The organism is Sphingomonas sp. Xoc002 (assembly GCF_050408055.1).
GTDB classification, from domain to species: domain Bacteria; phylum Pseudomonadota; class Alphaproteobacteria; order Sphingomonadales; family Sphingomonadaceae; genus Sphingomonas; species Sphingomonas yabuuchiae.
On the sequence record NZ_CP191175.1, the window covers coordinates 596,707 to 653,301 of the forward strand.

General features: G+C 66.7%; 50 protein-coding genes and 1 tRNA gene (2 of these 51 cut by a window edge). 29 read left to right on the forward strand and 22 right to left on the reverse strand.

Features of this window, described 5'->3' with window-relative positions; all coding sequences use genetic code 11:
• The 8 genes from ACQR50_RS02945 to hisB form a co-directional block, all read right to left on the reverse strand.
• Positions 1-1,264, reverse strand: partial view of an amino acid permease gene (locus ACQR50_RS02945; protein ID WP_428969730.1) — the 5' portion only. 275 nt of this gene lie to the left of the window's left edge; only the first 1,264 of its 1,539 coding nucleotides appear in the window; its start codon is at positions 1,262-1,264; its stop codon lies off the left edge, out of view.
• Positions 1,265-1,527: 263 nt separating this feature from the next.
• A complete protein-coding gene (locus ACQR50_RS02950) occupies positions 1,528-1,905 on the reverse strand; it encodes a histidine triad nucleotide-binding protein (RefSeq protein WP_056430687.1) in 378 nt (125 codons plus the stop codon).
• Positions 1,906-1,922: 17 nt separating this feature from the next.
• Positions 1,923-2,237: a phosphoribosyl-ATP diphosphatase gene (locus ACQR50_RS02955; RefSeq protein WP_076714945.1), complete on the reverse strand. Its 315-nt coding sequence runs from the start codon at positions 2,235-2,237 to the stop codon at positions 1,923-1,925.
• Between the two features lie 32 nt (positions 2,238-2,269).
• Positions 2,270-2,425, reverse strand: a complete 156-nt coding sequence (locus ACQR50_RS02960; protein ID WP_168371492.1) for a hypothetical protein — start codon at positions 2,423-2,425, stop codon at positions 2,270-2,272.
• 476 nt (positions 2,426-2,901) lie between these two features.
• Positions 2,902-3,663: an imidazole glycerol phosphate synthase subunit HisF gene (gene hisF, locus ACQR50_RS02965; RefSeq protein ID WP_428969731.1), complete on the reverse strand. Its 762-nt coding sequence runs from the start codon at positions 3,661-3,663 to the stop codon at positions 2,902-2,904.
• Entirely contained in the window at positions 3,660-4,394 is a 735-nt protein-coding gene (hisA, locus tag ACQR50_RS02970; RefSeq protein ID WP_058732180.1) for a 1-(5-phosphoribosyl)-5-[(5-phosphoribosylamino)methylideneamino]imidazole-4-carboxamide isomerase, read from the reverse strand. The genes hisF and hisA overlap by 4 nt, the downstream gene beginning before the upstream one ends.
• The gene (gene hisH / locus ACQR50_RS02975) at positions 4,391-4,996 is read right to left on the reverse strand and encodes an imidazole glycerol phosphate synthase subunit HisH (protein ID WP_428969732.1); all 606 of its coding nucleotides are present in this window, start codon (positions 4,994-4,996) and stop codon (positions 4,391-4,393) included. The genes hisA and hisH overlap by 4 nt, the downstream gene beginning before the upstream one ends.
• Positions 4,993-5,580, reverse strand: coding sequence for an imidazoleglycerol-phosphate dehydratase HisB (gene hisB, locus ACQR50_RS02980; RefSeq protein WP_058752125.1), 588 nt, complete (start codon positions 5,578-5,580; stop codon positions 4,993-4,995). The genes hisH and hisB overlap by 4 nt, the downstream gene beginning before the upstream one ends.
• A gap of 71 nt (positions 5,581-5,651) precedes the next feature.
• On the opposite strand from hisB, the gene ACQR50_RS02985 reads away from it, so the two are divergent.
• The gene (locus ACQR50_RS02985) at positions 5,652-6,137 is read left to right on the forward strand and encodes an SspB family protein (RefSeq protein ID WP_042486441.1); all 486 of its coding nucleotides are present in this window, start codon (positions 5,652-5,654) and stop codon (positions 6,135-6,137) included.
• Between the two features lie 142 nt (positions 6,138-6,279).
• Here ACQR50_RS02985 and ACQR50_RS02990 read toward each other — a convergent pair whose 3' ends face one another.
• Positions 6,280-8,544 carry a DPP IV N-terminal domain-containing protein gene (locus tag ACQR50_RS02990; protein WP_428969733.1) on the reverse strand — a complete coding sequence of 755 codons (2,265 nt, stop codon included), beginning with the start codon at positions 8,542-8,544 and terminating at the stop codon, positions 6,280-6,282.
• Positions 8,541-11,624 (reverse strand): glycoside hydrolase family 2 TIM barrel-domain containing protein, encoded by a 3,084-nt coding sequence (locus ACQR50_RS02995; RefSeq protein WP_428969734.1) that lies wholly within the window; start codon positions 11,622-11,624, stop codon positions 8,541-8,543. Before ACQR50_RS02995 ends, ACQR50_RS02990 begins: the two co-directional genes overlap by 4 nt.
• Positions 11,625-11,832: 208 nt before the next feature.
• On the opposite strand from ACQR50_RS02995, the gene ACQR50_RS03000 reads away from it, so the two are divergent.
• The 5 genes from ACQR50_RS03000 (at position 11,833) to ACQR50_RS03020 (ending at position 14,992) form a co-directional block, all read left to right on the forward strand.
• Positions 11,833-12,195 carry a MerC domain-containing protein gene (locus ACQR50_RS03000; protein WP_428969735.1) on the forward strand — a complete coding sequence of 121 codons (363 nt, stop codon included), beginning with the start codon at positions 11,833-11,835 and terminating at the stop codon, positions 12,193-12,195.
• Positions 12,196-12,211: 16 nt separating this feature from the next.
• Positions 12,212-13,012 (forward strand): acid phosphatase, encoded by an 801-nt coding sequence (locus ACQR50_RS03005; protein ID WP_428969736.1) that lies wholly within the window; start codon positions 12,212-12,214, stop codon positions 13,010-13,012.
• A gap of 77 nt (positions 13,013-13,089) precedes the next feature.
• Positions 13,090-13,989: an ROK family protein gene (locus ACQR50_RS03010; RefSeq protein ID WP_428969737.1), complete on the forward strand. Its 900-nt coding sequence runs from the start codon at positions 13,090-13,092 to the stop codon at positions 13,987-13,989.
• Positions 13,990-14,186: 197 nt separating this feature from the next.
• Entirely contained in the window at positions 14,187-14,744 is a 558-nt protein-coding gene (locus tag ACQR50_RS03015) for a glycoside hydrolase family 108 protein (protein WP_428969738.1), read from the forward strand.
• Positions 14,741-14,992 (forward strand): 3TM-type holin, encoded by a 252-nt coding sequence (locus tag ACQR50_RS03020; RefSeq protein ID WP_056430661.1) that lies wholly within the window; start codon positions 14,741-14,743, stop codon positions 14,990-14,992. Before ACQR50_RS03015 ends, ACQR50_RS03020 begins: the two co-directional genes overlap by 4 nt.
• On the opposite strand, the gene ACQR50_RS03025 is transcribed toward ACQR50_RS03020, so the two are convergent.
• Entirely contained in the window at positions 14,986-16,218 is a 1,233-nt protein-coding gene (locus ACQR50_RS03025; protein WP_428970629.1) for an aspartyl protease family protein, read from the reverse strand. The genes ACQR50_RS03020 and ACQR50_RS03025 overlap by 7 nt on opposite strands.
• Positions 16,219-16,312: 94 nt before the next feature.
• On the reverse strand, positions 16,313-17,839 hold the full coding sequence (locus ACQR50_RS03030) for a CpaF family protein (RefSeq protein ID WP_428969739.1): 1,527 nt from the start codon (positions 17,837-17,839) through the stop codon (positions 16,313-16,315).
• 109 nt (positions 17,840-17,948) lie between these two features.
• Here ACQR50_RS03030 and ACQR50_RS03035 point away from each other — a divergent pair, with 109 nt between their 5' ends.
• Together ACQR50_RS03035 and ACQR50_RS03040 are read left to right on the forward strand one after the other, a co-directional pair.
• Positions 17,949-19,466, forward strand: a complete 1,518-nt coding sequence (locus tag ACQR50_RS03035) for a S1C family serine protease (protein ID WP_428969740.1) — start codon at positions 17,949-17,951, stop codon at positions 19,464-19,466.
• A 487-nt stretch (positions 19,467-19,953) separates the two neighbouring features.
• Entirely contained in the window at positions 19,954-21,510 is a 1,557-nt protein-coding gene (locus tag ACQR50_RS03040) for a hypothetical protein (protein WP_428969741.1), read from the forward strand.
• A 53-nt stretch (positions 21,511-21,563) separates the two neighbouring features.
• Here the strand turns inward: ACQR50_RS03040 and ACQR50_RS03045 are convergent, their stop codons facing one another.
• Positions 21,564-22,418 (reverse strand): bifunctional transcriptional activator/DNA repair enzyme AdaA, encoded by an 855-nt coding sequence (locus ACQR50_RS03045; RefSeq protein ID WP_428969742.1) that lies wholly within the window; start codon positions 22,416-22,418, stop codon positions 21,564-21,566.
• Between the two features lie 221 nt (positions 22,419-22,639).
• Here ACQR50_RS03045 and ACQR50_RS03050 point away from each other — a divergent pair, with 221 nt between their 5' ends.
• From ACQR50_RS03050 to ACQR50_RS03080, 7 genes are all read left to right on the forward strand, one after another.
• Positions 22,640-23,209, forward strand: coding sequence for a F0F1 ATP synthase subunit delta (locus ACQR50_RS03050; RefSeq protein WP_428970630.1), 570 nt, complete (start codon positions 22,640-22,642; stop codon positions 23,207-23,209).
• Positions 23,210-23,216: 7 nt separating this feature from the next.
• Positions 23,217-24,746, forward strand: a complete 1,530-nt coding sequence (gene atpA / locus ACQR50_RS03055; protein WP_056430575.1) for a F0F1 ATP synthase subunit alpha — start codon at positions 23,217-23,219, stop codon at positions 24,744-24,746.
• 128 nt (positions 24,747-24,874) lie between these two features.
• Positions 24,875-25,750, forward strand: coding sequence for a F0F1 ATP synthase subunit gamma (locus ACQR50_RS03060; protein WP_428969743.1), 876 nt, complete (start codon positions 24,875-24,877; stop codon positions 25,748-25,750).
• Positions 25,750-26,343 carry a hypothetical protein gene (locus ACQR50_RS03065; protein ID WP_428969744.1) on the forward strand — a complete coding sequence of 198 codons (594 nt, stop codon included), beginning with the start codon at positions 25,750-25,752 and terminating at the stop codon, positions 26,341-26,343. The genes ACQR50_RS03060 and ACQR50_RS03065 overlap by 1 nt, the downstream gene beginning before the upstream one ends.
• A complete protein-coding gene (gene atpD, locus ACQR50_RS03070; RefSeq protein ID WP_056431330.1) occupies positions 26,343-27,815 on the forward strand; it encodes a F0F1 ATP synthase subunit beta in 1,473 nt (490 codons plus the stop codon). Before ACQR50_RS03065 ends, atpD begins: the two co-directional genes overlap by 1 nt.
• Positions 27,815-27,997 carry a hypothetical protein gene (locus ACQR50_RS03075; RefSeq protein ID WP_058718239.1) on the forward strand — a complete coding sequence of 61 codons (183 nt, stop codon included), beginning with the start codon at positions 27,815-27,817 and terminating at the stop codon, positions 27,995-27,997. Before atpD ends, ACQR50_RS03075 begins: the two co-directional genes overlap by 1 nt.
• Position 27,998: 1 nt before the next feature.
• Complete coding sequence (locus ACQR50_RS03080; protein WP_058746267.1) at positions 27,999-28,250, forward strand: ATP synthase F1 subunit epsilon; 252 nt, start codon at positions 27,999-28,001, stop codon at positions 28,248-28,250.
• 251 nt (positions 28,251-28,501) lie between these two features.
• Here the strand turns inward: ACQR50_RS03080 and ACQR50_RS03085 are convergent, their stop codons facing one another.
• Positions 28,502-30,673, reverse strand: coding sequence for a primosomal protein N' (locus ACQR50_RS03085; protein ID WP_428969745.1), 2,172 nt, complete (start codon positions 30,671-30,673; stop codon positions 28,502-28,504).
• 316 nt (positions 30,674-30,989) lie between these two features.
• Positions 30,990-32,450, reverse strand: a complete 1,461-nt coding sequence (locus ACQR50_RS03090) for a diguanylate cyclase domain-containing protein (protein WP_428969746.1) — start codon at positions 32,448-32,450, stop codon at positions 30,990-30,992.
• 360 nt (positions 32,451-32,810) lie between these two features.
• On the opposite strand from ACQR50_RS03090, the gene ACQR50_RS03095 reads away from it, so the two are divergent.
• The 9 genes from ACQR50_RS03095 (at position 32,811) to ACQR50_RS03135 (ending at position 41,392) form a co-directional block, all read left to right on the forward strand.
• Positions 32,811-33,503 (forward strand): response regulator transcription factor, encoded by a 693-nt coding sequence (locus ACQR50_RS03095; RefSeq protein WP_056431327.1) that lies wholly within the window; start codon positions 32,811-32,813, stop codon positions 33,501-33,503.
• On the forward strand, positions 33,500-34,855 hold the full coding sequence (locus tag ACQR50_RS03100; RefSeq protein WP_428969747.1) for an ATP-binding protein: 1,356 nt from the start codon (positions 33,500-33,502) through the stop codon (positions 34,853-34,855). Before ACQR50_RS03095 ends, ACQR50_RS03100 begins: the two co-directional genes overlap by 4 nt.
• 72 nt (positions 34,856-34,927) lie before the next feature.
• The gene (locus tag ACQR50_RS03105) at positions 34,928-35,176 is read left to right on the forward strand and encodes a hypothetical protein (RefSeq protein ID WP_428969748.1); all 249 of its coding nucleotides are present in this window, start codon (positions 34,928-34,930) and stop codon (positions 35,174-35,176) included.
• A 158-nt stretch (positions 35,177-35,334) separates the two neighbouring features.
• Positions 35,335-35,703 (forward strand): 30S ribosomal protein S13, encoded by a 369-nt coding sequence (gene rpsM, locus ACQR50_RS03110; RefSeq protein ID WP_042486395.1) that lies wholly within the window; start codon positions 35,335-35,337, stop codon positions 35,701-35,703.
• 95 nt (positions 35,704-35,798) lie between these two features.
• Complete coding sequence (gene rpsK, locus ACQR50_RS03115; protein ID WP_042486392.1) at positions 35,799-36,188, forward strand: 30S ribosomal protein S11; 390 nt, start codon at positions 35,799-35,801, stop codon at positions 36,186-36,188.
• An 88-nt stretch (positions 36,189-36,276) separates the two neighbouring features.
• Positions 36,277-37,341 (forward strand): DNA-directed RNA polymerase subunit alpha, encoded by a 1,065-nt coding sequence (locus tag ACQR50_RS03120; protein WP_056430549.1) that lies wholly within the window; start codon positions 36,277-36,279, stop codon positions 37,339-37,341.
• Positions 37,342-37,601: 260 nt separating this feature from the next.
• Positions 37,602-38,024: a 50S ribosomal protein L17 gene (gene rplQ / locus ACQR50_RS03125; protein ID WP_056430546.1), complete on the forward strand. Its 423-nt coding sequence runs from the start codon at positions 37,602-37,604 to the stop codon at positions 38,022-38,024.
• A gap of 323 nt (positions 38,025-38,347) precedes the next feature.
• The gene (guaA, locus tag ACQR50_RS03130; RefSeq protein WP_294307125.1) at positions 38,348-39,901 is read left to right on the forward strand and encodes a glutamine-hydrolyzing GMP synthase; all 1,554 of its coding nucleotides are present in this window, start codon (positions 38,348-38,350) and stop codon (positions 39,899-39,901) included.
• A gap of 234 nt (positions 39,902-40,135) precedes the next feature.
• The gene (locus ACQR50_RS03135) at positions 40,136-41,392 is read left to right on the forward strand and encodes a spinster family MFS transporter (protein WP_428969749.1); all 1,257 of its coding nucleotides are present in this window, start codon (positions 40,136-40,138) and stop codon (positions 41,390-41,392) included.
• Here ACQR50_RS03135 and ACQR50_RS03140 read toward each other — a convergent pair.
• Together ACQR50_RS03140 and ACQR50_RS03145 are read right to left on the reverse strand one after the other, a co-directional pair.
• Positions 41,376-42,203 (reverse strand): undecaprenyl-diphosphate phosphatase, encoded by an 828-nt coding sequence (locus ACQR50_RS03140; protein WP_428969750.1) that lies wholly within the window; start codon positions 42,201-42,203, stop codon positions 41,376-41,378. The genes ACQR50_RS03135 and ACQR50_RS03140 overlap by 17 nt on opposite strands.
• 92 nt (positions 42,204-42,295) lie before the next feature.
• Positions 42,296-44,224, reverse strand: a complete 1,929-nt coding sequence (locus ACQR50_RS03145) for a BCCT family transporter (protein ID WP_428969751.1) — start codon at positions 44,222-44,224, stop codon at positions 42,296-42,298.
• A 226-nt stretch (positions 44,225-44,450) separates the two neighbouring features.
• On the opposite strand from ACQR50_RS03145, the gene ACQR50_RS03150 reads away from it, so the two are divergent.
• Positions 44,451-47,198, forward strand: coding sequence for a TonB-dependent receptor (locus tag ACQR50_RS03150; protein WP_428969752.1), 2,748 nt, complete (start codon positions 44,451-44,453; stop codon positions 47,196-47,198).
• Between the two features lie 64 nt (positions 47,199-47,262).
• Here ACQR50_RS03150 and ACQR50_RS03155 read toward each other — a convergent pair.
• Positions 47,263-47,339 (reverse strand) — tRNA-Arg (locus ACQR50_RS03155).
• An 81-nt stretch (positions 47,340-47,420) separates the two neighbouring features.
• Here ACQR50_RS03155 and ACQR50_RS03160 point away from each other — a divergent pair.
• A complete protein-coding gene (locus ACQR50_RS03160) occupies positions 47,421-48,155 on the forward strand; it encodes a queuosine precursor transporter (protein ID WP_076715020.1) in 735 nt (244 codons plus the stop codon).
• Between the two features lie 308 nt (positions 48,156-48,463).
• Here ACQR50_RS03160 and purQ read toward each other — a convergent pair whose 3' ends face one another.
• The 3 genes from purQ to purC are packed head-to-tail and all read right to left on the reverse strand — an operon-like array spanning position 48,464 to position 50,141.
• Positions 48,464-49,132 carry a phosphoribosylformylglycinamidine synthase subunit PurQ gene (gene purQ, locus ACQR50_RS03165; protein WP_428969753.1) on the reverse strand — a complete coding sequence of 223 codons (669 nt, stop codon included), beginning with the start codon at positions 49,130-49,132 and terminating at the stop codon, positions 48,464-48,466.
• Positions 49,132-49,362, reverse strand: coding sequence for a phosphoribosylformylglycinamidine synthase subunit PurS (gene purS, locus ACQR50_RS03170; protein WP_428969754.1), 231 nt, complete (start codon positions 49,360-49,362; stop codon positions 49,132-49,134). The genes purQ and purS overlap by 1 nt, the downstream gene beginning before the upstream one ends.
• Entirely contained in the window at positions 49,362-50,141 is a 780-nt protein-coding gene (gene purC, locus ACQR50_RS03175) for a phosphoribosylaminoimidazolesuccinocarboxamide synthase (RefSeq protein ID WP_007405170.1), read from the reverse strand. The genes purS and purC overlap by 1 nt, the downstream gene beginning before the upstream one ends.
• A gap of 277 nt (positions 50,142-50,418) precedes the next feature.
• Here purC and ACQR50_RS03180 point away from each other — a divergent pair, with 277 nt between their 5' ends.
• Positions 50,419-50,808, forward strand: coding sequence for a hypothetical protein (locus ACQR50_RS03180; protein ID WP_428969755.1), 390 nt, complete (start codon positions 50,419-50,421; stop codon positions 50,806-50,808).
• A gap of 85 nt (positions 50,809-50,893) precedes the next feature.
• Here the strand turns inward: ACQR50_RS03180 and ACQR50_RS03185 are convergent, their stop codons facing one another.
• Positions 50,894-52,897 carry a TonB-dependent receptor domain-containing protein gene (locus ACQR50_RS03185; protein ID WP_428969756.1) on the reverse strand — a complete coding sequence of 668 codons (2,004 nt, stop codon included), beginning with the start codon at positions 52,895-52,897 and terminating at the stop codon, positions 50,894-50,896.
• Positions 52,898-53,172: 275 nt separating this feature from the next.
• On the opposite strand from ACQR50_RS03185, the gene parC reads away from it, so the two are divergent.
• On the forward strand, positions 53,173-55,425 hold the full coding sequence (gene parC, locus ACQR50_RS03190; protein ID WP_428969757.1) for a DNA topoisomerase IV subunit A: 2,253 nt from the start codon (positions 53,173-53,175) through the stop codon (positions 55,423-55,425).
• A gap of 262 nt (positions 55,426-55,687) precedes the next feature.
• Positions 55,688-56,595, forward strand: the 5' portion of a protein-coding gene (locus ACQR50_RS03195) for a putative bifunctional diguanylate cyclase/phosphodiesterase (protein ID WP_428969758.1). It continues 763 nt past the right edge of the window; 908 of the gene's 1,671 nt are visible here — the first part of the coding sequence; its start codon is at positions 55,688-55,690; its stop codon lies off the right edge, out of view.

Here is a 56,595-nt window from a genome sequence, read left to right on the forward strand (position 1 = left end):
ACAGCGCCACCATGAAGAAGGCAAACAGCGTGCCCGAGTTGGAATAGTCCGCCAGCTTGCCGACCGGCAGGAAGGCCGAGGCGAGCGTCGCGGCGATGCCGGTCACGATCGTAACCACGTGCGGCGTGCGATAGCGCGGATGCACCGAGGCCAGCTTTTCGGGCAGCAGGCCGTCGCGTGCCATGGTGAAGAACACGCGGGTCTGGCCGAACATCATCATGAGCACGACCGACGGCAGCGCCAGCGTGGCGGCCAGGCCGATCAGGTTGCCGATCTTTTCCCAACCGATGGTGCGCAGGACATGCGCCAGCGCCTCACGCGAGCAGGACAGCGGCTCGGTCGCGCCGCTGGCGACGATCGCCTTGCACTGCGCGGCCAGTTCCGACGTGCCCGGCGACAGCACGACACCGGCGGCGTCGCGCACCGGCTGTGCGCCCAGCGGCGAACCGATCGCGCCCGCCGACACCAGCAGGTAGAAGACCGTGCAGAATAGCAGCGAGGCGATCAGGCCGATCGGCACGTTGCGCTGCGGGTTCTTGGTCTCCTCGGCGGCGGTCGACACCGCGTCGAAGCCGACATAGGCAAAGAAAATCGATGCCGCGGCCCCCGCCACGCCGGTCAGGCCGGTCGGCATGAACGGCTCGAAATGCGCGCCGTTGATGACCGGCACCGACAGCGCGATGAACAGGGTCAGCGCGGCGACCTTGATCGCGACCAGGATCGCATTGAACCGTGCGCTCTCGGTGGTGCCGATGACCAGCAGCCAGGTGACGAGCAGCGAGATGATGACGGCGGGCAGGTTGATGTAACCGCCCGACGACGGGCCGTTGACCCATTCCATCGGTATGTCGATGCCCAGCAGGTTGCGGAGCTGCCCCACCACATAGCCCGACCAGCCGACGGCGACGGCCGACGCGCCGACCGCATATTCCAGGATCAGCGCCCAGCCGACCATCCAGGCCAGCAGCTCGCCCATGACCGCATAGGTATAGGTGTAGGCCGAGCCCGCGACCGGCACCATCGAGGCCAGCTCGGAATAGCACAAGGCCGCCACCGCGCAGACGAAGCCCGCCAGCACGAAGGACAACATCATCCCCGGCCCCGCCTTCTGAGCGGCTTCGGAGGTGAGAACGAAGATGCCCGTACCGATGACGGCGCCGATACCCAGCATGGTGAGCTGGAACGCGCCTAGCGATCGTTGCAGCCCCTTCTTCTCGGCGGTCGCCAAAATGGCGTCCAGAGGCTTAACGCGCCCGAAAATCATGAATGTCCAATCCCCCCGAGGGAAGGGCGGCCCCGACTTGGGACACGCCCGGCGTTTGGTGAATGATCCGGGAAGTTAGCTGCAATTTTATTACGCGCAATCCCTAAGGTGCGTGGGATGCGGTCGGGTGCTGTATTAAAGCCCCTCTCCCGGCAGGGGGAGGGGTTGGGGAGGGGCAAGAGCCACGGACGATGCTCTCTGTGAGACCCCATTCCCTCCCCCATCCCCTCCCGCTTGCGGGAGGGGCGTGCTAGGTGGCTCGTTCAGCGCGCCAGCATCGGGCCGAGCGGCTTGCCTGCCAGGATATGGACGTGAAGGTGCGGCACTTCCTGCCCGGCGTCCGGCCCGATATTCGCCAGCAGCCGGTATCCCGGCTCGACCGCGCCTGCCTCACGCGCGACATGACCGACCGCGCGGACGAAACCGGCGATCTCCGCTTCGCTGGCGCGGCCTGCGAAATCGTCCCACGACACATAGGGGCCGCGCGGGATCACCAGGATATGGGTCGGGGCGTGCGGCGCGATGTCGTGGAAGGCGACCGCCCACTCGTCCTCATAGACCCGCCGGGACGGGATTTCGTCGCGCAGGATCTTCGCAAAGATATTCTGGTCGTCATAGGGCAGGGTGGCGTCGATCGGCATCGAAACTCTCCAGGGGATCAGCGGGGTCGGGCGGCCTTTTCGTCATGGCCCGACACGCCCTCGCGCCGCGCCAGTTCGGCGCGAACGTCGTCGAGCGTGTGGCCGGTATCGGCGAGCAGGACGATCAGGTGGAACATCAGGTCGGCGGCCTCGGACACGATCTTGTCGGGCTGGGCCATGGCGGCGATGACCGTCTCGACCGCTTCCTCGCCCAGCTTCTGCGCGATCTTCGGCCGCCCCTTGGCGAACAGGCTGGCGGCATAGGAGGTGGCGGCATCGCCCGCATCCCGGCGCGCGCGGATCGTGGTCTCGAGGCGGTCGAACATGTCCATGACGGCGTGGGTGGCGCGGGGAAGCGCTGACGTCAATCCTTGCGGTTGCGGCGGCGCATCAGGTGGCGGAGCAGCCAGACCGCACCGATCGCGAAGACGAACAGGCCGATGTCGGACCATTCGGGATGACGGCGCGGCTGCGGCGCTCCGGTATGGGCGGTGGCGGCGGTCAGGATGGCGAGCGGCATGGAGGCGGTCTAGCAGCGTGTCGGGCTTGGGTCATTCGGGGGTTTATGATTCACGCGAAGACGCGAGGCCGCGAAGATTTTTTGGTTCGCGCGAAGGCGGGGAGACGCGGAGGGTTTGGGTAATGGTCGGGCGCTGGCCTGCACCTCTCACGGGTTGAGCGTCTTCCGATCGATGGCCCCCCAAACCTCGGTTCAGCCTGCGCAAAGTCGAAGGCCAAGGGATCACAGCGCCACTGGCCCGAGCGCGGAGCGTGCGCTTCGACTTCGGTGCTTCGCACCGAAGTTCATCCTGAGCGGCTGGCTTGCCAGCCCGCCGAAGGACTTAACGTGAACGGAGGTGGGGTTCAGGTGGTGAGCGTAAGACGCATTCCAGCCGTGTCGAGAGCCCATCGCTAACCCCACAACCAGACTCTTCGCGCCTCCGCGTCTCCGCGCGCACCAAAAAATCTTCGCGTCTCCGCGCCTCCGCGCGTAAATCAATGCGCCCGAACCGGCACTCCCGCTGCCGCCAGCGCATGATGCGCATCGGCGATTGATGCGTCACCAAAGTGGAAGATCGACGCCGCCAGCACCGCCGAAGCGTGCCCGTCGCGCACGCCCGCGACCAGGTCGTCCAGACCGCCGACGCCGCCCGACGCCACCACCGGCACGCTGGTCCGGTCGGCGATGGTACGGATCAGATCGAGGTCGTATCCGCCCCGCGTCCCGTCGCGATCCATCGATGTGACCAGCAATTCGCCTGCACCCAGTTCGGCCAGACGCAGCGCATGTTCGACCGCATCGATCCCGGTCGCGCGCCGCCCGCCATGGGTGAACACCTCCCAGCCATCCGCCGTCCGCCGCGCATCGACGCTGGCGACGCAGCACTGGCTGCCGAATCGCTCGGCGATGTCGGAAACGACCTCCGGGCGGCTGACGGCGGCGGAATTGACCGCCACCTTGTCCGCACCGGCCAGCAGAAGCGCGCGCGCATCCTCCGCCGTGCGCACGCCGCCGCCGACGGTCAGCGGCATGAAGCACACCGCCGCCGTCCGCCGCACCACGTCCAGGATGGTGCCCCGCGCCTCATGGCTGGCGGTGATGTCGAGGAAGCACAGCTCGTCCGCGCCCGCCGCGTCATAGGCGCGGGCCTGTTCGACCGGATCGCCCGCGTCGATCAGGTCGACGAAGTTGACGCCCTTGACCACCCGGCCATTGGCGACGTCGAGGCAGGGGATGACGCGCGCGCGGACGGTCATGCGGCCGCCGCCACCGACAGCGCCGCCGCCAGATCGAGCCGCCCGTCATACAGCGCGCGGCCGGTGATGACGCCTTCCACGCCGTCCTGATGATGAAGCGCCAGCATATGGATGTCGCCGATCCCCGCCACGCCGCCGCTGGCGATGACTGGGATACGCACCGCCCGCGCCAGATCGACTGTCGCAGGCACGTTGCAGCCCTTGAGCATCCCGTCGCGGCCGACATCGGTGAAGAGCAGCGAGGCGACCCCCGCATCCTCGAACCGGCGGGCCAGATCCTCGACCGAGACGGTCGACACATCGGCCCAGCCGCGCGTCGCGACCATGCCGTCCTTGGCGTCCACCGCGACGACGATGCCGCCGGGATAGGCCTTGGCCATGTCGCGCACGAAATCCGGATTCTCCAGCGCCGCCGTGCCGATCACGACGCGCGAGACGCCCAGGTCGAACCAGCGCTCGACATTCTCCGGCTTGCGGATGCCGCCGCCCAGCTGGACATGGCCCGGAAAGGCTTTGACGATCGCCTGCACCGCCTCGCCATTGACCGACTCGCCCGCAAAGGCGCCGTCCAGATCGACGACGTGCAGATGCTGGGCACCCGCCTCGGCGAACAGCATCGCCTGATGGGTGGGATCGTCACCATAAACGGTGGCGCGGTCCATATCGCCCTCGGCCAGACGCACCACTTGGCCGCCCTTCAGGTCGATGGCGGGGAAGACGATCAGGCTCACGGATGCCACTCCAGGAAACGGGTGAGGAAGGAGAGGCCATAACGCTGGCTCTTCTCGGGGTGGAATTGCGCGCCGACCACCGTGTCGCGGCCGATCGCGGCGGTGACGGGGCCGGCATGATCGGTGGTCGCCAGCACATGCTCGCCGGTAAAGGCATAGCTGTGGAGGAAATAGGCCTCGCCCGGCACGATCAGCGGATGATCGCTCACCGGCCGGACATCGTTCCAGCCCATATGCGGCACCTTGGCCGACGGGTCGGCGAGGACGAGTCGCGTAACCCGGCCGGGAATCCAGCCCAGGCCCCGATGCTCGCCCATCTCGTCGCTGGCGTCGGCGAGCAACTGCATACCGACGCAAATGCCCAGGAACGGCCGCGCGCGGGTGAGAGCGGCGTCGCGGAGCGCCTCCTCCAGCCCGTCGACGGCGCGCAGGTTCGCCGCGCAGGCCCCGAATGCCCCGACGCCCGGCAACACGATCCGGTCCGCCCTGGCGATCACGTCCGGGTCGGCGGTGATGACGACATCGCTTGCCCCCGCCGCGCGCAGGGCATTGTCGACCGAGTGGAGATTGCCCGACTCGATGTCGATCAGCGCCAGCGTCACAGCATGCCCTTGGTCGAGGGAATCGCGTCGGCCTTGCGCGGGTCGATCTCCACCGCCATGCGCAGCGCGCGGGCCAGGCCCTTGAAGATGCTTTCGGCGATGTGATGGTTGTTGTGGCCGTGCAGCAGCTCGACATGGAGCGTGATGCCCGCCTCCTGCGCGAAGCTGTGGAACCAGTGTTCGATCATCTCGGTCTGCAGCGTGCCCAGCATCGGGTTGGTGAACGGCACCTTCCACACCAGCCAGGGCCGCCCCGAAATGTCGAGCGCGGTGCGGGTCAACACCTCGTCCATCGGCGACAGCGCCTCGCCGTAGCGATAGATGCCGCGCTTGTCGCCCAGCGCCTTGGCAAAGGCCTGTCCGATCGCCAGCGCGCTGTCCTCGGTCGTGTGGTGCCCGTCGATATGCAGGTCCCCCTGAACCTTGACCGACAGGTCGATCAGCGAGTGCCGCGACAGCTGGTCGAGCATATGGTCGAGAAACCCGATGCCGGTGGCGTTCTGATAGACGCCGGTGCCGTCGAGATTGACGGTGACGTCGATGACGGTTTCCGCGGTGGCGCGGTGGACGGTGGCGGTGCGCATGGCCTCCCCATAAACACCTATCCGTCCCATGCAATCTTGACCCGCGATCAAAGGCCGCTAGTCCAAGGGATATGACCGAAGGATTGCCCGACAGCCTCATCCCCTATGACGACATCGTGCAGGAGGCCCTGCGCGCCGTGGTGGGGCGTGTGCTCGGCCCGGTGGCGGAGACGGGGCACCTGCCCGGCACGCACCATTTCTACATCACCTTCAAGACGCAGGCGCCGGGTGTCGACATCCCGCAGCGGCTGGTCGAGCGATTCCCGGACGAGATGACCATCGTCCTGCAGAATCGCTTCTGGGACCTGACGGTGGACGAGAATCGCTTCTCGGTCGGCCTCAGCTTCAACCAGGTGCCGTCGAAGCTGGTGATTCCCTATTCGGCGATCACCCGTTTCCAGGACCCCGAGGTTCAGTTCGAGCTCGGCTTCCACGTCGCCGACGATCCGCAGAGCGATCCCGATCCGCACGGCTCGGCCGAGAATGACGAGCCGGTCGCCAAGCCGGTCGAAGACGGCAGCAACGTCGTCGCGGTGGATTTCAAGCGAAAGAAGTAAGTCTCTTGGAATTCCTCCCCTTGCAGGGGAGGTGGCAGGCCGAAGGCCTGACGGAGGGGTGTCACCCTATCGAGAGCGGGACACCCCTCAACCATGCTGCGCATGGTCCCCCTCCCCTTGCAGGGGAGGAAGAGAAAACAGCTCACTCCTCCCCGCGCAACGCCTTCAGGAAAAAGGCATATTGCCGCCGCATGGCATAAGCCATCGGCCCGGTGCTGCGCCCCGCCGTATGCTCCCCGCCGGGGATGACCAGCAGATCGAAATCCTTGTCCGCCTTGATGAGGGCATCGACCACCTGGGTCGTGCTGGCAGGATCGACGTTGGAATCCTGTTCGCCGACGACCAGCATCAGCTTGCCCTGTAGCTGCTTGGCGTGGACCACCCCCGAGGCGTCGAGATAGCTCCGGTCGACCGGATAGCCGAGCCACTGTTCGTTCCAGTCGATCTTGTCCATCCGGTTGTCGAAACACCCGGCATAGGCGACCCCGGCCTTGTAGAATTCGGGGTGGAAGAGCAGCGCATTGAGCGTGCTCTGCCCGCCCGCCGAGCCGCCATAGATGCCGACACGGGAAATATCGACGCCGGGATCCTTGGCCGCCAGCGCCTTCATCCAGGCGATTCGGTCAGGAAAGCCGCTGTCGGCCAGGTTCTTCCAGGCGACATCGTGGAACGCCTTGGAGCGATTGGCGGTGCCCATGCCGTCGATCATCACGACGACGAAGCCAAGGTCGGCGAGCTGCTGCATCCCCATGACCTTGTCGCCGCCGGAAAATCCGCCGAACGGCCAGAACGCCTTGGGCACGAAACTGTCGTGCGGGCCCGCATAGATGTTCTCGATCACCGGATAGCGCTTGGCGGGATCGTAATCACGCGGGCGGACGACCAGGCCGTAAATATCGGTCTTGCCGTCACGCCCCTTGGCGGTGAAGCGTTCGGGCGGACGGAACCCGGCGGCGGCCAGTGCGGTGATGTCGCCCTTTTCCAAAGTCTGGATCAGGCGACCGTCGCGCGCGTCGTGCAGCTCCATCGTTTCAGGCAAGTCGGTGCGCGAATAGACGTCGACATAGGTCGCCATGTCGGGGGCAAAGCGGACCTCATGGGTGGCATTCTCAGCCGTCAGCCGGGTCAGGTTGCGGCCGTCGAAATCGACCCGGAACCAGTGTTTGTAATAGGGGTCCTCGCCGGGCACGAAGCCGCTGGCCGAAAACCAGATCTGCCGCTTTTCGTCGTCGACGTGCACGATGTCGCGGACCAGCCAGTTGCCCTTGGTGATCTGGCGCACCACCCGACCGGTCGCGCCGTCGACCAGATAGAGATGCCGCCATCCGTCGCGCTCCGACGCCCAGAGGATTTCGCGGCCCAGCCCCTTCACGTCATGCGACCAGATGCGGTCGCGGAAAACGAAGCTCTTGGCGGTCTCGGTCACGGCGGCGTGCGCCCGGCCGGTTTCGGCATCGACGGCGATGATCTTCGTCTCGCCGAAGCCGCGCTTCAGGTCGTTGAAGGCGAAGCTCCGGCTGTCGGCCCTCCATTCGGGGGCGGAGAGGGTGTAAGCGCCCGCGAACAGGCTGGGGTCGATGTCGGTGCGCGTCCCGTCCGAAATCCGGAACAGCACGGGTGCTTCCTGATCAACGGCATCGCCGGGCTTGGGATAGAGTTGCTGGACGACCTCCGGCTGCACCTTGCCCGGCGGCGCGGCGAGCACACGCGTGATCATGCGGGCATAGCCGGGGCGGACGCGCTGGAGCGCGATGTGCTGGCCGTCGGGGCTCCAGGCGATGGTCTCGGGGTCGTAGAAATTGGCGGGGCTGCCGTCCTGGGACCGCCAGACCTCCTTGCCGCCATTGGCTGCCCGCACGACCAGATTGTCGTCGAGGACCAGCGCCTCCAGCCTGCCGTCTGGTGACAGGCGGGGGTGGTTGTCGGCGGCTACGCGCAGGTCGCGCACCACGCCGAAGCCGCGCGGACGGCTGGCGTTTTCGGGCGGGAGGACCGCACAGACCGGCTGGACGAGGGTGCAGCGATAGACGGTGTCGTCATAGCCGATCGAGAAGCGGATCGCCGAACGATCGGGCGAATAGCTGAAATGCTCGAAGGGCAGGCGCAAGGGAGCGATGGCCTCACCCGTCACCTTGCCGAGCGCTGGCGCCAATGCGGCGGCGTCGAAGGCGGGGGCTTTTGCGCGGGTGGCGGCGTCCACATCGACGAATGCAAAGCCCCCCGCCACGGTCTTGCGGTAATGGAAATGCCGCCCGTCCGCGTCCCACTCGGCGGGCGAGGCGATGTCGCGGGTCAGCCATTGCCACTGGTCGCGAAGCGCCAGCGACCGGGCGATCCGGTCGGGCACGGTCTGCGCGGCGACCGGCGTCGTGGTCAGCAACAGGGCAAGCGTGAACAGTCTCTTCAACGCGCCGCTCCGATGGTGAAGCTGTAGGTCAGCGGCTGGAGCGCGATACGGTAAGGCATGTGCGCACGGCCATCGAGATTCCAGCCGGTATCGCCGCCGACCCCGACCTGGGCGGCGTCGATCAGCAGCGTACCGTCGCCATGCGGGCGGATGTCCGAGCTATGCGCCTGCGCGGGCGGCTTCATGGCGAGGTCACTGTACGGGAAGGGCAGGGCGTTGACCGACAAGGGCTGCGCGCCCGTGACGCGAAGACCCGTGCCGGTGCCGGTCAGCTGAATCCAGCGCACATCGGTCTTGTTGCCGCTCTCCTGCGGCCGGGCATAGTCATGGAATTGGTCCGCTAGCTTGCCGTCCCAGCGCGCGATCATCGCGCCGGTCTTGCGGTCGGCATAGCTTTCCCACGGACCCCGCCCGAACCAGCTGACGTTCGTGAATTGCTGCCCCGGCGTCGCGAAGGCGAGGCCGACGCGCAACGGATCGGGCAGCGTCATGCGCAGCGGCACGAAGCGCACCGTCGCGGTCGCCGCGCCGTCCGGCGCCATGGTCCAGCGGGTCTGCATCTTGACCGATCCGACGCCCATGTCGTGATCGACGATGATGGCATTGCCTTCCTGCCGGATGGCGTCGAGGCGACGATGGTCGGAGAAGTATTGCCACATCGCATGGCTCTTGGGCACGCCCGCGCCCACGTCATTGTCGGTCGGCGAGCGATAGAAATTGGGCGTGCCGCCGGTCAGCAGCGTCTTGCCGTCACGGGCGTAACGGCGGACGAGGCCGGTCGTCCGGTCGATCTCCAGCACGGCATTGCCGGCCTTCAGCGTCATCGCATCGGCGCTCTCCTCCGGCGCTACGACCCCGGCGGGGATGGCGGCGAAGACGGGGGCGGAGAGCGCGAACTGTTCCCAGCCGATGACCTGGCCTGCGGGCAGCGGCGGGATCGCGCCCGCTTTGGTCCGTGCGCGCAGGATCAGCGACCGTTCGGCGGTGGCGTCCTTCGCAGGCGGCAGGGTGAAGGACAGCGGTGCGGCCTGGCCGGCGGCGACCGAAGGCGTCGCGATGCTGCCGCGCGCCGTCTCGACGCCATTCTCCAGCACCGTCCAGTCCAGCGTGAAGCGCGACAGGTCGATATGGTCGTGGCGGTTGACCACCTGCCAGCCAGTGCCTTCATGGGTGAAGTGGATCGGCGACTGGACATGCGCCATCTCGTAATATTCGGGATCGGGCGTCCGGTCGGATTGGATCACGCCGTCGCCCACGGGGCTGTCGTCGCCGTGCAGCCCCGCATCCTTGGGATCGGGATCATAGTCCAGGCCCTGCCCCCAATAGGGGCGGCCATCCTTGTCCTTCAGGATCATCGTCTGGTCGACCCAGTCCCAGACGAAGCCGCCTTGCAGCTTGGGATATTTGCGGAACGTCTCCCAATAGCCTTGGAAGTCGCCCAGGCTGTTGCCCATCGCATGGGCATATTCGCACAGGATCAGCGGCTGGGTGAATTCGGGGCGGGTGGCATAGTCGGCCAGCTTTTCGACATCGTCATACATGGGCGCGAAGATGTCGACATACGCATTGGTCGGGTGCCGCCAGCCGCTCATGCTGTAGCCGAGGAAGTTGATCAGCCGCGTCTTGTCATGCTCGCGGACCCATTTCGCCGCCGCCTCGAAATTGGGTCCGACGCCGCTCTCATTGCCCAGCGACCAGAAGATGACCGAGGGGTGGTTGCGGTCGCGCTCGACCATCCGCTGCACCCGGTCGAGATGCGCGGCGGCCCATTCGGGCTTGTGGCCCAGGTTCAGGGTCGGATCACCCTTTTCCTGGGTGAGGCTTAAGTAGCCGTGGCTCTCGATATTGGCCTCGTCCATCACGTACAGGCCATATTCGTCGGCCAGATCATACCAGCGCGGGTCGTTGGGATAGTGCGAGGTGCGGACCGCGTTGATGTTGGCGGCCTTCATCAACTCGATGTCCTTGCGCATCGTTTCCTCGGACACGATGCGGAAGGTACGGGGATCATGCTCGTGGCGATTGACGCCGCGGATCATGATTCGCTTGCCGTTCACCCGGACTTCGCCGCCCGCCACCTCGACGGTGCGGAAGCCGATGCGGCGGCTGGTCGCCTCGATCAGCTTGCCCTTGGCGTCGAGCAGTTCGACCAGCAGCGTGTAGAGATTGGGGTCCTCGGCGCTCCAGGTCTTCACGCCCGGCACCTCGGCGGTGATCGTCGCGCTGGTGCCGCTGGGCGTCGCGGTCCGGGTCAGGACCGTCCGCTTGCCGTCGAGCAGCGTCGCGCGCACGGCGACAGCCTGCGCCGCCCCCGCCAGATCGACCTGGGCCGACAGCGTGCCGTCGCGATAGTCATGGGTCAGCCCGGCGTCGATCGTCAGGTCGCGGATATGCGTCTGGGGCGCGGCATAGAGGGTGATCGACCGCTCGATCCCGTTGACGCGCCAGAAATCCTGATCCTCCAGATAGCTGGCGTCCGCATGGCGATAGAGTTCGATCGCGATGACATTCTTGCCCGGCCGGGCGGCACGGCTGATGTCGAATTCGGTGGGGAGCTTGGAGTCCTCGGAATAGCCGATCTTCTGGCCGTTGACCCAGAGATAATAGGCCGCGCCCGCCGCACCGATGTTCAGCAGCAACCGGCGTCCGGCGAAATGCGCGGGCACCGTGAAGTCGCGGCGATAGGAGGCGACCTCGTTCAGCCGGTGCTCGATGAACGGTTCGTTGCGGGGAAAGGGATAGCCGCTGCCGACGAAGACCGGTCGGCTCAAACCCTGTGCCTGGAGGATGCCCGGTACGGCCACTTCGCGCCAAGTCGACACGTCGCGGGCCGGGTCTTCGAAGCCGACCGGGCGTGCCTCGGGATTGGGGGACATATGCACCCGCCACAGGCCATCGAGCGAGAGGTGATAGCGTGACCTGGCCACATTACCGGCCAGCGCGGCGGCACGCGACTCGAATCCGGCAAAGCTGGTGTGCATCGGCTCCGCGCCGATATGGTTGACGGCGGGGTTCTCCCAATCCGGCCGGGCGGGGGCGGTTTGGTCAGGGGCGGCCTGGGCGGCCGCGGCTCCTGCCATCAGGACGGACATGCTCGTGCTCAGCCAAAGCCTGGTGCCGGTCTTCATCCTGTCCTCCTGTCCCGCATCGCGGACAATGCTATATTATACGGAATACGAATGCAAAGCCCGGCAATGATGCCTTGCCAATCATGATACAATGTATCAATAGGCGCTCATGGTCGATGACGCATCCCTGTCCCGCAGCCATCATGGCCGGTTCCGGCATATGGACGCCCTGGCCATCTCCGCCTCGACCCTGTGCCTGATCCACTGCCTGGCCCTGCCCGTGCTGATCGCCTTTCTGCCCGCCATCGCCGAATGGGCCGATCTGGGCGAGGTGTTCCATATCGTCATGCTGGCGCTGGCCGTACCGCTCAGCGGCCTGACCCTGTTTGGCGGATGGCGGCGGCACCGGGTCGTCTTCCCGATGATCGCGGGGACGGTCGGCCTGATCCTGCTGATGCTCGGGCTGGCGTTCGAGGGGCGGGGGATGGGAACCGCGCTGACCGTGGCGGGCGGGCTGGTGCTGACGGTCGCGCATGTCGCCAATCTGCGCGCCACCAACCTGCACCGACTGATGACCCTGTAACGAGGACGTGGTGCCCATGTCGAACGCTGTCGCCCGCGCCATCGCCGCCGCGCTGATCGGCATGGCCTGTACCGGCGTCATGGCCCAGCCGCGGGAAGGCGACGAGCCGCCCCGCTATCTGCCCGCCCCCGGCTTCGACCTGCTGGCCATATTGCCGCCCGCACCCAGGCCGGACGATGCGCGGGGGCGGGCCGACCGGGCGATCTTTCGTCAAACCCGCCCGTTCGTCGGCTCGCCCCGCTGGGCGATGGCGACCAACGACGTGAAGCTGGGCGAGGTCGATATGGCGCGCGATTTCTCCTGCGCGCTGGGGATCGCACTCACGCCGCAGAACGCGCCCGCGACGATGCGGCTGATCGACGGCGCAGGTTCCGACACCGCGCGCGGATCGGGCATCGCCAAGCGCTATTACAAGCGCCAGCGCCCCTATCTGATCGATCGCGGCCCGACCTGCCAATCGGCGAGCGAGTTGCAGGGCAGCTATGACTATCCTTCGGGCCACACCACGGCGGGGTGGACATGGGCGATGCTGCTGGCCGAGATCGCCCCCGACCGCGCCGCGCCGATTCTGGCGCGGGGGCGGGCCTTTGGGGAAAGCCGGATCGTCTGCGGCGTGCACAATGCCAGCGCGGTCGAGGCGGGGCGTCTGTCGGCCACCGTGACGCTGACCGCGCTGTCGCAGAGCCCGGCCTTCCAGCGCGACCTGGCCGCCGCGCGTGCCGAAGTCGACGCGCTGCGCCGCGACCCCGCCACCCTCCGCCCCGATGCCGCCGCCTGCCAGCGCGAGGCGGCCTTGGTATCCCAACCGATTTTCTGATCCCCGCCCCTTGACCACCCGGCGCGGTTTCGCGCAGGCGCGCAGCGATTAAGCAAAGCGTCTGGCGGGAGAATGGAATGACCGAGGCACAGGATCGGATCGTCGCAGGGGTCGAACTGGGCGGTACGAAATCGATTGTGTTGATCGGGCGCGGGCGCGACATCCTGGTGTCCGAACGCCTGCCGACCACGACCCCCGCTGTCACCCTGGCCGCTTTGCGCCAGCGCCTGGCCGAATGGCACGAGCAATATAAGCCCGAGGCGCTGGGCATCGGCAGCTTCGGCCCGATCGCGCTCGACAAGACCGATGCGGACTATGGCCATATGCTCGCCACGCCCAAGCCGGGCTGGGCGGGCGCGGACGTGGCGGGTGCGTTGTCCGAGGGCTTTGGCGAGCGCGTCGCGATCCATACCGACGTGACCGGCGCGGCGCTGGCCGAGGGGCAGTGGGGCGCGGCGCGCGGCCTGTCCGACCATGTCTATGTCACGGTCGGCACCGGCGTCGGCATGGGCATCATCGTCAACGGCCAGCCGGTGTCGGGCCGGATGCACCCCGAGGCGGGCCATGTCCGCGTTCGCCGGATGGCAGGCGACGATTTCGCAGGCGCCTGTCCGTTCCATGGCGACTGCCTGGAAGGATTGGTCGCAGGCCCCGGCATTGCGGCGCGAGTCGGTCGCCCGGCGCAGGAGCTGACACAGGACGATCCCGCCTGGACCTTTGTCGCGGATGCGCTGGCGGAGAGCTTTGCCGGGCTGTTCCTGACGCTGGCATGCGGTCGCATCGTGATCGGCGGCGGCGTGGGCGTGGGCCAGCCGCAACTGCTCGACATGGTGCGTGCCGCGACGGTCGAAAAGCTGTCGGGCTATCTCCCCTTCGTCAACGCGGCGGAAGTCGCCAACCGCATCGTCCATGCCCAGCTGGGCGACCAGGCCGGGCCGCTCGGCACGCTTGCGCTGGCACGCACGGTGCTGGACTGACGTGAATCCTCCCCGGCACGGGGAGGGGGACCATGCGAAGCATGGTGGAGGGGCGTGCGGCCAGGTATGACCAGCGTGGAAGCCCCCCTCCGTCAGGCCTTCGGCCTGCCACCTCCCCGTGCCGGGGAGGATGAGATTCTGCTGTCCTACAACGAACCGATATGGTTCCTCCTGCCCCGTAACGGGGGGAGAGCATCATGGGGCAGGGGGACGAAGCACGCGTCGATGCGATGATCACGCAGGTCATTGCGCGCGAGGGGGATTATAGCGACCATCCCGCCGATCGCGGCGGCGCGACGCGGTTCGGCATTACCGAGGCGGTGGCGCGCGCGGATGGCTATGCGGGGCCGATGCGCCGCCTGCCGCTGGCCCGGGCCGAGGCCATTTACCGCCGCCTCTACTGGACCGCGCCCGGCTTCGACCGGGTGGCCGCGCGTGCGCCCCGGCTGGCGGAGGAGCTGTTCGACACCGGCGTCAATATGGGGCCGAACGTCGCGACCGCGTTCCTGCAACGGGCGCTGAATGCGCTCAATCGCGGGGCGCGCGACTATCCCGATCTGGCGGCGGACGGGCGGATCGGAGCGGCGACGCTGGCCGCGCTTGACGCCTTCCTTCGCCACCGGGGCGCTGCGGGCGAAGTCGTGCTGCTCAAGGCGGTCGAGGCATTGCAGGGCGAACGCTATTTGACGCTCGCCGAGCGGCGTCCCGCCAATGAGGCGTTCCTCTACGGCTGGCTCGCGGACCGGCTGTCATGAGCGGCGAGCCGGACACCGACCTCTGGACCCGCCGGGCGCGACCGACTTTTCTTTATGTCATGTACGCGCTGCTGCTCTGGAGCATCCCGATGGGGCTGCTGGCGGGCGTGCGGCCGGGCATGGCGGCGGCGATGGTGCGCGGCATGGCACAGTATCTCGCCGCTATCCCAGAGCCGCTCTATGCGCTCTTCGGCACCGGCTATCTGGGCTATACCGTCGCGCGCGAATGGGGAAAGTCGCGTCAGTAGAAGCGCTTGAGCGTCAGCATCCGGTCCTGTCCGTCGCAGGTTCGCAACACGACCACCGTGCCCGGCTTGCCCACCGTCCAGCGGGCGACGGGGCTGTCGACATAGTCGCGCGGGATGGGCTGTCCGTCGATGGCGCAGATCGTGTCGCCCTCGCGCCAGCCGCTCGCCGCCGCCGGGCCGCCGCGCATGACGTGCAGCACGCGCAGACGATCGCCCGCCACGCCCATCAACAGCCCGGCGGTCGATCGCTGGGCGGGCATGTCGGCCTGGGGACCGGGCTTCAGGATCATCCGGCCCGCGCCGGAGTCGAGCAGTACGCGATAGCGTTGCAGGAAGCCCGATCCGATCCGCCCGGCCGCACCGACCGACTCGCTGAAGCCCTGGGCCGGTTCGACCCGCACCTCCACCTCATGCGCGGTCAGGCTGCCCAGCCGCACGCTCGGCACGATGGCCAGATCGTTGACCGTCGGCCCCGCCAGCCCGAAGCCGATCGCGGTGGTGGTCGGCAACCCGGTCAGCCTCGCCGCGCGCCAGCCCGCCTGGGTAACGGTCAGCGCGGAGCCGTCGCCGGTATCGACGATGACCGGGGACAGCTTTGCCGCGCCAAGCCCGATCATGCTCTCATAGACGCGCCGCTCGGTCGACACGGTCAGCGGGGCGCTGGCGCCGGTAAAGGGCATGCGACCCGACGGGATCAGGCGAAACCGCTTGGCGGCATAGTCGATGTCGAGCGCATGCGGCGCCAGCAGGTCGCGCCCGACCAGCAGGTCGACCGGCGTCGCATCCCCGGTCGCAAGTGCAGGCAGCGGCGCGACCACCACCCCGCCGCCCTTGCGGGTCAGCCCGCCCAGCGACAGGCTGCGCGTCGGCATCCACCCGATCGCCACCGCCCCGCCGATCGCGCTGGCCTGTCCACCGGGCCGCACCTTGGCCCTGGCGGCGATGGGTGAGGCCTGGGACAGCAAGGTAAAGCTGACCCCGGTATCGAGGATCGCGCTGACCTTCTGCCCGTCGATGGTCATGGCGAAACGGATCTGGTTGCCCGGCGTTAACTGAAACGGAATCCACCGCTCCTCGGCATCCGGCGCAAGCGTTGAAACCCCCGGATCGCGCGCGGCGGCGGCGACGACATCCTCCTGCGCAGGGGCCGCCTTGGGCTCGCGGGGCGCCATCATCGCGGCGGTCAGCAACAGGGGGACGGGAAGCAGATAGAGCAGGGAACGCATCACGCCCCAACGCCTAGCGAAGCGCGAAGCTGCGCGCGAGGTGGCGTGCGCAGTATCGGAAAACGCGCGAGGCGGGCGACGTCATGTCGATCCTCTAAAGACACGCCTCCAGCAGCGCCTTGTCGAAGCCGAACTGCTTGGCCTTGTCCAGCGTATAGGGGCGCAGGCCCGACGAGCGATATTCGCCAATGATCTTTCCGTCGGTGCCTTCGTCCAGATATTCGAAGGCGAACAGCTCCTGCGTCACGATCACCGGACCCTCCATGCCGATCACCTCGGTGATGTTGGTCACGCGGCGGCTGCCGTCGCGCAGGCGCTTGACCTGGACGACCATGTCGACCGAGTCGGCGATCTGGCGGCTGATCGCTTCCTTGGGCACCTTGATGTCGGACATCATCACCATATTCTCCATGCGGGCCAGCGCCTCGCGCGGAGAATTGGAGTGGAGGGTGCACATCGACCCGTCATGGCCCGTGTTCATCGCGGCGAGCAGGTCGAAACATTCCGACCCGCGGATTTCGCCCAGGATGATCCGGTCGGGCCGCATGCGCAGGGCATTCTTGACGAGGTCGCGGATGCTGATCTCGCCCTGGCCCTCCAGATTGGCGGGGCGGGTTTCCAGCGGCAGCCAGTGCGGCTGTTGCAGGCGAAGCTCGGCCGCGTCCTCGATCGTCAGCACGCGCTCGCCCGGGTCGATCATCTTGGACAGGGCGTTCAGCATCGTCGTCTTGCCCGAGCCGGTACCGCCCGAAATGACGATGTTGAACCGCGACGCCCCCGCGATCTTCAGCAGCGTCGCCATGTCCTCGCTCATCGATCCGCCGTTCGCCATCATGTCGAGCGTGATCGGCTTGGCGGAGAATTTGCGGATCGAGATGGCGGTGCCGCGAAGCGACAGAGGCGGCACGATCACGTTGACGCGGCTGCCGTCCTTCAGGCGGGCGTCGGCCAGCGGCGTGGTCTGATCGACGCGGCGGCCGACCGAGTTGACGATTCGCTGCGCGACCTGGAACAGATGCTCCTCGTCGCGGAAACGGATATTGGCCAGCTCCAGCCGACCCTTCCGCTCGACATAGGTCTGCTCGGGGCCGTTGACCATGATGTCGGTGATGTCGGCATCGGCCAGCAGTTCCTCGAGCGGCCCCAGGCCCAGAAGCTCGTCGACCAGCACCTTTTCCAGCGCGAACTGTTCGCGCCGGTTGAGCGTCAGCTTCAGCTCGGCCAGCACCTCGCCGATGATCGGACGGAATTCCTCGGCCAGTTCGTCCTTGCCCAGAGTCGCGGCGGCTTCCGGGTCGACGCGTTCGAGCAGGCGGGGAAGGACCTGTTCCTTGATGCGGTGGATCGACGCCTCGAAGCCTTCGCCGCGTGCCGGGGTCGGATCGACGGAAGCGGCCTGACGTTCGGCGAGGCGCTGCATCGCGTCGGCGGCCGTGCCGGGCGCGGCGATCGCGCCTTCCAGGGCGGAAAGCGGCGGGAATTGCGAGCCGCCACCGGGCGCGGGCGAATCGGGATCGGGGCGCGTGACGGGACCGGGGCCGTGCATCGGACGTGCGACGCCGAAGGCCGGGCGCCCACCGCCTGCGCTTCCCAAACCCTGACGGCGACCGAACGCACTCATCCCGACATTCCCCATGGCATCCGGCGATTCCCTAAATGCCAAGATTTACCATATGCCTAACCGATCCCGGTTGCAGGCGGTGGAAAGGGCGGGATATGGCCCTGTCCCGATGCTCAGCCGGTTCGTCCTTGCCGTCCTCCTGACCCTGGTCGGACTGTCGCCCGCCATGGCCGGGGCGGACGATATCGCCGCGACCGCGCGCGGCGTGGTGCGGGTCGTCACCATCGCGATGGTCGACGATCAGGTGGCCGGGTTCGGCCATGGCTCGGGCTTCGCGGTCGCACCCAACCGCATCGTCACCAATGCCCATGTCGTCGAACTGGCCGAACGTTATCCCGACAATGTCGTCATCGGCGTCGTGCCGTCGGAGGGCAGCAAATCCTATCAGGGCCGGGTCATCGCCTATGACTCGCGCCGCGACCTGGCCCTGATCGAGGTCAGCGAGGCGAAGCTGCCGCCCGTCGCCCTGTTCACCGGTCCCGTGACCGAGGGGGATCAGGTCATCGCGCTCGGCTATCCCGGCAATGTAGACCTGGCGACGGCGCAGTCGGCGGCGGACTATATCCGCCCGCTGTCGCCCGTCCGGTCGCAGGGCGTCGCTTCGGGCCGTCGGGCGCTGACGGGGATCGAGGTGCTGCTGCACACCGCCAGCATCGCGCGGGGCAATTCGGGCGGGCCGCTGCTCGACCCGTGCGGGCGGGTGATCGGGGTCAATTCGGCGCTGACCCGCGCCGATGACGGCGATTCGACCTTCGGCTTCGCGATCGCCGATACCGAGCTGATGGCGTTCCTGCGCGAGGCGAAACAGCCCTATGCCTCGGTCGGCGTGCCCTGCACCTCGATCGAGGAGCGGCTGCGCGAGGACAGTGCGGCGGATGCCCGCGCGGTGGTCGAGGCCGCCGCCGCCAAGCGCGAGGCGGCCAATGCGGCGGCGCTGCGCCGCGAGGAGGCGCTGAACGTCGCGCGCGGCCAGGCCGAGCGGCTGCGCGAGAATGCGATGGCGGTGGCGGCTTTGCTGCTGGTCGGCGGCGCGCTGGCGGTCGGTGGTGCCGGGCTGCTGGAGTCGCGCGGGTCGCGGCGGGCGGCGATCTGGACCGTGTCGGCGGGCGGCATCGCGATCGTCGCGGCGGTGGTCGTGTTCCTGCTGCGCCCCTCCGCCGAGATTCAGCTGCCGCGCGAGACCATGGCGACGACTCCCGGCACCGGCGCACCCGGCACGGCGATCGGCCCGATGATCTGCACGCTGATCCCCGATCGCAGCCGGATCACCGTCTCCTCGACCGCAGAGACGCGGCTGGACTGGGGCGCGAAGGGCTGTGCCGATGGCCAGGTCCAGTATCTGGAGGGCGAGGGCGGCTGGCAGCGGATCATCGTGCCCGAGGACGAGCCGACCGTGACCGTCGCCCGCTTCGATCCGGTCACGCGCACCTATACCCAGACCCGCTATATGTTGCCCGCCGCCACGATGGATGCGATCCGCAAGCTGCACCAGCCCAGCACGCCGAACGCCTGCGTGAAGACCGACAAGGCGCTCCAGAATCTGGAGGGCGAACAGGCCCAGATCCGCCAGCAACTGCCGCCGCTGCCCAACGAAAAGCTGGTTTATAGCTGCCGCTCGGCCCGCTGAGTGCCAGGGCGGGATAGCATCCATCCCGGCCCTCTTTCTCCCCTGGACAGGGGGGAGGGTTGGCGGAGCTTGCCAGCCTGCTGGCTAGACCGTGATGACATGAGATGGACTCACCCCTCCCCTTCAGGGGAGGGGCCGGGGGTGGGGCACCTCCGCAAGCACGCCGTCTGTGGCGAGGCCCCACCCCAACCCCTCCCCTGAAGGGGAGGGGCTCGGCTTGGTTCAACGCAATGTAATCACGGTCTAGCGCAGCTTGGGTGAGGGGTCGAGCGAGCCATCAGCTTGCGCGCTCCGCGCTCCACCCCTCGCCCAGCTCCGACTAAGTCTTTGCTTTCGCAGAGACCAAGTCTGCGCAACCCTCTCCCCTCATGGCGGGGAGAGGGAAAGGGGACGTATATGACTGCCGATAGGGCTGAAGAGGCTTGCGCCGCCGCCACCGTTTCGACGACATAACGACCCTGATCGACGCGGCTTGGGAGGGCCGGAGATGACCAAGGGGGCAAGGAGCGCGCGCCGCTGGATGGCGGCCGCGATGATGACGTGTCTGGGCCTGTTGGCGGCGACGCCCGCCCAGGCCGAATGGCGCGAGGCACGGGCGAGGCATTTCATCCTCTATGGCAATATGTCCGAAGAGGCGATCCGCGCCATGGCGACGCGGCTCGAGCAGTTCGACGGTGCGCTGCGCTATCTCTACGGCAAGCCCGAGGTCGACGGGCAGGAGAGCAATCCGGTCACCGTCTATGTCCTGCCCACCGTGTCGGCGGTGCGGCGGCTCTATGGCAAGGGCGGCGACCATATCGCCGGTTTCTACCAGGGCCGGGTTTCGGGCTCGGTCGCCTTCACGCCGATGCGGAGTGACGAAGAGGGGCCCAATGCGCTCCAGCCGCAACAGGTGCTGTTCCACGAATATGCCCATCATTTCCTGCTCGGCAATTCACAGGTCGCCTATCCGGCCTGGTATTCCGAAGGTGCGGCGGAGTTCGTCAGCACCGCGCGATTCGAGCGCGAGGGGATCATGCTCGGCGTCGCGGCCCAGCATCGCGCCTATGGTCTGCTCGACTCGGCCAAGCTGCCGATCGAGACGCTGTTCGATTCGTCGCGGCGTAAGCTGGACGCGATGGAAACAGAACAGGTCTATGGCCGGGGCTGGCTGCTGACCCATTATCTGATGTTCGATGCGACGCGGGTAGCGAATTTCAACCGCTATCTGATCCTGCTCAATCAGGGGAAGCCCAGTATCGATGCAGGCAACGAGGCGTTCGGATCGCTCAAACAGCTGGATCGCGAGCTAGGTCGCTATCTGGGCCAAAGCAAGATTCCCGGCATGCTCGTCCGGTTCGAGCGGCTGCCCAAGACCGATGTGTCCGTTCGCGTGCTGAGCGCGGGCGAACAGGCGATGATCCCGTCCCGGATGCAGTCGGATCGTGGCGTCGATCGCAAGACGGCGGGCGAGGTCTATGCACGAGCCTCGGTCGTGGCGGCGGCCTTTCCGCAGGACGCGGTCGCGCAGGGCTGGTTCGCCGAAATGGCCTATGACGCGGGCCAGGATCAGGCGGCCGAGGCAGCGGCGGATCGGGCGCTGGCGGTGAAGCCCGACCTGCAACAGGCGCTGCTCTACAAGGGGTTGCTCCATCTGCGTCGCGTCGCCAGCGACAAGAGCAAGGACCCGGCGCGGTGGAACGAGGCGCGCAGCTGGATCATCCGCGCCAACCGCGCCGATCCCAACGCGGCCGAGCCGCTGGCGGTCTTCTACAGCAGCTTCCGTATGGCGGGCGAACGTCCGCGCGAATCGGCGGTGAGCGGGCTGGAACGGGCCTTCGAGCTGGTGCCGCAGGATCAGGGGCTGCGCTTCATGCTGGCCAGCCAGGAGATTGCGGCCGGGCAGATCGACCAGGCGAAGCGCACGCTGCGCCCGCTTGCCTATGATCCCCATGCGCGACCCGACAACCCGGCGGCGACGTTGCTGGCGCTGCTCGACAGCGGCAATCAGGATGCGGTGAAGGCCGCGCTGGCGGCAATGACGGGGGACGACAAAAAGGAGTAGCGGGCCCCGATATATCCCTCCCCTTGCAGGGGAGGAGTGGAGAAATCTCGCTGTTATATCAAAGAGTGTGCGGCCAGCAGGGCGCGGGACACGGCTTCGATGAAGGCGGTCCGCCGCGCGGGCTCGGCCAGCAGCGGGTCGGGAATGTCGGTGGCCACAACGATCCGGGTGATGCGGTCGCATGTGGTCGAGGCCGCCGAGCGGATATCGGCGGCGGGCAGCGCCCGGACCAGCGCCTGTTCGTCCTCCTCGAAGGCGATCCGGGCGATGCCCCGGTCGGTCGTGGCGACCAGCAGCGGCCCCATCGGCGAAGGCGCGATGGTCCAGCCGACGCTCACCCCTTCGCCGCCGCGCCGCCATTGTCCCGGCGCCATGCCCAGCCGCTGGTCGCTGTCCGCATAGAAACGGCTGGGGGCGGCATAGCCCGCCTCGTACAGCGCGGCGGTGATGCTGGGTTCGGCGGCCAGCGCCTGTGCGGCACGGGCCGAGCGACGTGCCCTGGCATAAGCGGCGGGCGTCACCCCGGTCGCGCGCTTGAACAGCCGGTGGAAATGATGCGGGGTATAGCCGACCTGCGCCGCCAGCGTTTCGAGCGACGGCGGGGCTTCCGCCGCCTCGATCAGGGCGATCGCCGCCGCCACCGCCTGCCGGTCGCGCGTCACGGCATCGGGCAGGCAGCGCAGGCAGGCGCGGAAGCCTTCCGCACGGGCGGCCTGTGGACTGTCCAGGAACCGGACATGCTCGCGTCTGGGGCGCCGGGCCGCGCAACTCGGGCGGCAGTAGATGCCCGTCGTCTTCACCGCGACGACGAACCGGCCGTCGGAGGACCGGTCGCGCGCTACGAAGGCGGCCCAGGCGGTGTCTTCGTCGATGGCGTCGCAGGCAGGGGCGGGCGGGGTGTCGGTCATGGCCGGACGATTGTGGCAAAATCCATTGTGGCTTTCATCCCACGGCTTGCGGCCAAAGCTCTCACGCTTGCGTCACCAACCTGTCATAACATGTGCCACGCAGCTTGCATCCAAAGGTTCCCGATGCTAACCGCCCGCCAACCCATCGGAGGCGCGTTTTTCGCGCCCCGTTCCCCATGGGGCCAACCCGTTCGTTGTTCGAGGAATTCGCATCCGTGGAGATGTCCGGCGGTACTATAAGCGGCACAGGCGGCATCCAGGCGAGCCTGGGTGGACGTTATGCGCTCGCGCTGTTCGAAACGGCTGAACAGGGCCGTTCGATCGACACGATCGAGGCGAGCCTCGTGACCCTTCGCGACGCGCTGGCCGCCGATAAGGATCTGGTCGCGCTGACCAAGAGCCCGGTCGTGGCGCGCGGGGCTGCCGTCAAGGCGATCCTGGCGGTCGCCGATACGCTGGGCCTCGACGGGGTGACCAAGAATTTCCTCGGCGTCCTCGCCGAGAATCGGCGCCTCTCGGCGCTGCCGCAGATCATCCGTGCCTTCCGCCAGCTGGCCAGCCGCCATCGCGGCGAGGTCGCGGCCGAAGTGACGAGCGCCCACCCGCTGACGGAAGGACAGGTCGCCGAGCTGAAGCACCAGCTGCGCACCCGCGTCGGCCGCGAGGTGTCGGTCGACCTGTCGGTCGATCCCGACCTGCTCGGCGGGCTTGTCGTCCGCATCGGTTCCCAGATGATCGATAGCTCGATCCGCACCCGTTTGAATGCGCTCGCCAGCGCGATGAAAGGCTGACGTTCCCATGGATATCCGCGCCGCAGAAATCTCCAAGGTCATCAAGGACCAGATCGCCAATTTCGGCACCGAGGCCCAGGTCAGCGAGACCGGTCAGGTGTTGAGCGTCGGTGACGGCATCGCGCGCATCTACGGCCTCGACAATGTCCAGGCGGGCGAGATGGTCGAGTTCGCCAATGGCGTGCAGGGCATGGCCCTCAACCTCGAAGCCGACAATGTCGGCGTCGTGATCTTCGGCTCGGACGCCGAGATCAAGGAAGGCGACACCGTCAAGCGCACCGGCACCATCGTCGACGTGCCGGTCGGCCGTGGCCTGCTGGGCCGCGTCGTGGACGGTCTGGGCAACCCGATCGACGGCAAGGGCCCGATCGAGGCGACCGAGCGTCGCCGCGTCGAGGTGAAGGCACCGGGCATCATCCCGCGCAAGGGCGTGCATGAGCCGGTGCAGACCGGCCTGAAGGCGATCGACGCCCTGGTCCCCGTCGGCCGTGGCCAGCGCGAGCTGATCATCGGCGACCGCCAGACCGGCAAGTCGGCCGTCGCGATCGACGCCTTCATCAACCAGAAGACGGTCAACGCCGGCACCGACGAGTCGAAGAAGCTCTACTGCATCTACGTCGCCGTGGGTCAGAAGCGCTCGACCGTGGCGCAGCTGGTCAAGACGCTCGAAGAGAATGGCGCGATGGAATATTCCATCGTCGTCGCCGCGACCGCGTCGGAGCCCGCCCCGCTTCAGTTCCTCGCGCCCTACACCGGCACCGCGATGGGCGAATATTTCCGCGACAACGCGATGCACGCGCTGATCGTGTTCGACGATTTGTCGAAGCAGGCCGTCGCGTACCGCCAGATGTCGCTGCTGCTGCGCCGTCCGCCGGGCCGTGAAGCGTATCCGGGCGACGTCTTCTATCTGCACAGCCGTCTGCTGGAGCGTGCGGCCAAGATGAACGACGCCAACGGCGCCGGTTCGCTGACCGCGCTGCCGATCATCGAGACCCAGGCGGGCGACGTGTCGGCCTATATCCCGACCAACGTGATCTCGATCACCGACGGCCAGATCTTCCTCGAAACCGACCTGTTCTTCGCGGGCATCCGCCCGGCGATCAACGTCGGTCTGTCGGTCAGCCGCGTCGGCTCGGCCGCGCAGACCAAGGCGATGAAGAAGGTCTCGGGCTCGATCAAGCTGGAGCTGGCCCAGTATCGCGAAATGGCCGCCTTCGCGCAGTTCGGCTCGGACCTCGACGCCTCGACGCAGAAGCTGCTGAACCGCGGTGCGCGCCTGACCGAGCTGCTCAAGCAGCCGCAATTCTCGCCGCTGCCCTTCGAAGAGCAGACCGCGTCGATCTTCGCGGGCACCAACGGCTATATCGACAACGTGCCGGTGGCGCAGGTCGTCCGCTACGAAGCGGCGATGCTCGCCTATCTGCGCAACGATCACGCCGATGTGCTGGCGATGATCCGCGACACCAAGGATCTGGGCGACGAGGCCAAGGGCAAGCTCAAGGCCGCGCTCGACCAGTTCGCGAAGATCTTCGCGTAAGACGGCATGTAAGCCCTCTCTCCTCCGGGGAGAGGGTTGGGTGAGGGGCGCCACATAGGCCGTCTCATCCGTGGCAGCCCCTCACCCCGGCCCTCTCCCCAGTGGGGAGAGGGAGAAGAAGGACTAAGATGGCGTCCCTCAAGGCCCTCAAGATCCGGATCAACTCGGTCAAGTCGACCCAGAAGATCACCAAGGCGATGAAGATGGTCGCCGCCGCCAAGCTGCGCCGGGCGCAGGACGCGGCGCAGAACGGCCGTCCCTATGCCGAGCGTCTCGAAGCGGTGATGGCCGGTATGGCCGCGCGCGTCGGTGGCGTCGGTGCGTCGCCGCTGCTGGCGGGCACCGGCAAGGACGATGTCCAGCTGCTGGTCGTCGCCACCTCGGAGCGTGGTCTGGCGGGTGCGTTCAACACCAACATCGTCCGCGCCGCGCGCCGCAAGGCCGAAGAGCTGACCGCGCAGGGCAAGACGGTGAAGTTCTACCTCGCGGGCAAGAAGGGGCGCGTGCTGAAGCGCTTCTTCCCGAACGCGATCCTCGCCGATCACGACATGAGCGCGATCAAGGCGCCCAAGTTCGACGACGCCCGCGAAATCGCCGACGACCTGATCGCGCGGTTCGAGCGCGGCGAATTCGACGTGGCGCATCTGTTCTACTCGAAGTTCGTCTCGGCACTGGTGCAGGACCCCGTCTCGCAGCAGCTGATCCCCGTGCCAATGCCCGCGCCCAGCAAGGGCGAGACGTCGGTCGAGGCGGTCGCCGAGTTCGAACCGAGCGAGGAAGATATCCTCGACGCGCTGCTGCCGCGTAACGTCGCGGTGCAGATCTTCGGCGCGCTGCTGGAAAACCAGGCCGGTTTCTACGGTTCGCAGATGAACGCGATGGACAATGCCACGCGCAACGCGGGCGACATGATCCGCCGTCTGTCGATCCAGTATAACCGGACTCGTCAGGCCGCGATCACCACCGAGCTGGTCGAGATCATCTCGGGCGCCGAGGCGCTCTGATGCGTCTTGCGCTCCTTCTGGGCCTGACGGTCGCTCTGGCCGGATGCGGCCAGGCGTCCGACCAGCCGAAGGACGCGCCCAAGGCTTCGCCGACGCCGTTCGTGAAGGGCGGCTGGGCGACCGTGTTCGGCCATGCGCCCGAGACGGTCAGCCTGCTCGACCGGATGGGCTTTCGCATGAGCGGTTACGCACCCGTCCAGGGTGTGCACCGCGCGATCGCCCAAGCCACCCCGATGGCAGATCCGTCGGTGTCGCCGGTCAATATGGGCAATCTGATCGTCGAGGGCGACGCAGCGCGGCTGAACGAAGTTCGCTTCTCGCTCGACCTCGTCAATCTCGAGACCAGCCCGTTCGCCAAGACGCAGTTCATCCGCTGGGTGACCAAGCCGATGGATCAGCTGGGTCTGGACGGCAAGGATGCGGTCACGGCCGCGATCCAGAATGAAAGCGCCACCACCGGCCACCTGACCGGCGCCGATTACCGTGTTACCCGTGACAAGATCGACGGTGGCCGCCGTCTGGTCGTAATCTTTACCCGCCCCGAAGCCCGCCCCGAAGCGATTTCGGGCTCTACCGAACCAAGGAAGCAATGATGGCAACCGCCGCTGAGGACATCCGGCCGACCACGGCCACCAACAATGTCGGCACGATCGCCCAGGTCATCGGCGCGGTCGTCGACGTTCACTTCCCCGATCACCTGCCCGCGATTCTGTCGGCGCTCGAGACGGACAATAACGGCACCCGTCTGGTGCTCGAAGTCGCACAGCATCTGGGCGAGAACACCGTCCGCACGATCGCGATGGACACGACCGAGGGTCTGACCCGCGGCCAGACCGTGACCGACACCGGCGCGCAGATCCGCGTGCCCGTCGGCCCGGCGACGCTCGGCCGCATCCTGAACGTCGTCGGCGAGCCGATCGACGAGCGTGGCCCGGTCGCCACCGACCTGCGCGCGCCGATCCACGCCAAGGCGCCCGAGTTCATCGAGCAGTCGACCGAGAGCGCGATCCTGGTCACCGGCATCAAGGTCATCGACCTTCTCGCTCCCTATGCCAAGGGCGGCAAGATCGGCCTGTTCGGCGGCGCGGGCGTCGGCAAGACGGTTCTGATTCAGGAACTGATCAACAACATCGCCAAGGGCCATGGCGGCACCTCGGTATTCGCGGGCGTCGGTGAGCGCACCCGTGAGGGCAACGACCTGTATCACGAATTCCTCGACGCGGGCGTGATCGCCAAGGACGCCGAGGGCAACGCGATCAGCGAGGGCTCGAAGGTCGCGCTGGTGTACGGCCAGATGAACGAGCCGCCGGGCGCCCGCGCTCGCGTCGCGCTGTCGGGTCTGACCATCGCGGAATATTTCCGCGACCAGGAAGGCCAGGACGTGCTGTTCTTCGTCGACAACATCTTCCGCTTCACCCAGGCGGGTGCGGAAGTGTCGGCGCTGCTGGGCCGTATTCCGTCGGCCGTGGGCTATCAGCCGACCCTGTCGACCGACATGGGCGCGCTGCAGGAGCGCATCACCTCGACCAACAAGGGTTCGATCACCTCGGTTCAGGCCGTGTACGTGCCCGCCGACGACTTGACCGACCCGGCGCCGGCCACCTCGTTCGCCCACCTGGACGCGACGACCGTGCTCAACCGCGCCATCTCGGAGCTGGGCATCTACCCGGCCGTCGACCCGCTCGACTCGACCAGCCGCGTGCTCGAGCCGCGCATCGTCGGCCAGGAGCATTATGAGACGGCGCGTGCGGTCCAGTCGCTGCTCCAGCGCTACAAGGCGCTGCAGGACATCATCGCGATCCTGGGCATGGACGAGCTGTCCGAAGAGGACAAGCTGACCGTCCAGCGCGCCCGCAAGATCCAGCGCTTCCTGTCGCAGCCCTTCCACGTCGCGGAAGTCTTCACCGGCATCTCGGGCAAGTTCGTCCAGATCGAAGACACGATCCGTTCGTTCAAGGCGGTGGTCGACGGCGAGTATGACCACCTGCCGGAAGCGGCCTTCTACATGGTCGGCGGCATCGACGAAGCCGTCGCCAAGGCCGAGAAGCTGGCGCAGGAAGCCTGATGTCCGCGCCGCGCCGCGAGGACGCGGTCAACGATGTCTGTCCCTGGTCGGGTAAGCCGATCAGCGACGACGGGTTGACGGTCTATCGCGGCGCGGTGGTCGGCTTCTGCAATCCTGGTTGCCGGGACAAGTTCGACGCGGCCATCGCCGCGTTCGACCGCGCGATTGAAACGAGACCCTGACATGCTGCACTTCGAACTCGTGACCCCCGAAAAGCTTCTCCGCTCGGAGGAGGTGCATATGGTGGTCGTCCCCGGCACCGAGGGCGATTTCGGCGTGCTGGAGGGCCATGCGCCCTTCATGTCGACCATTCGCGACGGCGCGATCCAGGTCTACCGCACCGAAAAGGGCGAGCCGGAATCGATCCAGATCCGTGGTGGCTTCGCCGAGGTGGGGCCGAAGGGCCTGACCGTTCTGGCGGAGCATGCGGGGTAAGGCTTTTCGCCTTTCCACCGGGTTTTGAAACGGTCGCGGCGCAAGCTGCGGCCGTTTTTCTTTGGGGTGAGAGCGGGGCGGGGTGTGGCCCCAAGCACGCCCCTTCCGCAGGCGGGAGGGGATGGGGGAGGGAAAGCCGCAAGCGACGGTCTCGGTGAGACTTCATGCCCTCCCCCAACCCCTCCCGCCTGCGGGAGGGGAGTAAGAAGGGAGACGTATTTGCGGCGCGAAAGGGAAATGCACCTCAGCGGTCACAAAAAGCTGTACGGATCCACATCCACCGCGACCCGCACCTTGGCCGACCATTCCAGCCCGCCCAGCCATTCGCGAATGACATCCTGCACCGCCAGCGCCCGCCTGGCGTGGACGAGCAGCCGAAAGCGATGCCGCCCGCGCAGCATGGCGAGCGGCGCAGGCGCGGGGCCGAAGACATGCATCCCGTCCACCTTCGGGGCTGCGCGCGCGATCATATTGGCCGACGATTGGGCCGCGCCCTGATCCTCCGAGGACACGATGATCGCGGCATAGCGGCCGAAGGGCGGTGCATCCGCATCGCGGCGCGCCTCGGTCTCGGCCGTATAGAAGGCCTCGGCATCGCCCGTCACCAGCGCCTGCATCACTTGCGCCTTGGGGCTGTGCGTCTGGATGAAGACATGCCCCGGCTTGACCCCGCGCCCGGCACGCCCCGACACCTGCCGGATCTGCTGGAAGGTCCGTTCCGCCGCGCGCAGGTCGCCGCCGTCCAGCCCCAGGTCGGCGTCGATCACACCCACCAAGGTCAGGTTGGGGAAGTGATAGCCCTTGGTGATCAGCTGGGTACCGACGACGATATCGATATCCCCCGCCTCCATTCGCCCGACGAACTCGGCCGCCTTGGCGGGGGACCAGATGGTGTCGGAGGTGACGACGGCGATCTTCGCCTCGGGAAACAGCGCCGTCGCCTCGTCGGCGATCCGCTCGACGCCCGGGCCGCAGGCGACCAGCGTGTCCTCGCCGTCGCATTCGGGGCAGGCGCGCGGCGTGGGCAGGACATGGCCGCAATGATGGCAGGCCAGCCGCCGGACCAGCCGGTGCTCGACCATCCAGGCGGTGCAGTTGGGGCACTGAAACCGATGCCCACAGGTCCGGCACAAGGTCAGCGGGGCATAGCCGCGCCGATTGAGATAGAGCAGCGACTGTTCGCGCTTCTCCAGCACGTCCTTCATCGCCGCGACCAGCTTGGGCGCGATCCAGCGGCCCCGCTCGGGCGGGTTCTGGATCAGGTCGATCGCCTCGATCGTCGGCATCTGCGCCGGGCCGAAGCGGCCGGGCAGCTTGACCTCGGTATAGCGGCCCAGCGCGACCTGCTGCCGTGTTTCGATGGCGGGGGTGGCCGACGCCAGGATGACCGGGCACGGCTCGAACTTGCCACGCATCACCGCCACGTCGCGGGCGTGATAATGAACGCCGTCTTCCTGCTTGAAGCTGGTCTCATGCGCCTCGTCGACGACGATCAGCCCGAGATTGCGATAGGGCAGGAACAAGGCCGAGCGCGCGCCGACCGTCACCAGCCCCTGGCCGCTGGCGATGGCCCGCCAAGCGCGGCGTCGCTGCGACGAGCGCAGGCCCGAATGCCACGCCACCGGCTCGCAGCCGAAGCGGTCGTGGAAACGCTTGAGGAACGGCTCGGTCAGCGCGATCTCAGGAAGCAGGACCAGCACCTGCCGCCCCTCGGCGATCGCCTGCGCCACCGCCTCGAAATACACCTCGGTCTTGCCCGATCCGGTGACGCCATCGAGCAGCGCCGGCTGGAAACTATGCGCGGTGACGCCCGCGACCAAAATGTCCGCCGCCGCGCGCTGGTCCTCGGACAGGGCCGGGCGGTGATGGTCGGGATCGGGCAGGGGGAAGGGGCTGTCGATATCGACCTCGACGCCTTCGATCGCGCCGTTCTTCACCAGCCCCCGGATGACCGCGTCGGAGACGTCGGCCATCGTCGCCAGCTCCCGGATCAGACCCTGGCGGTCGCCGATCCGCTCCAGCGCCTGCGCCCGCTGCGGGGTCAGGCGGTCGGGGACATGGCCGGTGACGCGATATTCGGTGACAGTCCGCGCGCCTTCCAGCGCCGAGGTGGACGAAAGGGCCATCCGCACCACCGCGGCGGGCGGCGCGAGATAATAGTCCGCCGTCCACTCGATCAGCCGCCGCAGCGCATCGGGCAGGGGCGGCGCATCCGCGACGCCCAGCAGCGGGCGCAGGCGATTGTCACCGACCTCGGCATCGGACGGCATCCGCTCCGGCTCCCACACCACGCCGAGCAGTTGGCGGGGACCCAGCGGCGCGACGACGATCGACCCCGGCTCGACCGTCATCCCGTGCGGCACACGATAGTCGAGGGGGCCGAGCGCGGAGTTCAGGACAAGGACGCGGGCGCGCGAAGACATGGACCCGCTATATGGGGCGGTGTGGCCCGGAGGGAAGGGCCGGTGCTACGCGGTCCAGGGCGGATCGACATTTGAAGACATGTACTTCCCTCGCCCCTCGCAGAGCGGAGAGGGTTGCGCAGACTTGGTCTTTGCGCGAGCAAAGGCCTAGTCGGAGCTGGGTGAGGGGTGGGCGCTCACGACGTGAGCGCGCGAGCCGAAGGCTCGCTCAACCCCTCACCCAAGCTGCGCTAGCCAGTAAACTGGCAAGCTCCGCTAACCCTCTCCCCTGTCCAGGGGAGAGGGGAGGATAAAACAAGACGCGTGCCGATTTGACCTAACCCGCCCGCCGCCGGTCGCCGCGTCGGCGTTCGCCCACCCGGTCGCGCTTGGCGCCGTAGAGGCGGCTGTCGGCATGGTGCATGAAATCGCGGTTGGTCCGGCAATCCTCGGGTCGCAGCGTCACCGCGACCGTGCCCGCACAACTCATGGTCAGCTTGTCGATGGTGATCGTGATGGTCAGCAACGCCTCGATCCGCGCGCGAAGGGCGTCGATATCGGTCAGCAGCACCGGATCACGGACGATCAGCCCGAACTCGTCGCCGCCCAGCCGCGCGACGAAGCTGCCGTCCAGCCAGTCGGAGTGCAGTCGCTGGCCGACGATGCGCAGCACCTCATCGCCCGCCGGATGACCCAGCGTGTCGTTGATGAGCTTGAAGCCGTCCAGGTCGATCAGGACCAGCGCCAACGGCTCGCCCTGGCCGGCGGACTCCGCGATCGCCGCCTCCAGCGTCCGGTCGAAGGCGGCGCGGTTGGCGAGCAGGGTCAGCGCGTCGGTGTCGGCATTGCGGCGCAGCTGGGTTTCCAGCGCGTGGCGCTCGGTCACGTCCTGGAACATGCCGACCAGCCCCTGCGGCTCGCCGTCCAGCATCTCGCGCTCGCCCATCACCCGGACCCGTCGCTTGCGACCCAATGCAGTGATGAAGTCCAGCTCGATGTCGAACGGATCGCCGGTCCGCACCGTCTGCGCGATGGTATTGCGCAGCACCTCGCGCGCGGCGGGCGGGTAATAGGACAAGCCCTGGTCGACCGTGAACGGCTGGCCCGGGTTCAGCTCGTGAATGCGGTATACCCCCTCGGACCACATGGCCTGGCCATCCGCCAGCACGATCCGCCACGATCCGATCATGGCCAGCCGCTCGACCTGGCGGACGGTGCGGTCCTTGGCGCGCAGATCCGCGGCCTGTCGCTCGCTGAGTTCGGCCATGGCGTTGGCGCGTCGGGCGATGGCCCGCGCGGCGATCAGCGCCTCGGCCAGCCGAGCCAGATGGCGCAACGTCTGTTCCCCCGCCGGGCTGAGCGAACGCGGCGCGGCGTCCATGACACAGAGCGAGCCGATCGCCTGAGGCGAGCCGTCCAGATCGGGCACGCGGATCGGCATGCCGGCATAGAAACGCGTTCCCGCCTCGCCCGTCACGAACGGATTAGCCGCGAAACGCGGATCGCGGCTGAGGTCGGGGACGACCGTCACGTCGCTCGACTGGATGGTATGATCGCAAAAGGCGACGTCGCGCGGCATCTGCCGGGGCAGGTTGCCGATCGCCGACTTGACCCAGAAGCGGTCCCGGTCCGCCAGGGTCAGCGCCGCCACCGGGCAACCGAGCATGTCGGCGGCCAGCGAGACGAGTGCGTCGAACTCCGCCTCCGGCTCGCTGTCGAGCAGCGCATGCGCCTGGAGCGTGGCCAGGCGGCGTTCCTCGTCGAACGGCGCGGGGATGGTAAGGGGGGCTTCCATCATGATGTGCGAACCATAACCGAAAGAGTTTTCAGAACCTTAAAAATGGACGGAAGCATAAGAAATTATTCGGCTTTTTGTGCGATCGAAGTTACAGAACGCGACCGGCCGAACCGGGGATGGGGTGGATGACGCATTTGTCACACTGTGGTCACCCCGGGGTATCCCGCCGGGCTGTAGCCCTTTGCCCCACGGAGTTCGCAGAGCTCGGCACCCGATACTCCCGGGGGTGCCGTCGCGACCGGCGGGAAGAGCGCTTCCCGCCGGTCTTTCCTTGGCGGCAGCAGCGGTGAGCCGGGATCGAGCGACCCCGAGATGACGCCGCAATGATGAATGTCGCCCAATGACGGAGCAGACGAGCCGATGAGCCGCAAAATCCTGATCGTCGAAGATGACGCCTCGACCGCCGCCTATGTCGCCAAGGGGCTGGCCGAGGCGGGTTATGCCGTCGAGCAATGCGGGGACGGCCGCGACGGCCTGTTCCTGGCGAGCGAGGGCATATTCGACCTCATCATCGCCGACCGGATGCTGCCGCGCCTGGACGGGCTGGCAATGGTCAGCGCGATCCGCGCCGCAGGTATCTCGACGCCGGTGCTCGTGCTCTCGGCGCTTGCCACGGTCGACGACCGGGTCGACGGGCTGAAGGCGGGCGCGGACGATTACCTCTGCAAGCCCTTTTCCTTCGCCGAGCTGTCGGCGCGGATCGAGGCGCTGGTCCGCCGCTCCGACCGCGCCGCGTCCGAGCCGACCCGCACCAAGCTGAGCGTCGGGGACCTGGAGATCGACCTGCTGGCGCGCACCGTGACGCGGGCGGGCAAGATCATCCCGGTGGGCGCGCGCGAGTTCAACCTCCTGGAGTTCCTGGCGCGTCATGCGGGCCAGGTCGTCACCCGCACCATGATGCTGGAGAAGATCTGGAACTATCATTTCGACCCAGGATCGAACGTGGTCGACGTCCATATCGGGCGGCTGCGTCGCAAGCTGGAGGAGGGTTTCGGCAGCCCGATCCTGCATACCGTGCGCGGCGCGGGCTATAGGCTGGCCGTCGAAGGGTGAAACCCCGGCTGACGATCTCGGCGCGGATCGCGCTGCTGTCGATCATCCTTGCGCTGGTGTCCAATCTGGCGCTGGTCGGCTTCATCTGGAAACAGACCAGCGCGGATGCGGTGGCGGCGCTTCACCGCGAGATCGTCGAACAGGCCGATGCCCTGCGCGCCGTGTGGCGGACCGGGGCGCTGCCCGCCCTCGCCGATGCGATCAAGGAAGCGCGCGAGCCGGGCGACGTGTCGCTGGTGCTGGCGATCTTCGATCCGCAGGGGCACCGGATCGCGGGCTATGCGCCGCGTCATCTGGCCGTGCCGCTCGCCGACACGCCGTTCCGCATCGCGGTGCTGGGCCGCGACGGCGTGTGGAACGCGCGCGAGGCGGGCTATACGCTCCATCCCATCGGCAAGGACTGGCTATTGGTCGGGCGTCCGCTCGACCTGATCGAGGCGCAGCAGGTGGCGATTGAGCGCGCGCTGGCGCTGGCGGTGTTCCTGTCGCTGATGCTGGGGGTGGGCACCGGGCTGGTGCTGGCGCGCTATGTCACGGGGCGGCTCAATACCATCGTCGCGGTGATCGATGCGGCGGGCGAGGGTGACCTGACCCGCCGCGTGCGATTGGTCCGCGACGGCAATGACGAAGGGGATGCCTTCGACCGGTTGGCCGAGCGGCTGAATGCGATGCTCGGCAAGATCGAGCAGCTGATGGCCGAGCTGCGCGTCGTCACCGACAGCCTGGCGCACGACCTGCGCTCGCCGCTCGCCCGCCTGCGCACCAAGACCGAGCAGGCGGTGCTGATCGCCGACCCGGCGCAGCGCGAGGCGGCGCTGGGCGGTCTGCTGGTCGAGACCGACCTCATCATGCGGATGCTGACCATGGTGATCGAGATCAGCCGATCCGAGTCGGTGACGCGCGACCGCTTCACCCTGGCCTCGCCGGTCGAGCTGGTCGAGGAGATCGGCGAACTCTACGCCCCGGTCGCCGAGGAGGCGGGATTGCGCTTCCTGATCGACGTGGAGGCGCGCCCTGCGCCCTTGCCGCTGCACCGCGAGCTGATGAGCCAGGCTCTGTCCAACCTCATCGACAACGCCCTGAAGCACGGCGCGTCGGGCGGTGAAGTGACGCTGCGGCTGCGCGAAGGGGCGGAGGGGATCATCTTCCAGGTCGAGGATCACGGTCCCGGCATTGCCGAGGCGGACCGGGCGCAGGCGCTGAAACGCTTCGGACGACTCGACGCCGCCCGTACGACGCCGGGGGCGGGGCTGGGCATGGCGCTGATCGAGGCGGTGGCACGGTTGCATGGCGGACGATTCGATCTGGCCGACAATGCGCCCGGCCTGATTGCGCGGCTGGTGATTCCATAAGCTGTTCCTCCCCTTGCAGGGGAGGAATTACTATGACTTGCCCCGCTGCCTCAGCGCTTTACACCCCGGCCCATGGACACGCTTTCCCTATTCGGCCTGCTCGCCGTTTCCTTCACCCTGGTCTGCTATGCGATGGAATCGGGGTCGCATTGGTGGACGCTGGGCTTCTGCCTGGGGTGCGTCGCGGGGTCGGCCTATGGCTTTCTTCAGGGCGCCTGGCCGTTCGGCGTCGTCGAGATCGTGTGGGCGATCGTGTCCTTCCGCCGCTGGCTGACGCTCAAGAGGCTGCAATCGGCGAAGTTTGTGGAACCGATCGCTTGACAGGGTGTTGCGCGGGGCCTAACTGACCGTCCTTCCAACACCCCCGGTTGAACGACGCGCGCGTTACGTGCGTCGCCATTCCGCGTGGCGGAACCATCGCGTTGAGATGGAGCATGTGCGGCCATGCCATGCTCCGTGGAGCTAGGAGAACAAGTTTCATGGCACGTATTGCGGGTGTCAACCTCCCGACCAACAAGCGCGTATTGATCGCGCTGACCTATATCCACGGCATCGGTCCGGCCAAGGCGAAGCAGATCACTGCCAAGCTGAACATCGCCGCTGATCGTCGCGTCCAGGACCTTTCGGACCAGGAAGTGCTGCAGATCCGTGAGACCATCGACGCCGATCACACGGTGGAAGGCGATCTGCGTCGCGAAACCGCGATGAACATCAAGCGCCTGATGGACCTGGCCTGCTATCGCGGCCTGCGTCACCGCAAGGGCCTGCCGGTCCGCGGCCAGCGCACGCACACCAATGCGCGCACCCGCAAGGGCAAGGCGAAGCCGATCGCAGGCAAGAAGAAGTAATTCGTCCGGGGGACGAATTACTCCGCCGGAGGCAGGCTTGTGGCTGACCGCCCGCCGCTCTCCGTATCAGGATACTAGGTCAGGACTTTCATCCAATGGCACGTGAACCGCAGCGCATTCGCCGTCGCGAGCGCAAGAACATCACCGCCGGCGTCGCCCATGTGAACGCCAGCTTCAACAACACCATGATCACCATCACCGATGCCCAGGGCAACGCCATTTCGTGGTCGTCGGCCGGCATGATGGGCTTCAAGGGCTCGCGCAAGTCGACCCCGTATGCGGCGCAGGTCGCAGCGGAAGACGCGGGCAAGAAGGCCGCCGAGCACGGCGTCCGCACCCTGGAAGTCGAAGTGAAGGGTCCGGGTTCGGGCCGCGAGTCGGCGCTGCGCGCGCTGCAGGCGGTCGGTTTCCAGATCTCCTCGATCCGCGACGTCACCTCGATCCCGCACAACGGCGTGCGGCCTTCCAAGCGTCGCCGCGTCTGATGCTTCCCATGGCCGGCTGACGAGTCGGCCATGCCTCTCTCCATGGCTGGAACCGTCCCCGTTCCGGCCCACAACTCAGGGGAACCACGTGTCTGTCAACGCAAAGAACTGGCAGGAACTGAAGAAGCCCAACGCGCTCGAGAAAAAGGGCGGCGATGGCAAGCGGAAGGCGACGTTCGTTGCCGAACCGCTGGAGCGTGGCTTCGGCCTGACGCTGGGCAACGCGCTTCGCCGCGTGCTCCTGTCGTCGCTCCAGGGCGCGGCGGTGACCTCGATCAAGATCGAGAACGTGCTGCACGAGTTCTCGTCGCTCGCCGGTGTGCGTGAAGACGTCACCGACATCGTGCTGAACGTCAAGCAGCTCGCGATCCGCATGCAGGGCGAAGGTCCCAAGCGTCTCCAGCTGTCGGCGACCGGTCCCGCCACCGTCAAGGCCGGCGACATCGCCGTGTCGGGCGACATTGAGGTCATGAACAAGGACCTGGTGATCTGCCATCTCGACGAAGGCGCGACGTTCAACATGGAACTGACCGCCGACATCGGTAAGGGCTATGTCCCAGCCGCGTCGAACCGTCCGGCCGATGCGCCGATCGGTCTGATCCCGGTCGATGCGCTCTACTCGCCGGTCCGTCAGGTGTCGTACAAGGTCGATCCGACCCGCGTCGGCCAGGACCTGGACTATGACAAGCTGACGCTCTCGATCGAGACCGACGGCACCGTCACCCCGGAAGACGCCGTGGCCTATGCCGCGCGCATCCTCCAGGACCAGCTGGCGCTGTTCGTGCACTTCGACGACTCGGCGCTCACCCGTGCGGCCCCCGTGGGCCAGGCGGCGATCCCCGCCGCCGGTGGCGAGCCGCAGAGCGACGCGCAGCAGATCAACCGTTACCTTCTCAAGAAGGTCGACGAGCTGGAACTGTCGGTGCGTTCGGCGAACTGCCTCAAGAACGACAACATCATCTATATCGGCGATCTGGTCGGCAAGACCGAAGCCGAGATGCTGCGCACCCCGAATTTCGGCCGCAAGTCGCTGAACGAAATCAAGGAAGTGCTGTCGTCCATGGGTCTGCGCCTGGGCATGGAAATCCCCGGCTGGCCGCCCGAGAATATCGAGGAAATGGCCAAGAAGCTGGAACAGGAGATCATGGGCTGAGCCGCACGCGGATAGCGACGCTATCCGCGATACGGCGCAAGCCCGGCCGGCGGGTCGCCCACGGGCGACCCGTTCGACGTCAGGATCGCGGCTTTGCCGTGATCCGGTCCCGACGGCCCGGTCCCTCCACCATCGCTTCGCGACGGTTCCCCTCCCCATCGGTGATGGGAAGGATTTGAGATAGGCGAAGGTGACGGCCTCGACGGTCACCGGCTCTGGGGTTCCGTGACACGGCCCCTTAACGAACGAAGGAACTACCCATGCGTCATCGCGTCGGCGGCCGTAAGCTGCAGCGTACCTCGGCTCATCGTACCGCGCTTTTCCGCAACATGTCGGCCGCGCTCATCAAGCACGAGCAGATCACCACCACCGTCGCCAAGGCGAAGGAACTGCGTCCCTACGTCGAAAAGCTGGTGACCCTGGCGAAGAAGGGCGGTCTCTCGAACCGTCGTCTGGCCCATGCCCGCCTGCTCGACGACGCGCAGTTGGTGAAGCTGTTCGACGTTCTGGCGTCGCGCTATGCCGATCGTAACGGCGGCTATACCCGCATCATCAAGGCCGGCATCCGCGCGTCGGACGCCTCGCCGATGGCGATCATCGAGTTCGTCGACCGCGACGTCTCGGCGAAGGGACAGGATTCGGGTCCGGTCATGAACGAGGAAGATTTCGACGAAGCCGCGTAATCTACGCGCTTCTCGAAGACCTTCGAGGAAGGGCCGCTCCAGCGATGGGGCGGCCCTTTTTCGTATTTGTCCGACGCCCTCCCGCAAGCGCGCTCTCCCTCCCGCAGGCGGGAGGGGGCCGGGGGGGAGGGCAGGGTGTCTCACCGAGACCATCGCCCGTGGCATGCCCTCCCCCATCCCCTCCCGTAGGCGGGAGGGGCGTGCCAAGTATCGCTGTTCGACGTAGCGACAGCGTCGCTAGCTTATTCGTTGCCGCTATCCACACCACGCAAAACACGTCCGCCCCGGTAGCTTTTCGCAAAAGACATCGCTATCGGACCGCCATGGAGCACCCGGACAGCATCCTCATCGTCGATTTCGGCAGCCAGGTCACCCAGCTCATCGCGCGCCGCGTGCGCGAGGCGGGGGTCTATAGCGAGATCGTACCCTTCCAATCCGCCGCCGAGGCGTTCGCGCGGATCAACCCCGCCGCGGTCATCCTATCGGGCGGCCCCGCCTCGGTCGTCGACGAGAATAGCCCGCGCATTCCGCAGGCGATCCTCGACAGCGGCCTGCCGATGCTGGGCATCTGCTATGGACAGCAGGCGCTGACCGAGCAGCTGGGCGGCAAGGTCGAGAAGGGCGACAGCGGCGAGTTCGGCGAGGCGTTCATCACCGTCGAGGGCGAATGCACCCTGTTCGACGGCCTGTGGGCGACGGGCGAGCGGCATCAGGTGTGGATGAGCCATGGCGACAAGGTCACGGCGCTGGCGCCGGGCTTCCGCGTCGTCGCGACCAGCCCCGGCGCGCCCTACGCGATCATCGCCAATGACGAGCGCCGCATCTATGCGATGCAGTTCCACCCCGAAGTCGTGCACACGCCCGACGGCGCCAAGCTGATCGCCAATTTCGTGCGCCATGTCGCGGGACTTTCGGGCGACTGGACCATGGCCGAGTTCCGCGCCGCCAAGATCGCCGAGATTCGCGAACAGGTGGGTGAGGGCCGGGTGATCTGCGGCCTGTCGGGCGGGGTCGACTCGTCGGTGGCAGCACTTCTGATCCACGAGGCGATCGGCGACCAGCTGACCTGCGTGTTCGTCGATGGCGGCATCCTGCGCCAGGGCGAGGCCGAGCAGGTCGTCAGCCTGTTCCGCGGCCATTACAACATCCCGCTGGTCCATGTGGACGCGCAGGACCTGTTCATGGACGGCCTGGCGGGCGTCACCGACCCGGAAGCCAAGCGCAAGTTCATCGGCAAGACCTTCATCGACGTCTTCGAGGCCGAGGCCAAGAAGATCGGCGGGGCCGAGTTCCTGGCGCAGGGCACGCTCTACCCCGACGTAATCGAGAGCGTCAGCTTCACCGGCGGCCCGTCGGTGACGATCAAGAGCCACCACAATGTCGGCGGCCTTCCGGCACGCATGAACATGAAGCTGGTCGAGCCGCTTCGCGAACTGTTCAAGGACGAGGTCCGCGTGCTGGGCCGCGAACTGGGGCTGCCCGACGTGTTCGTCGGCCGCCACCCGTTCCCCGGACCCGGCCTGGCGATCCGCATCCCCGGCGAAGTGACGCGCGAGCGTTGTGACATCCTGCGCAAGGCGGATGCCATCTATCTCGAAGAGATTCGCAAGGCGGGTCTGTACGACGCCATCTGGCAGGCCTTTGCGGTGCTGCTGCCGGTGCGCTCGGTCGGCGTGATGGGCGATGGCCGGACGTACGACTCGGTGCTGGCGCTGCGCGCGGTGACCTCGGTCGACGGGATGACCGCGCAGGCCTTCGACTTCCCCGGCGACTTCCTGCCGCGCGTGACGACCCGGATCATCAACGAGGTGAAGGGCATCAACCGCGTCGTGTACGACTATACCAGCAAGCCGCCCGGCACGATCGAATGGGAATAACCAAGACTCGCGGCCCCGCGGGGTGGGGCTGCGGCTTGGTTGTCCGGTGCCGCAAGGCACCGCTGTTGTAGAGGCCGTTTATTCCTCCCTTGTAAGGGGAGGTGGCAGGGCGCAGCCCTGACGGAGGGGTGTCACCATTCGCGAGGGTGGACCGTTCCCACGAACCGGGACACCCCTCCACCATGCTGCGCATGGTCCCCCCTCCCTACAAGGGGAGGAATTTGATTTGTGGTGATGAAAACCCAATCCCCCCGCCCCCGGCTGGTGCTGGCGGTGCTGCTGGTCGTCTATATCTTCAACTTCGTCGACCGGCAGATCCTCGCGATCCTCGCCGCGCCGATCCAGCAGGAGCTGGGGCTGAGCGACCGGCAATTGGGGCTGCTCGGCGGGATTGCCTTTGCCCTGCTCTATTCGACGCTGGGCGTGCCGCTGGCGTGGCTGGCCGACCGGACGAGCCGGAGCTGGGTCGTCACGGGCTCGCTGATGCTGTGGAGCGGCTTTACCGCGCTGTGCGGGCTGGCGACCGGCTTCTGGCAGATTTTCCTCGCGCGGCTGGGCGTCGGCATCGGTGAGGCGGGGGGCGTCGCGCCGTCCTATGCGATCATCAGCGAATATTTCCCGCCGCGTCGCCGTGCACTGGCGCTTGCCATTTACTCGCTGGGAATTCCGCTGGGCTCGGCGGCCGGTGTGCTGGCGGGCGGCTATATCGCCGCGCGGACCGACTGGCGGATGGCCTTCATCGCGGTCGGGCTGGCCGGGATGCTGATCGCGCCGCTGGTCCGGCTGATCGTTCGCGACAAGCCCCGGGCTGCCCCAGTGGCGAGCAAGCGCGCCTTCGCCACGGTCGCGCGCACCTTGGCGGGCAAGCCGTCCTTCTGGCTGCTGTCCTTCGGCGCGGCGAGCGGCTCGATGATCGGCTATGGCCTGGCCTTCTGGTTGCCCAGCCTGATGCGGCGCAGCTTCGGGCTGGACCTGATCGCAACCTCGCATTTCCTGGCGGGGCTGCTGCTGATCGGAGGTGTGGGCGGCATCGTGGCGGGCGGCTGGCTGGCCGACCGGCTGGGCGCGCGGGATCGGGCGTGGTTCGGCTATGTCCCCGCCATCGCCTATCTGGTCAGCATTCCACTGTTCGCGGGCGGCATCCATGGCGGGGATGTGCGCATCGCCTTTGCGCTGTTCCTGCTGCCCCAGGCGCTGTCCTATGCGTGGCTGGGGCCGGTGCTGTCGGCGGTACAGCATCTGGTGGCGCCGCCCGAACGCGCGACGGCCGCCGCGCTCTTCCTGCTGATCAACAACCTGATCGGGCTGGGCGGCGGCATATATGCGCTGGGGGCGCTGTCCGACGCGCTGACCCCGCTCTATGGCAGCGACGCGTTGCGCCATGCGATGCTGGGTGGCCTCAGCCTCTACGCGGTCGCGGCGCTGCTGGTCGGGCTGGCGGGCCCGCATCTGCGCCGCGACTGGGTGGATCCGCTCACCGCGCCGGAATGACGTTCCAGGCGAGCATCGCGAAGACCGCCGCACCCGCAACGATGCGATAGATCACGAAGGGCCAATAGCCGCGCGTGGATACCAGCCGCAGGAAGACGACGATCACGCCGTAACCGCTGACAAAGGCGATCAGGGTGGCGAGCAAGGTCGGCCCCGGTCCGAACGTCCCGAACCGTCCCCAGCTGTCGGCCAGTTCGAACAGGCCCGAGGCCAGCACCGCCGGGATCGCCAGCAGGAAGGAATAACGCGCCGCCGCCTCGCGCGTGTAACCGAGAAGCAGCCCCGCGCTGATCGTCCCGCCGGAGCGCGATACGCCGGGGACCAGCGCCATCGCCTGCGCAAAGCCCAGGATCAGGCCGTCGCGCCATCCCAGCCGCTCCAGCGGCTTGCGCTTCGCCCCGATCCGGTCGGCCGCGCCCAGCACCAGCGCAAAGACGATCAGCATCGTCGCGGTGATGCGCAGGTCGCGCAGCCCCCCTTCGATCTGATGCTTGAACAACAGGCCGAGGACGGCGATCGGCAGGGTGCCGAGGATCACCAGCCAGCCCATGCGCGCGTCGGGCGACAGGGTGACGGGACGGCGGATCACCGAGCCCAGCCAGGCCATGGCGATGCGCCAGATATCCTTGCGGAAATAGAGCAGCACCGCCGCTTCGGTGCCGATCTGGGTGATGGCGGTGAAGGCGGCGCCGGGATCACTGCCGGAAGGGAGCAGGGCGCCCGCGATGCGCAGATGCGCGCTCGACGATACGGGCAGGAACTCGGTGATGCCCTGCAACAGGCCCAGGAACAGGGCTTCCAACCAAATCATTATATTTACGAACCTTTATGTGCAGCGCCCGCCATAGGCCGGGGACGACGCGGGGGCATCCCGAAAGTCGTCCGGCCCGTCATTCCGCCGGATCAGCCGTCCTTGCGATGCGCCTCGGCCAGCCGCCAGCGCTCCAGCTGGGTCAGCACATCGTTCGCGATCTGCCCGACGGTAAAGCCGGTCAGGTCGCGGAAACCCGTTTCGCCATTGGTCTGTGCCGCGAGCATCCAGGCGAGACTGCGGCGACGCTCGGGCGCCTCGAGCGCGGTATAGGCGGGCAGCGGGCGCGAGCGGGGGGACAGGCGATAGACGAACGGGCGACCGTCGCGCGCGGTGACGGTCAGCTCGACCTTGTCCTCCGCGCTGTCCAACTGGCTGGCGGTCCAGCCTTCGGCCTCCAGCGCCTCCTTGACCGATTGCAGCCCGGGTTCGCCCTGTGCGTGAAGCTGGGCCAGGATGTCGGTGCGGCGGGCGGGCACGATCAACCGCTTGATCCGCTCGCTGATCGCCGGGCCGTCACCGGGCAGCGTCACGCCCGCCAGATCGGCATTGGTCTGGCGCACCAGCCCCACCGCGAGCAACAGCATGATGAAGCAGAAGGGGAGGGCGGCGAGCAGGGTCGCCGATTGCAACGCGCCCAATCCGCCCGCGACCAGCAACAGTGTCGCCGTGGTGCCCAGCAGCACGCACCAGTACATACGCTGCCAGCGCGGCGTCTCCTCGGTGCCGCCCGACGCCAGCGTGTCGATGACCAGCGCGCCGGAATCGGCCGAGGTCACGAAGAAGAAGCCGACCAAGACGATGGCGAGTGTCGAGGTGACGCCAGCGGCGGGCAGATATTCCAGGAACTTGAACAAGGCGGTCGACAAATTCGCCTGCACCGCATCGGCGATCCCGCCATGCGCGCCGCCGAGGTCCAGTGAGATCGCGGTGTTGCCGAACACCGTCATCCACAAAAAGGTAAAGGCGGTCGGCACGAACAGCACGCCGATTACGAACTCCCGGATCGTCCGCCCGCGCGAGATGCGCGCGATGAACATGCCGACGAACGGCGACCAGGCGATCCACCACGCCCAATAGAACAGCGTCCAGTCCGCCATCCAGGCGCGCGGCTCATAGGCATAGAGGGTGAAGGTGCGCTTCACGAAATGATCGAGATACAGGCCGAAATTCTGGACCAGCGCGCGCAGCAGGAACAGGGTCGGGCCGACCGCCATCACGAACAGCATCAGCAGGACGGCGAGCACCAGGTTCAGCTCGGACAGGCGGCGAATGCCCCGATCCGCGCCGCTCAGCACCGACAGCGTGGCCGCGCCCATCACCAGCACGATGACCGCAATCTTGACGGTCAGCGTGTCGGGCACGCCATATTCGTAATTCAGCCCCGCCGTCATCTGCGACACGCCGAAGCCCAGCGAGGTCGAGACGCCGAACACCGTGCCGCACACCGCGAAGATGTCGATCGCATCGCCCAAGGGTCCGTTGATCCGCTTGCCCAGGATCGGCGACAGGCCCGACCGCAGGGTCAGCGGCATGTCCTTGCGATAGGTGAAATAGGCCAGACTCATGCCCACCAGCGCATAGATGGCCCAGGCATGGACGCCGTAATGGTGGAAGGTGATCGCCATCGCCTCGCGCGCGGCCAGGATGGTGCCGCTGGGCGCTTCGGGTGGCGAGATATAATGCTGGATCGGCTCGGCGACCGCGAAATACATCAGGCCGATGCCCATGCCCGCCGCGAACAACATGGCCAGCCACGACAGATAGGGAAAGTCCGGCTCGGCATCGTCCGGCCCCAGCTTGAGCTTGCCCGCGGGGCCGAAGCCCAAGGCCAGCACCACGACCAGGAACGCCGCGACCGCCGAGATATAGAACCAGCCGAACGTGTCGATCGCCCAGGCCTGCGCCGCCTTGAACGCGGCGTCGGCGGTGCCCGGCATGGCCAGCGTGGTCACCAACAGCAGCGCGATGATCCCGGAGGCGCCCCAGAAGACGCGCGGGTTGATTTCACTCTTCATCATATCAATGGGTTAGCATTGGTGGGCCGGAATGGCGAATGGACGGCCCGGAGCAGGCGCGGCACGGGGTCGGGCCATGGCGTCCGGCGACCGGACGAAGAGGGCAGGGGACAGCCCCGATAACGGCCGAAATGGTCGGAACTCGCTGCGTCGGCGTCCGGCTTAACCGGCCGGTATGATTATTCAGTTATGCCTCCGATCAACAACATAGGGTTCGGGGGAGTGAAGAATGCGACTATGGGGTCTGCTGCTGGCATCGACGGCGGCGTTGGCGATGACGGGAACGGCTTCGGCCCAGGGTTTGCGCGGGGTGGCACCTGCGCCCGCGCCAAAGGACAAGCCGGACGAGAAGAAACCCCAGGCCGAGTCGCCGAATAACGGGGATATCGTCGTCACCGCCACACGCCGCTCGCAACGGCTGTCGAGCGTGCCGATCGCGGTCAGCGCCTATGGCACCGTCGCGCTGCAGAATTCGGGCGCGACCGATATCCGCCAGATGACCCAGCTGGCGCCCTCGCTGCTGGTCAGCTCGACCGGCTCGGAGGCGAATGCCACGGCGCGGATTCGCGGTATCGGCACGGTGGGCGACAATCCCGGGCTGGAAAGCTCGGTCGCCGTGTTCATCGACGGCGTCTATCGCAGCCGTACCGGCTCGGGCCTCAACGATCTGGGCGAGGTCGAGCGTATCGAGGTGTTGCGTGGGCCGCAGGGCACGCTCTCGGGGCGCAATTCCTCGGCGGGTGCGATCAGCATCTACACCAAATATCCCGCCTTCAAATATGGCGGCTATGGCGAGGTCAGCTACGGCAATTACGATGCCGTGCGCGTCGCAGGCGGCGTGACCGGTCCGGTCATCGGCGACACGCTCGCCTTCCGGATCGACGGCGTCTACAACAAGCGCGACGGCTTTCTGTACGACGTCGTCAACCAGACCGACTATAACGACCGCAAACGCGCGTTCGTGCGTGGCCAGCTATTCTGGAAGCCGACGGACGATTTCTCGATACGCCTGATCGGCGACTATACGCACCGCGACGAGAAGTGCTGCGGCGCGGTCTATATCGACACGCGCGAGAAGGTCGATCCGACGCCGGGCGTGCCGGGCGATGCGGCGATCAACCCGCAGAACCGCATCGTCAACATCCTGCGCAGCCTGGGCGGCGTCCTGCCCAGCGCGGGCGATCCCTATAACCGCCGGATCGCGCAGACGCCGGGTCACGCCTATTCCAACGTGACCGAGGATTACGGCGTGTCGGCGCGTGTCGGCTGGGACATCGGCAAGGTTCAGTTGATCTCCATCTCCGCCTATCGCGAATATAAGGCGGGCGGGGCGGGCGATGTCGACTATAGCAATGTCGACATCATCGATCGCCCGAATAACGGCCTGGCCTATCGCCAGTTCAAGACCTTCACCCAGGAAACACGGCTCAGCGGCTCGATCCTGAACAACCGGCTCGACTGGCTGGTTGGCGGCTATTTCGCGCATGAAGACCTTCAGGTGTCGGACAATCTGACCTTCGGTTCGCAATATGGCGCCTTTTCCGCCTGCCGCGTCGTCGCGACGATCAATCCGACGGCGGCGTTGCAGAACCCCGCCAATCCGGGCTGCCTCAGCGCGGCGGGGCGTGCCGTCCTGACCGGCGCATTGGGGCCGACGCTGGTCGGGACGATCGACCGGCTGAGCACGATCAACAATGTCGGCTCGCTGCGCGACCTCTATGACCAGACCAGCACCAACTATGCCTTCTTCACCCACAATATCTTCCGCGTGACCGACACGCTGAGCCTGACCGGCGGCCTTCGCTACACCAACGAACGCAAGAGGCTGCGCGCGAGCTTCGAGAATAACAACACCGCCTGTCCGTTGCAGCAGGCCGCGCTTCGTCCGTTCCTCTTGAGCGGCAATCCGACCCTGGCCAATTTGGCCGGGGGGATCGTGACGTTGAGCTGCAACGGCAATTCCTCGTCCGCGCTGACCGGGCTGCCGCTGTCCGACTCGATCAGCGAGGGGCAGTTCACCGGCACCGCCGTGGTGTCGTGGAAGCCGGTGGCCAGCACGCTGGTCTATGGCTCCTATGCGCGCGGCTACAAGGCGGGCGGCTATAATCTGGAGCGGTCGGACCTGACCCCGAACGTGTTCGGGACGCCGACGGCGGCGTCGGTCACCAATCTGCGCTTCGACCCCGAAACGGTGAACGCCTATGAGCTGGGCGTGAAGTTCACCTCGCGCACCTTCACGCTGAATGCCGCCGCCTTCCGCTCGGAGTTCAAGAACTTCCAGCTGAACACCTTCAACGGCACCGGCTATATCGTCCAGAATATCAGCGCGTGCAGCAGCGACCTGGGCGGGGCGGACCGCGACGATTCGCCCAATACGGGGCGGTGCACCGGCAAGGTGAAGGCGGGCGTGGTGACGCAAGGGATCGAGCTGGAAGCGGGCATGTACCCGACGCGCGACGTCACCTTCAACCTGGGCTATACCTATGCCCATACCAACTATGCCCGCAACCTGGTCGGCAGCGACGCGGGCGAACCGCTCAGCAACGCGCTGTTCCTGCTGCCCGGCAGTATGATGTCGAACGCGCCGCGCCATGTCGTGACCAGCTCGGCCAGCTGGACGCCGCCGATCGCCGGGACCGGGCTGACAGCGTTGTTCTATGTCGATGGCCGCATGACCAGCGACTATAATACCGGCTCCGACCTGTTCGTCGAAAAGAAGCAGGACGGCTTCTTCCTGATGAATGCGCGCATCGGCCTGCACGGCAAGGACCAGCGCTGGGCGTTGGAATTCTGGGGCCAGAACATCCTCAACACCAACTATCAGCAGGTCGCCTTCAACATGCCCTTCCAGGGCTCGGGCAGCCTGTCGCAGGTCCAGCGTTTCGGCGCGCCGGCCTATGCGACCGCCAATACGCTGTTCGGATCCTATCTGGCCGAACCGCGCACCTATGGCATGACGCTGCGCACGCGCTGGTAACGGCCATCCGGGGGGAGGGCGCGCGTGGCGCTCTCCCGCCAGGGTTCGTCCGGTGATGGATGATTGGCGCGCCCGGAGGGATTCGAACCCCCGACCGAGGAGGTAGAAGCTCCTTGCTCTATCCAACTGAGCTACGGACGCGCGGATGGCGGTGTCCCTAGCGTGGTTTGCGTGGGTTGGGAATGGCGATAAATGTCGCCGCTCACGGTGAAAGGGATCGGTATGGGCGTGGAACGGGTGGTGGCGGACCGCGACATGGAACGCGGCGCGTTTCGCTGGTTCGACTTCGTCATGGCGGCGTTCGTGACCATCCTGTTGCTGTCCAACGTCATCGGCGCGGGCAAGGTGGCGGTCATCGACCTGCCGCTGGTCGGGCAGTGGCCGTTCGGGGCGGGCATCCTGTTCTTTCCGCTGAGCTATGTCATCGGCGACGTGCTGACCGAGGTCTATGGCTATGCCCGCGCGCGGCGGGTGATCTGGGCGGGGACGGCGGCGGTGCTGTTCATGGCGTTCATGAGCTTTGTCGTCGTGGCGCTTCCCCCGGCACCGACCTGGACCAATCAGGCCGCCTATGAGGTGATCTTCGGCCAGGTGCCGCGCATCGTGCTGGCCAGCGTCTGCGCCTTTTGGGCGGGCGAGTTCGTCAATGCCTATGTCATGGCGCGGATGAAGCTGTGGACCGGCGGGCGGCACCTCTGGTCACGCACCATCGGCTCGACGCTGGTGGGGCAGGGAGTGGACAGCCTGATCTTCTATCCGCTCGCCTTCTGGGGCGCGGAGGGCTGGACGACGCATCTGGTGGTCGTGGTGCTGTTCACGCAATGGGCGCTGAAGGTGGGCTGGGAAGTGCTGCTGACGCCGGTGACCTATCTGATCGTCGGCTGGCTGAAACGCGCAGAGGGGGTGGATGTGTTCGACGAGGGCACGGACTTCACGCCGTTTCGGGCGCGGGTTTGAGTTGGGTTCACGCGATGACGCGATGACGCGAAGGGTTTGAGATTGGTTCGCGCAGAGGCGCGGAGAACGCAGAGGTGTCGTATCCGGCGGCAGCCGGCCTATGTCTGCCACCGGGGCGCGGCAGAAGGGATAAGGTTTTTGCAAAGGCAGGACACCTCCGCGTTCTCCGCGCCTCCGCGCGAACCAACATCTTCTTTGCGCCTTCGCGTCTTCGCGCGAATAAGAAAGGGGAAGCGAGTTGCCTCGCTTCCCCTTTTCAAATGTCATCCCGTGGCCTTCGACTTCGTTCAGGCTGAACGGGGATCGGGTCAGGCCCTGACCATCTCCAGCAGCCCCTCGAACAGGCGGCGGCCATGGTCGCCGCCGTGCGCGGCTTCGATACGGCGCTCGGGGTGGGGCATCATGCCCAGCACGTTGCGCTTCTCGTTCAGCACGCCCGCAATGTTGCGGGCCGAGCCGTTGACGTCCTCGGCATAGCGGAAGGCCACGCGGCCTTCGCCTTCCAGGCGGTCGAGCGTGTCGGCGTCGGCGAAGTAGTTGCCGTCATGATGCGCGACCGGAATGCGGATCGTCTCGCCCTGTTCGTACAGGCGGGTAAAGGCACTGTCGGTGTTCGCCACCTCCAAGTTCACGTCGCGGCACACGAAGTTGAGCGAGCGGTTGCGCATCAGCGCGCCCGGCAGCAGGCCGGTTTCGGCCAACACCTGGAAGCCGTTGCACACGCCGAACACCGGCGTGCCCTTGTTCGCCGACTCCACCACCGCGCGCATGATCGGCGAACGGGCCGCGATCGCGCCGCAGCGGAGATAGTCGCCGTACGAGAAGCCGCCAGGCACGCCGATCAGCCCCAGCCCTTCGGGCAGTTCGCTGTCGCCGTGCCAGACCATGGCCGGCTTGACGCCCGTCACCGCCTCCAGCGCGACGGCGAGGTCGCGGTCGCAGTTCGAGCCCGGAAAGACGATCACGGCGGTCTTCATCAGGCGCGCTCCACCCGGTAATTCTCGATCACGGTGTTGGCGAGCAGCTGACGGCACATCTCGTCGATCTGCGCGTCGGTCGTCTCGTCGGCGACTTCCAGCTCGATCAGCTTGCCTGCGCGCACGTCATTGACGCCCGCAAAGCCCAGGCTTTCCAGCGCATGGTGAATCGCCTTGCCCTGCGGGTCGAGCACGCCGGGCTTCAGGGTGACGAAAATCTTCAGCTTCATTACTTGCCCCGGCTCTTGCGGTGTTCTTCCAGATCGAGGACGGCGGTGTCGCCCCCCTCGGGCAGCAGGCCCAGACGGCGCGCCACTTCCTGATAGGCCTCGACCTCGCCGCCGAGATCCCGGCGAAAACGGTCCTTGTCCAGCTTCTCGTTGGTGGTCATGTCCCACAGGCGGCAGCCATCGGGGCTGATCTCGTCGGCCAGGATGATGCGACCGAAGTCGTTGTCCCAGATGCGGCCGAATTCCAGCTTGAAGTCGACCAGGCGGATGCCGATCGCGGCGAACATGCCCGACAGGAAGTCGTTCACGCGGATCGCCAGATCGGCGATGTCGTGCATCTCTTCCTGGCTGGCCCAGCCGAAGCAGGCGATATGCTCGTCGGTGACCATCGGGTCGCCCAGCGCATCGTCCTTGTAATAATATTCGATGATCGTGCGGGGCAGCTTTACGCCCTCTTCGATGCCCAGACGCTTGGACAGCGAGCCCGCCGCGACGTTGCGCACCACGACCTCGATCGGCACGATCTCGACCTGGCGGATCAGCTGCTCGCGCATGTTCAGGCGGCGGATGAAGTGGGTCGGAACGCCGATATGGTCGAGCATGGTGAAGACATGCTCGGAGATACGGTTGTTCAGCACGCCCTTGCCGTTGATCGTGCCCTTCTTCTGGGCATTGAACGCGGTGGCGTCGTCCTTGAAATACTGGATCAGCGTGCCGGGCTCGGGGCCCTCGTACAGGATCTTGGCCTTGCCTTCGTAGATTTGGCGGCGGCGAGCCATGCGGCGGTCCCCTGAAATGAGTACAGCCCCGGCGCCCCCATGCTGAGGCCCGAGGCGGGATGGCGCGCCTATAATGGAAGGGGCGCGGCGGCGCAATGGAGTTGGGCGCCATATGGGCATGGCGTGGTGGACGGTCTCGTCAAGGATGACGGCGCCGTCATCCGCAATACATGATGAACAATTTTTGGAGGGCGGATTAAAGAATTGTAAGGTGGAAAGTAACGGAAACCCATCGGGCAGATCACGGGTTCTGGCTATGCTTGCAAAGGAGGTAGTCATGAACAAGCTGATGATCGGTGTTGTTGGTGGAGCCTTGATGCTGACGGCGGGAACTGCCGTGGCGCACCCCATGCATGCGGCGCACCAGCCGCAAATCTGGGAGCAGGCGCGGGTCCCGCTCGCCAACGGCATGGAGGCCGTCGCGGTGGTGAAGAACGGTAACACGGAGCGCACGGTCGCCTGCCGCGATACGGCGGATGTCCTTGCGACCTTCCGTCCCGAAGTCGTCGCCTTCCAGCCGGTGCGTGGGCCGCATGGCAAGGTGAAGACCGACGAGGATATCGCTGGCGTCGAGACCTTCACCCCCGTGGCGTTCCAGAACTGCACGGTGGCCGCAGGCGATCACTTCCAGCAGGATGTGACCCAGGCCCAGGCGAACCAGTCCTGAGGCCCGATCGGTAGTCCACTATGCCTCTTCCTCCCTCTCCCCGGTCCAAGGGAGAGGGAGAGAAATTTGCCTTCCTGGATCCGCCTCAGAAATCGGCGAGCAGTCCGACGAACAGCGTCCGGCCGTAATTCACCGTGCCATAGGTCGGATCGTCCAGCCGCTTGTCCGAGACATTGTACACCCCGCCCTTCAACGTGAGGCCGCGCGTCAGCCGCTGGGTCGCGAGCAGGTCGGCGGTGGCATAGGGCGGAGCGGGGGAACCGGTCACGGTCGCCTCATATTCCTTCCCGTAATAGTTGAAGGCGGTCCAGATCCGCGTGTCCGGCGTGGCGTCCCAGTCCAGCCGGGCATTGCCCTTGAAGCGCGGGGTCAGGGCCAGCGGCGCGCCGATATTGGGGCCGCTCTTCTGCTGCGAATCGAGATAGGTCAGGTTGCCACGGATCGACAGCGTCGGATCGATCCGCCAGCGCCCCGCCAGCTCGACGCCCAGGATGGAGGCGCGGTTCAGATTGACCCGCTCCATGATCTGCAACCCCTGCCACCGGCGCGTCGTGGTGACGGTCGACAGCGCGTCGCGAAAGTCGTTGTAGAAGATGGTGGCGTTGGCGGAGAGGCCCGCCCGGTTCGACCAGGCCAGCGTCGCCTCGTAATTGACGCTGCTTTCGGGGCGCAGCGCCGGATTGCCGAACTGGACGAAGCGGTTGCGCCGGATCACCGCATAATCAGGAATGACCGCACGCAGCTCGGGCGCCTTGAAGCCGCGCGCGACGCCGCCCTTCAGGGTCCAATGGTCGTCGACATGCCATACGGCATAGGCGCGCGGATTCAGGTGGCGACCATAGAATTGATGGTCGTCCAGCCGGATCCCCCCGGTCAGGCTGAGCCCCGGCAGGACCCGCCATTCATTCTCGGCGAAGATCGCCTTCTGTACCACCGAATAGCGTTCATAGTCCCGCGCGTTCGGCTGGCCGACATTGGCCTGGTTCCAGTCGCGCAAACCCGTTTTCAGCCACTGTGCGCCGATGGTCGTGGTGGTGCGGGCGAAGGGCATCACCAGCTTGCCGTCGAGTACGCGGTTACGCACCTCGGGGCGACGCCCGAACACATCGGTTTGGTTCGGCGTCGCCAGCCCCTCGCGGCTGGTCTTCTCATTCAGATAGGACAGCAGCGACGACAGCCTGCCCCAGCGGCCATTGTGCATCAGCGACCAATAGTCGCGGTCGTTGTCCTGTTGGCGCGTCGCCCAGTTGGGGCTGACGCCCTCGCCATTGCGCAGCCGCGACAGGCCGCCTTCCAGGATCACCTCATGCCCTGTGGCGGGGGTCAGGACCAGGCGGCCGGTCGCGCTGCGCTGGCGCGCGCGGGTAAAGCCGTTGGTCACGATCACATCGTCGTCCGCACCGCGTGCCAGATAGCTGCCCCAGGCCTGCACGCCGAGCAGGCCGGGGACGACCGGGCCGCTGACAAAGGCTTGCGCATTCTGGGCATTGCCCTGATCGCCCGCCGGGCGGATCGACAGGTCGTAGGACAGGCTGCCGCTCCAGCGCGGGGTGGGGCGGCGGGTGATAATGTTGATGACGCCGCCGATCGCGTCCGAGCCATAGAGCGAGGACATGGGCCCGCGCACCACCTCGACCCGCTCGATCGCGGCGGCGGGCGGGGTGAAGCTCTGCTCGTATCCACGATTGCCGTTGACGCGGGACTCGCGACCGCTCTGGCGGCGGCCATCGACCATCACCAGCGTATAGTCGCCGGGCATGCCGCGAATCTGGATGTCGGTTTCGTTGGCACTGCCGTTCACCGTCACGCCCTCGACGTCGCGCACCGCATCGGCCAGGCTCTGGATCGAGCGACGGCGCAGGTCGTTGCCGTCAATGATGGTGATCGACGCCGGGGCATCCTCCTGCTTCTGGCTATAGCCGGTGGCGGTGACGACGATGTCGCTGTCGCCGGTCTTTTCCCCGCCGGTCGGCGCGGTGCTCTGTGCAGCCACGGGCGTGGCGAGGACCAGGACGGAGAAGGACGCGCATAGCGACAAGGCACGAATGTGCCGTCGCCGCGACCATGTGGTCGAGACGTTGGTTAGCATGATTCCCCCATGGAAACGACCTGCTGACGAGGTCCAGGGGCGAAATAAAAGATACTGCGAATCGATTTCAACAATGCAGTGTAAGCGGAAACATTACGTTACAAAGCGATGGAGAATATCGACCGGAAAACAATTGGCTGGCTCGTCGGGGCCGTTGGGCGGTGCCGCTCGACCAGCCATCATCGGATAGGCCTGGGAGGAAGATCAAAAGAATGTTCCCGGTTTGATCCTCCCGATTGCTCCTTGGGTCATGGCTTGCTAGAAGCTGGGCTTCCATGGCGATCGATCTCCGCGACAATCCTCCCGTCGGCATTCTGGACGCACCCTTCGACAGCGCATTGTCGGAGCGGTATCTCGTCTATGCGCTGTCGACGATCACCGCGCGCTCGCTGCCCGATGTGCGCGACGGCCTGAAGCCCGTTCACCGGCGTCTTCTCTGGGCGATGCGGCTGCTGAAGCTCGACCCGGCCTCGGGGTACAAGAAGTGCGCGCGCGTCGTCGGCGATGTCATCGGTAAATACCATCCGCATGGCGACCAGTCGGTCTATGACGCGATGGTCCGCCTCGCGCAGGATTTCGCGCTGCGTTACCCGTTGGTCGACGGGCAGGGCAATTTCGGCAATATCGACGGCGATAATGCCGCCGCCTATCGCTATACCGAGGCGCGGCTGACCCAGGTCGCGATCGACCTGATGGACGGGCTGGACGAGGACGCCGTCGCCTATCGCCCGACCTATAATGGCGAGGAGCAGGAGCCGGAGCTGTTCCCCGGCCTATTCCCCAACCTGCTGGCGAACGGCGCGAGCGGCATCGCGGTCGGCATGGCGACCAGCATCCCGCCGCACAATGCCGCCGAACTGCTGGAGGCCGCGATCCTGCTGGTCGATCAGCCGGACGCGGACGACGATGCGATCCTGGCGCTGGTCAAGGGACCGGACTTCCCGACCGGCGGCATGGTCGTCGATGCGCCCGCCATCCTGCGCGAGAGCTATACGACGGGCCGGGGCGGCTTCCGCGTCCGCGCGCGCTGGGAGATCGAGCGCGAGAAGGGCGGCGGCTGGCAGATCGTCATCAGCGAAATCCCCTACGGCGTCGCCAAGGGCAAGCTGATCGAACAGATCGCCACGCTGATCAACGACAAGAAGCTGCCGATCCTGGCCGATGTGCGCGACGAATCGGATGCGCAGGTGCGTATCGTTCTCGAACCGCGCGCGCGCACCGTCGATCCCCAGGTGCTGATGGACGGGTTGTTCCGCTTCTCCGACCTGGAGACGCGGGTCAGCCTGAACCTCAACGTGCTGGACAAGGACCGCACGCCCCGCGTCATGAGCTTGCGCGAGGCGCTGGCCGCCTGGGTCGAGCATCAGTTCGTGGTGCTGCGTCGTCGCTCCGAACACCGCCTTAGCAAGATCGCCGACCGGATCGAGCTGCTCGACGGTTATCTGGTCGCCTATCTCAACCTCGACCGGGTGATCGAGATCATCCGCACCGAGGACGAGCCCAAGGCGGTGATGATCGACGAGTTCCGCCTGACCGACCGTCAGGCCGAGGCGATCCTCAACATGCGGCTCCGCTCGCTCCGGCGGCTGGAGGAGTTCGAGATTCGCGGCGAGCGCGACAAGCTCGACAAGGAACGCGAACAGCTGACCCTGCTGCTCGGCTCCGAACAGCGTCAGCGGACGCGGATGAAGAAGGATCTGGGCAAGATCCGCGACCGCTATGGCCCCGAAACCGCTTTGGGCGCGCGCCGCACGCTGATCGAGGAAGCCGCGCCGACCCGCGACATTCCCCTGGAGGCGATGATCGAGCGTGAGCCGATCACCGTCATCCTGTCGCAGCGCGGCTGGATCCGCGCCATGAAGGGGCATGTCGACCTCGCCTCTGCCGACACCGCCAAGTTCAAGGAAGGCGACGGCCCGGCCTTCGCCTTTCATGCCCAGACCACCGACAAGCTGTTGCTGGCGGCGGCGAACGGGCGGTTCTTTACGCTGGCGGCGGACAAGCTGCCCGGCGGACGCGGATTTGGCGAGCCGGTGCGCGCGATGATCGATCTCGACGGATCGATCGGGATCGTCGGCTTCCTGCCTGCGAGCCGCGCGACCAAGCTGCTGGTCGCGGCGTCGGACGGACGCGGCTTCATCGTGCCGACCGCCGACACCATCGCCGAGACGCGAAAGGGAAAGACCGTGCTGACCCCGCGCGCCGGGTCCCTGTTGAAGGTCGTGCGTCCGGTCGGGGCCGAGGACGATTATGTCGCGGCGATCGGCGACAACCGCAAATTGCTGGTCTTCCCGCTGACCGAGTTCGTCGAGCTGTCGCGCGGCACCGGCGTCCAGCTCCAGCGCTATCGTGACGGCGGGCTGTCGGATGCGACGACCTTCGTCTTCAAGGATGGGCTGAGCTGGCCGATGGGCGGCGATACCGGACGGGTGCGGACCGAATCCGACCTGTCGGCATGGCGTACCGCACGCGGGGCGGCAGGGCGGATGCCGCCGACTGGCTTCCCGCGCGACAATCGGTTCGATTAGGCCGGATAGACCGTCACGCTGCCCCCCTCTGCGACGGGCGAGGGAAGACGGGCACGCCAGAGCAGGATGACGTTACATCGGGCTGATGTGAGCCTCTTCTCTGAAGGGGAGGGGGTCCATTTCGGGCCACCCGCGTCTCAATGTCGCGCCGACCGGGGGGAAGCGCCAGAAATCGCTCCGCTTCGTCCCGCAACCTCCCGTTAACTCCATTTTTCTTGGAGTTTTAGGCGCTCTTAACGTTCGCGGGTTACGCGAATGGGTGATGGCAACGATCGCTCATCCGACGCAACGCTCTTCGAACCGGAATTTCGGGTCGCTGACGTCGTGCGCGATCAGCATCATGGCGATCCCGGCGGCCGAAATCCTGATCGAAAAGGGCGTGCCGGTCGTGGCCGCCAGCAACGATGCCTATCGCCGCGCCGCACTGAACGACTCGCGGACCCAGGCCGGTCTGCTGGCCGAGGTGGCCAAGCGGATCGACGGGTTCCTGGCGTCGAACCAGGCCTCGATCGAGTTTCCGCTGGCGGTCGGCGACGTCATCGACTGCCGCTATTTCCAGGCGACCCTGACCCACGCCGCCGAAGGGGATGGCGAGGGCTGCGTGCTGATGCTGGTCGATCATACCGCGCAGCACCACACCGAACGCAGCTTGCGTCGCGAAATGATGACCGACAGCCTGACCGGTCTGCCCAACCGACAGGGTTTCGGCGACCTGATCGAGGCGATGGTGGCCAACGGTCAGCGCCATGCGGTGCTGGTGATCGATCTCAACCGATTCGGCCGATTGAATGCCTGTATGGGCTCGCTGGTCGGCGACGAGTTGCTGATCACCGTGGCACGCCGCCTGAAGGGCGCCCTGCGGTCCCGCGACTCGATCGGGCGGATCGGCGGCAACGAGTTCGGCATCCTCATGTTGATCGACGGCAGCGAGGATGAGGCGCATATCCTTGCCGAACGGATCGACCGGGCCCTGCGCTCGCCGTTCCGGCTGACCGACTATGAGGTCAATGTCGAGGCTTCGGTCGGGATCGCCTTCAACCAAGGGGTGGACGAGGATGCCGAGGAACTGATCCGGCACGCCCAGTTCGCGGTCAAGCATGCCAAGGCGGCAGGGCGGACCGAGGTCTATCATCCCCAGGCCTTTACCATCGCGCGCGCCCAGTTCGCGAT

What these genes read in the sequence shown, in the direction of transcription:
- ACQR50_RS02955 (WP_076714945.1), bottom strand. Translation starts at nt 2,237, where the DNA reads ATGGACATGTTCGACCGCCTCGAGACCACGATCCGCGCGCGCCGGGAT.
- ACQR50_RS03095 (WP_056431327.1), top strand. Translation starts at nt 32,811, where the DNA reads ATGAGCCGCAAAATCCTGATCGTCGAAGATGACGCCTCGACCGCCGCC.
- hisB (WP_058752125.1), bottom strand. Translation starts at nt 5,580, where the DNA reads ATGCGCACCGCCACCGTCCACCGCGCCACCGCGGAAACCGTCATCGAC.
- ACQR50_RS03065 (WP_428969744.1), top strand. Translation starts at nt 25,750, where the DNA reads ATGCGTCTTGCGCTCCTTCTGGGCCTGACGGTCGCTCTGGCCGGATGC.
- ACQR50_RS03185 (WP_428969756.1), bottom strand. Translation starts at nt 52,897, where the DNA reads ATGCTAACCAACGTCTCGACCACATGGTCGCGGCGACGGCACATTCGT.
- parC (WP_428969757.1), top strand. Translation starts at nt 53,173, where the DNA reads ATGGCGATCGATCTCCGCGACAATCCTCCCGTCGGCATTCTGGACGCA.
- guaA (WP_294307125.1), top strand. Translation starts at nt 38,348, where the DNA reads ATGGAGCACCCGGACAGCATCCTCATCGTCGATTTCGGCAGCCAGGTC.
- rplQ (WP_056430546.1), top strand. Translation starts at nt 37,602, where the DNA reads ATGCGTCATCGCGTCGGCGGCCGTAAGCTGCAGCGTACCTCGGCTCAT.
- rpsM (WP_042486395.1), top strand. Translation starts at nt 35,335, where the DNA reads ATGGCACGTATTGCGGGTGTCAACCTCCCGACCAACAAGCGCGTATTG.
- ACQR50_RS03030 (WP_428969739.1), bottom strand. Translation starts at nt 17,839, where the DNA reads ATGAGTGCGTTCGGTCGCCGTCAGGGTTTGGGAAGCGCAGGCGGTGGG.
- ACQR50_RS03075 (WP_058718239.1), top strand. Translation starts at nt 27,815, where the DNA reads ATGTCCGCGCCGCGCCGCGAGGACGCGGTCAACGATGTCTGTCCCTGG.
- ACQR50_RS03140 (WP_428969750.1), bottom strand. Translation starts at nt 42,203, where the DNA reads ATGATTTGGTTGGAAGCCCTGTTCCTGGGCCTGTTGCAGGGCATCACC.
- ACQR50_RS03160 (WP_076715020.1), top strand. Translation starts at nt 47,421, where the DNA reads ATGGGCGTGGAACGGGTGGTGGCGGACCGCGACATGGAACGCGGCGCG.
- purS (WP_428969754.1), bottom strand. Translation starts at nt 49,362, where the DNA reads ATGAAGCTGAAGATTTTCGTCACCCTGAAGCCCGGCGTGCTCGACCCG.
- ACQR50_RS03000 (WP_428969735.1), top strand. Translation starts at nt 11,833, where the DNA reads ATGGACGCCCTGGCCATCTCCGCCTCGACCCTGTGCCTGATCCACTGC.
- ACQR50_RS02960 (WP_168371492.1), bottom strand. Translation starts at nt 2,425, where the DNA reads ATGCCGCTCGCCATCCTGACCGCCGCCACCGCCCATACCGGAGCGCCG.
- ACQR50_RS03180 (WP_428969755.1), top strand. Translation starts at nt 50,419, where the DNA reads ATGAACAAGCTGATGATCGGTGTTGTTGGTGGAGCCTTGATGCTGACG.
- purC (WP_007405170.1), bottom strand. Translation starts at nt 50,141, where the DNA reads ATGGCTCGCCGCCGCCAAATCTACGAAGGCAAGGCCAAGATCCTGTAC.
- atpA (WP_056430575.1), top strand. Translation starts at nt 23,217, where the DNA reads ATGGATATCCGCGCCGCAGAAATCTCCAAGGTCATCAAGGACCAGATC.
- ACQR50_RS03085 (WP_428969745.1), bottom strand. Translation starts at nt 30,673, where the DNA reads ATGTCTTCGCGCGCCCGCGTCCTTGTCCTGAACTCCGCGCTCGGCCCC.
- ACQR50_RS03060 (WP_428969743.1), top strand. Translation starts at nt 24,875, where the DNA reads ATGGCGTCCCTCAAGGCCCTCAAGATCCGGATCAACTCGGTCAAGTCG.
- ACQR50_RS03035 (WP_428969740.1), top strand. Translation starts at nt 17,949, where the DNA reads ATGCTCAGCCGGTTCGTCCTTGCCGTCCTCCTGACCCTGGTCGGACTG.
- atpD (WP_056431330.1), top strand. Translation starts at nt 26,343, where the DNA reads ATGGCAACCGCCGCTGAGGACATCCGGCCGACCACGGCCACCAACAAT.
- ACQR50_RS03150 (WP_428969752.1), top strand. Translation starts at nt 44,451, where the DNA reads ATGCGACTATGGGGTCTGCTGCTGGCATCGACGGCGGCGTTGGCGATG.
- ACQR50_RS03005 (WP_428969736.1), top strand. Translation starts at nt 12,212, where the DNA reads ATGTCGAACGCTGTCGCCCGCGCCATCGCCGCCGCGCTGATCGGCATG.
- ACQR50_RS02985 (WP_042486441.1), top strand. Translation starts at nt 5,652, where the DNA reads ATGACCGAAGGATTGCCCGACAGCCTCATCCCCTATGACGACATCGTG.
- ACQR50_RS03090 (WP_428969746.1), bottom strand. Translation starts at nt 32,450, where the DNA reads ATGATGGAAGCCCCCCTTACCATCCCCGCGCCGTTCGACGAGGAACGC.
- ACQR50_RS03025 (WP_428970629.1), bottom strand. Translation starts at nt 16,218, where the DNA reads ATGCGTTCCCTGCTCTATCTGCTTCCCGTCCCCCTGTTGCTGACCGCC.
- hisF (WP_428969731.1), bottom strand. Translation starts at nt 3,663, where the DNA reads ATGACCGTCCGCGCGCGCGTCATCCCCTGCCTCGACGTCGCCAATGGC.
- ACQR50_RS03045 (WP_428969742.1), bottom strand. Translation starts at nt 22,418, where the DNA reads ATGACCGACACCCCGCCCGCCCCTGCCTGCGACGCCATCGACGAAGAC.
- ACQR50_RS02995 (WP_428969734.1), bottom strand. Translation starts at nt 11,624, where the DNA reads ATGGCAGGAGCCGCGGCCGCCCAGGCCGCCCCTGACCAAACCGCCCCC.
- ACQR50_RS03010 (WP_428969737.1), top strand. Translation starts at nt 13,090, where the DNA reads ATGACCGAGGCACAGGATCGGATCGTCGCAGGGGTCGAACTGGGCGGT.
- ACQR50_RS03040 (WP_428969741.1), top strand. Translation starts at nt 19,954, where the DNA reads ATGACCAAGGGGGCAAGGAGCGCGCGCCGCTGGATGGCGGCCGCGATG.
- purQ (WP_428969753.1), bottom strand. Translation starts at nt 49,132, where the DNA reads ATGAAGACCGCCGTGATCGTCTTTCCGGGCTCGAACTGCGACCGCGAC.
- ACQR50_RS03015 (WP_428969738.1), top strand. Translation starts at nt 14,187, where the DNA reads ATGGGGCAGGGGGACGAAGCACGCGTCGATGCGATGATCACGCAGGTC.
- ACQR50_RS03145 (WP_428969751.1), bottom strand. Translation starts at nt 44,224, where the DNA reads ATGATGAAGAGTGAAATCAACCCGCGCGTCTTCTGGGGCGCCTCCGGG.
- ACQR50_RS03080 (WP_058746267.1), top strand. Translation starts at nt 27,999, where the DNA reads ATGCTGCACTTCGAACTCGTGACCCCCGAAAAGCTTCTCCGCTCGGAG.
- ACQR50_RS03020 (WP_056430661.1), top strand. Translation starts at nt 14,741, where the DNA reads ATGAGCGGCGAGCCGGACACCGACCTCTGGACCCGCCGGGCGCGACCG.
- ACQR50_RS02950 (WP_056430687.1), bottom strand. Translation starts at nt 1,905, where the DNA reads ATGCCGATCGACGCCACCCTGCCCTATGACGACCAGAATATCTTTGCG.
- ACQR50_RS03050 (WP_428970630.1), top strand. Translation starts at nt 22,640, where the DNA reads ATGTCCGGCGGTACTATAAGCGGCACAGGCGGCATCCAGGCGAGCCTG.
- ACQR50_RS03135 (WP_428969749.1), top strand. Translation starts at nt 40,136, where the DNA reads ATGAAAACCCAATCCCCCCGCCCCCGGCTGGTGCTGGCGGTGCTGCTG.
- rpsK (WP_042486392.1), top strand. Translation starts at nt 35,799, where the DNA reads ATGGCACGTGAACCGCAGCGCATTCGCCGTCGCGAGCGCAAGAACATC.
- ACQR50_RS03105 (WP_428969748.1), top strand. Translation starts at nt 34,928, where the DNA reads ATGGACACGCTTTCCCTATTCGGCCTGCTCGCCGTTTCCTTCACCCTG.